This is a genomic window from Bradyrhizobium valentinum (genome assembly GCF_001440405.1).
Classification (GTDB): domain Bacteria; phylum Pseudomonadota; class Alphaproteobacteria; order Rhizobiales; family Xanthobacteraceae; genus Bradyrhizobium; species Bradyrhizobium valentinum.
The window spans coordinates 1-55396 of sequence record NZ_LLXX01000015.1 but is presented as its reverse complement, the minus strand read 5'-3'; the positions used below and the strand labels follow the sequence as shown (position 1 = coordinate 55396).

57 protein-coding genes (1 of these 57 cut by a window edge) are annotated in these 55396 nt (G+C 63.3%); 24 read left to right on the top strand and 33 right to left on the bottom strand.

What is annotated here, in order from left to right; all coding sequences use genetic code 11:
• Nucleotides 1–1553 carry the 5' portion of an acyl-CoA dehydrogenase family protein gene (locus CP49_RS01585; protein ID WP_057848537.1) on the bottom strand. 91 nt of this gene lie to the left of the window's left edge, so 1553 of the gene's 1644 nt are visible here — the first part of the coding sequence; its start codon is at nt 1551–1553; the stop codon falls past the left edge of the window.
• Nucleotides 1554–1575: 22 nt separating this feature from the next.
• Entirely contained in the window at nt 1576–2409 is an 834-nt protein-coding gene (locus tag CP49_RS01580; RefSeq protein ID WP_245310442.1) for a M15 family metallopeptidase, read from the bottom strand.
• A 159-nt stretch (nt 2410–2568) separates the two neighbouring features.
• Here CP49_RS01580 and CP49_RS01575 point away from each other — a divergent pair, with 159 nt between their 5' ends.
• Genes CP49_RS01575 through plsY form a run of 3 tightly spaced genes read left to right on the top strand, consistent with a single transcriptional unit; the run spans nt 2569 to nt 5453 of the window.
• Nucleotides 2569–3522: an aspartate carbamoyltransferase catalytic subunit gene (locus CP49_RS01575; protein WP_028345624.1), complete on the top strand. Its 954-nt coding sequence runs from the start codon at nt 2569–2571 to the stop codon at nt 3520–3522.
• A 3-nt stretch (nt 3523–3525) separates the two neighbouring features.
• Nucleotides 3526–4827 carry a dihydroorotase gene (locus CP49_RS01570; protein ID WP_057848536.1) on the top strand — a complete coding sequence of 434 codons (1302 nt, stop codon included), beginning with the start codon at nt 3526–3528 and terminating at the stop codon, nt 4825–4827.
• Between the two features lie 35 nt (nt 4828–4862).
• Nucleotides 4863–5453: a glycerol-3-phosphate 1-O-acyltransferase PlsY gene (gene plsY / locus CP49_RS01565; RefSeq protein ID WP_057848535.1), complete on the top strand. Its 591-nt coding sequence runs from the start codon at nt 4863–4865 to the stop codon at nt 5451–5453.
• Nucleotides 5454–5472: 19 nt separating this feature from the next.
• Here the strand turns inward: plsY and CP49_RS01560 are convergent, their stop codons facing one another.
• From CP49_RS01560 to CP49_RS01550, 3 genes are all read right to left on the bottom strand, one after another.
• Nucleotides 5473–6072, bottom strand: a complete 600-nt coding sequence (locus tag CP49_RS01560; protein WP_057848534.1) for a cupin domain-containing protein — start codon at nt 6070–6072, stop codon at nt 5473–5475.
• A 57-nt stretch (nt 6073–6129) separates the two neighbouring features.
• The gene (locus CP49_RS01555; RefSeq protein ID WP_057848533.1) at nt 6130–6966 is read right to left on the bottom strand and encodes a helix-turn-helix domain-containing protein; all 837 of its coding nucleotides are present in this window, start codon (nt 6964–6966) and stop codon (nt 6130–6132) included.
• 134 nt (nt 6967–7100) lie between these two features.
• On the bottom strand, nt 7101–8342 hold the full coding sequence (locus CP49_RS01550; protein WP_057848532.1) for an amidase: 1242 nt from the start codon (nt 8340–8342) through the stop codon (nt 7101–7103).
• Between the two features lie 118 nt (nt 8343–8460).
• On the opposite strand from CP49_RS01550, the gene dprA reads away from it, so the two are divergent.
• Nucleotides 8461–9579 (top strand): DNA-processing protein DprA, encoded by a 1119-nt coding sequence (gene dprA, locus CP49_RS01545; protein ID WP_057848531.1) that lies wholly within the window; start codon nt 8461–8463, stop codon nt 9577–9579.
• Here the strand turns inward: dprA and CP49_RS01540 are convergent, their stop codons facing one another.
• Entirely contained in the window at nt 9580–9978 is a 399-nt protein-coding gene (locus CP49_RS01540; RefSeq protein WP_057848530.1) for a winged helix-turn-helix transcriptional regulator, read from the bottom strand.
• Between the two features lie 95 nt (nt 9979–10073).
• Here CP49_RS01540 and CP49_RS01535 point away from each other — a divergent pair, with 95 nt between their 5' ends.
• On the top strand, nt 10074–10682 hold the full coding sequence (locus CP49_RS01535; RefSeq protein WP_057848529.1) for an FMN-dependent NADH-azoreductase: 609 nt from the start codon (nt 10074–10076) through the stop codon (nt 10680–10682).
• A 64-nt stretch (nt 10683–10746) separates the two neighbouring features.
• Here CP49_RS01535 and CP49_RS45725 read toward each other — a convergent pair whose 3' ends face one another.
• Nucleotides 10747–10887 (bottom strand): hypothetical protein, encoded by a 141-nt coding sequence (locus tag CP49_RS45725; RefSeq protein WP_197422994.1) that lies wholly within the window; start codon nt 10885–10887, stop codon nt 10747–10749.
• 146 nt (nt 10888–11033) lie between these two features.
• Nucleotides 11034–11807 (bottom strand): SDR family oxidoreductase, encoded by a 774-nt coding sequence (locus CP49_RS01530; RefSeq protein WP_057848550.1) that lies wholly within the window; start codon nt 11805–11807, stop codon nt 11034–11036.
• A 109-nt stretch (nt 11808–11916) separates the two neighbouring features.
• On the opposite strand from CP49_RS01530, the gene CP49_RS01525 reads away from it, so the two are divergent.
• Entirely contained in the window at nt 11917–12405 is a 489-nt protein-coding gene (locus CP49_RS01525) for a winged helix-turn-helix transcriptional regulator (RefSeq protein WP_057848549.1), read from the top strand.
• A 117-nt stretch (nt 12406–12522) separates the two neighbouring features.
• On the opposite strand, the gene CP49_RS01520 is transcribed toward CP49_RS01525, so the two are convergent.
• Nucleotides 12523–12783, bottom strand: coding sequence for a hypothetical protein (locus tag CP49_RS01520; protein ID WP_420807583.1), 261 nt, complete (start codon nt 12781–12783; stop codon nt 12523–12525).
• A 230-nt stretch (nt 12784–13013) separates the two neighbouring features.
• Here CP49_RS01520 and topA point away from each other — a divergent pair, with 230 nt between their 5' ends.
• The 6 genes from topA to rpmG all read left to right on the top strand — a co-directional run bounded on the left by topA (nt 13014) and on the right by rpmG (nt 21225).
• On the top strand, nt 13014–15779 hold the full coding sequence (gene topA / locus CP49_RS01515) for a type I DNA topoisomerase (protein WP_057848528.1): 2766 nt from the start codon (nt 13014–13016) through the stop codon (nt 15777–15779).
• Nucleotides 15780–18134 carry a ribonuclease R gene (gene rnr / locus CP49_RS01510; protein WP_057848527.1) on the top strand — a complete coding sequence of 785 codons (2355 nt, stop codon included), beginning with the start codon at nt 15780–15782 and terminating at the stop codon, nt 18132–18134. It abuts the gene before it with no gap.
• Nucleotides 18122–18559 (top strand): DUF983 domain-containing protein, encoded by a 438-nt coding sequence (locus CP49_RS01505; RefSeq protein ID WP_057848526.1) that lies wholly within the window; start codon nt 18122–18124, stop codon nt 18557–18559. The genes rnr and CP49_RS01505 overlap by 13 nt, the downstream gene beginning before the upstream one ends.
• Before the next feature lie 40 nt (nt 18560–18599).
• Nucleotides 18600–19337, top strand: coding sequence for an NUDIX hydrolase (locus tag CP49_RS01500; protein ID WP_057848525.1), 738 nt, complete (start codon nt 18600–18602; stop codon nt 19335–19337).
• 206 nt (nt 19338–19543) lie between these two features.
• On the top strand, nt 19544–20869 hold the full coding sequence (locus CP49_RS01495; RefSeq protein ID WP_057848524.1) for an LLM class flavin-dependent oxidoreductase: 1326 nt from the start codon (nt 19544–19546) through the stop codon (nt 20867–20869).
• Between the two features lie 188 nt (nt 20870–21057).
• Nucleotides 21058–21225 carry a 50S ribosomal protein L33 gene (rpmG, locus tag CP49_RS01490; protein ID WP_027537094.1) on the top strand — a complete coding sequence of 56 codons (168 nt, stop codon included), beginning with the start codon at nt 21058–21060 and terminating at the stop codon, nt 21223–21225.
• A 157-nt stretch (nt 21226–21382) separates the two neighbouring features.
• Here the strand turns inward: rpmG and CP49_RS01485 are convergent, their stop codons facing one another.
• On the bottom strand, nt 21383–22615 hold the full coding sequence (locus CP49_RS01485) for an MFS transporter (protein WP_057848523.1): 1233 nt from the start codon (nt 22613–22615) through the stop codon (nt 21383–21385).
• Nucleotides 22616–22748: 133 nt separating this feature from the next.
• Between CP49_RS01485 and CP49_RS01480 the strand changes: the two genes are divergently transcribed.
• Complete coding sequence (locus CP49_RS01480; protein WP_057848522.1) at nt 22749–23366, top strand: TetR/AcrR family transcriptional regulator; 618 nt, start codon at nt 22749–22751, stop codon at nt 23364–23366.
• 170 nt (nt 23367–23536) lie between these two features.
• A complete protein-coding gene (locus tag CP49_RS01475) occupies nt 23537–24763 on the top strand; it encodes a serine hydrolase domain-containing protein (protein ID WP_245310441.1) in 1227 nt (408 codons plus the stop codon).
• A gap of 142 nt (nt 24764–24905) precedes the next feature.
• Here CP49_RS01475 and CP49_RS01470 read toward each other — a convergent pair whose 3' ends face one another.
• Both CP49_RS01470 and CP49_RS01465 read right to left on the bottom strand, forming a co-directional pair.
• Nucleotides 24906–26279, bottom strand: a complete 1374-nt coding sequence (locus tag CP49_RS01470; protein ID WP_057848521.1) for a PleD family two-component system response regulator — start codon at nt 26277–26279, stop codon at nt 24906–24908.
• Between the two features lie 12 nt (nt 26280–26291).
• Entirely contained in the window at nt 26292–26657 is a 366-nt protein-coding gene (locus tag CP49_RS01465; RefSeq protein ID WP_027538546.1) for a response regulator, read from the bottom strand.
• Nucleotides 26658–26886: 229 nt separating this feature from the next.
• On the opposite strand from CP49_RS01465, the gene CP49_RS01460 reads away from it, so the two are divergent.
• The gene (locus tag CP49_RS01460) at nt 26887–27186 is read left to right on the top strand and encodes a DUF3572 domain-containing protein (protein WP_057848520.1); all 300 of its coding nucleotides are present in this window, start codon (nt 26887–26889) and stop codon (nt 27184–27186) included.
• Entirely contained in the window at nt 27165–28490 is a 1326-nt protein-coding gene (locus CP49_RS01455; protein WP_082645821.1) for a DNA polymerase IV, read from the top strand. Before CP49_RS01460 ends, CP49_RS01455 begins: the two co-directional genes overlap by 22 nt.
• A gap of 141 nt (nt 28491–28631) precedes the next feature.
• On the opposite strand, the gene CP49_RS01450 is transcribed toward CP49_RS01455, so the two are convergent.
• The 7 genes from CP49_RS01450 to pdhA form a co-directional block, all read right to left on the bottom strand.
• Nucleotides 28632–29033, bottom strand: a complete 402-nt coding sequence (locus CP49_RS01450) for a RidA family protein (RefSeq protein ID WP_057848518.1) — start codon at nt 29031–29033, stop codon at nt 28632–28634.
• Between the two features lie 100 nt (nt 29034–29133).
• The gene (locus tag CP49_RS01445; protein ID WP_057848517.1) at nt 29134–29427 is read right to left on the bottom strand and encodes a GYD domain-containing protein; all 294 of its coding nucleotides are present in this window, start codon (nt 29425–29427) and stop codon (nt 29134–29136) included.
• A gap of 139 nt (nt 29428–29566) precedes the next feature.
• Complete coding sequence (locus CP49_RS01440) at nt 29567–30331, bottom strand: slipin family protein (RefSeq protein ID WP_057848516.1); 765 nt, start codon at nt 30329–30331, stop codon at nt 29567–29569.
• A complete protein-coding gene (locus CP49_RS01435; RefSeq protein WP_057848515.1) occupies nt 30321–31733 on the bottom strand; it encodes an NfeD family protein in 1413 nt (470 codons plus the stop codon). Before CP49_RS01435 ends, CP49_RS01440 begins: the two co-directional genes overlap by 11 nt.
• 135 nt (nt 31734–31868) lie before the next feature.
• Nucleotides 31869–32966 carry a dihydrolipoamide acetyltransferase family protein gene (locus CP49_RS01430; protein WP_057848514.1) on the bottom strand — a complete coding sequence of 366 codons (1098 nt, stop codon included), beginning with the start codon at nt 32964–32966 and terminating at the stop codon, nt 31869–31871.
• A 19-nt stretch (nt 32967–32985) separates the two neighbouring features.
• The gene (locus CP49_RS01425) at nt 32986–33966 is read right to left on the bottom strand and encodes an alpha-ketoacid dehydrogenase subunit beta (protein ID WP_057848546.1); all 981 of its coding nucleotides are present in this window, start codon (nt 33964–33966) and stop codon (nt 32986–32988) included.
• Complete coding sequence (gene pdhA, locus CP49_RS01420) at nt 33959–35044, bottom strand: pyruvate dehydrogenase (acetyl-transferring) E1 component subunit alpha (protein ID WP_057848513.1); 1086 nt, start codon at nt 35042–35044, stop codon at nt 33959–33961. Before pdhA ends, CP49_RS01425 begins: the two co-directional genes overlap by 8 nt.
• Before the next feature lie 174 nt (nt 35045–35218).
• On the opposite strand from pdhA, the gene CP49_RS01415 reads away from it, so the two are divergent.
• On the top strand, nt 35219–35437 hold the full coding sequence (locus tag CP49_RS01415; protein WP_057848512.1) for a hypothetical protein: 219 nt from the start codon (nt 35219–35221) through the stop codon (nt 35435–35437).
• A 46-nt stretch (nt 35438–35483) separates the two neighbouring features.
• Here the strand turns inward: CP49_RS01415 and CP49_RS01410 are convergent, their stop codons facing one another.
• Nucleotides 35484–36350: a cell envelope integrity EipB family protein gene (locus tag CP49_RS01410; protein WP_057848511.1), complete on the bottom strand. Its 867-nt coding sequence runs from the start codon at nt 36348–36350 to the stop codon at nt 35484–35486.
• A gap of 252 nt (nt 36351–36602) precedes the next feature.
• Here CP49_RS01410 and CP49_RS01405 point away from each other — a divergent pair, with 252 nt between their 5' ends.
• The 4 genes from CP49_RS01405 to CP49_RS01390 all read left to right on the top strand — a co-directional run bounded on the left by CP49_RS01405 (nt 36603) and on the right by CP49_RS01390 (nt 39652).
• Nucleotides 36603–37070 carry a RidA family protein gene (locus tag CP49_RS01405; protein ID WP_057848510.1) on the top strand — a complete coding sequence of 156 codons (468 nt, stop codon included), beginning with the start codon at nt 36603–36605 and terminating at the stop codon, nt 37068–37070.
• A gap of 14 nt (nt 37071–37084) precedes the next feature.
• Complete coding sequence (locus CP49_RS01400; RefSeq protein ID WP_057848509.1) at nt 37085–37837, top strand: glycerophosphodiester phosphodiesterase family protein; 753 nt, start codon at nt 37085–37087, stop codon at nt 37835–37837.
• Between the two features lie 106 nt (nt 37838–37943).
• Nucleotides 37944–39182, top strand: a complete 1239-nt coding sequence (locus tag CP49_RS01395; RefSeq protein ID WP_057848508.1) for a GNAT family N-acetyltransferase — start codon at nt 37944–37946, stop codon at nt 39180–39182.
• Between the two features lie 50 nt (nt 39183–39232).
• Nucleotides 39233–39652 (top strand): HIT family protein, encoded by a 420-nt coding sequence (locus CP49_RS01390; RefSeq protein ID WP_057848507.1) that lies wholly within the window; start codon nt 39233–39235, stop codon nt 39650–39652.
• A 17-nt stretch (nt 39653–39669) separates the two neighbouring features.
• On the opposite strand, the gene tsaA is transcribed toward CP49_RS01390, so the two are convergent.
• From tsaA to CP49_RS01370, 4 genes are all read right to left on the bottom strand, one after another.
• On the bottom strand, nt 39670–40161 hold the full coding sequence (gene tsaA, locus CP49_RS01385; RefSeq protein WP_057848506.1) for a tRNA (N6-threonylcarbamoyladenosine(37)-N6)-methyltransferase TrmO: 492 nt from the start codon (nt 40159–40161) through the stop codon (nt 39670–39672).
• A 59-nt stretch (nt 40162–40220) separates the two neighbouring features.
• Entirely contained in the window at nt 40221–40565 is a 345-nt protein-coding gene (locus tag CP49_RS01380) for an AzlD domain-containing protein (RefSeq protein ID WP_057848545.1), read from the bottom strand.
• Complete coding sequence (locus tag CP49_RS01375; protein ID WP_057848505.1) at nt 40562–41305, bottom strand: AzlC family ABC transporter permease; 744 nt, start codon at nt 41303–41305, stop codon at nt 40562–40564. Before CP49_RS01375 ends, CP49_RS01380 begins: the two co-directional genes overlap by 4 nt.
• A gap of 214 nt (nt 41306–41519) precedes the next feature.
• Nucleotides 41520–42458 carry a lytic transglycosylase domain-containing protein gene (locus CP49_RS01370; protein WP_245310439.1) on the bottom strand — a complete coding sequence of 313 codons (939 nt, stop codon included), beginning with the start codon at nt 42456–42458 and terminating at the stop codon, nt 41520–41522.
• Between the two features lie 239 nt (nt 42459–42697).
• Between CP49_RS01370 and CP49_RS01365 the strand changes: the two genes are divergently transcribed.
• The gene (locus tag CP49_RS01365; RefSeq protein WP_057848503.1) at nt 42698–43054 is read left to right on the top strand and encodes a PilZ domain-containing protein; all 357 of its coding nucleotides are present in this window, start codon (nt 42698–42700) and stop codon (nt 43052–43054) included.
• A gap of 79 nt (nt 43055–43133) precedes the next feature.
• Here CP49_RS01365 and clpA read toward each other — a convergent pair whose 3' ends face one another.
• The 3 genes from clpA to CP49_RS01350 all read right to left on the bottom strand — a co-directional run bounded on the left by clpA (nt 43134) and on the right by CP49_RS01350 (nt 47065).
• Nucleotides 43134–45545, bottom strand: coding sequence for an ATP-dependent Clp protease ATP-binding subunit ClpA (clpA, locus tag CP49_RS01360; RefSeq protein ID WP_057848502.1), 2412 nt, complete (start codon nt 45543–45545; stop codon nt 43134–43136).
• Nucleotides 45546–45814: 269 nt separating this feature from the next.
• Complete coding sequence (gene clpS / locus CP49_RS01355; protein WP_057848501.1) at nt 45815–46147, bottom strand: ATP-dependent Clp protease adapter ClpS; 333 nt, start codon at nt 46145–46147, stop codon at nt 45815–45817.
• A gap of 579 nt (nt 46148–46726) precedes the next feature.
• Nucleotides 46727–47065 carry a phasin family protein gene (locus CP49_RS01350; RefSeq protein WP_057848544.1) on the bottom strand — a complete coding sequence of 113 codons (339 nt, stop codon included), beginning with the start codon at nt 47063–47065 and terminating at the stop codon, nt 46727–46729.
• A 401-nt stretch (nt 47066–47466) separates the two neighbouring features.
• On the opposite strand from CP49_RS01350, the gene CP49_RS01345 reads away from it, so the two are divergent.
• Nucleotides 47467–49329, top strand: coding sequence for a D-alanyl-D-alanine carboxypeptidase (locus CP49_RS01345; RefSeq protein ID WP_057848500.1), 1863 nt, complete (start codon nt 47467–47469; stop codon nt 49327–49329).
• Between the two features lie 259 nt (nt 49330–49588).
• On the opposite strand, the gene CP49_RS01340 is transcribed toward CP49_RS01345, so the two are convergent.
• From CP49_RS01340 to CP49_RS01320, 5 genes are all read right to left on the bottom strand, one after another.
• Nucleotides 49589–50314 (bottom strand): DnaJ domain-containing protein, encoded by a 726-nt coding sequence (locus CP49_RS01340; RefSeq protein ID WP_057848499.1) that lies wholly within the window; start codon nt 50312–50314, stop codon nt 49589–49591.
• Between the two features lie 67 nt (nt 50315–50381).
• Entirely contained in the window at nt 50382–51146 is a 765-nt protein-coding gene (locus CP49_RS01335; RefSeq protein WP_057848498.1) for a vWA domain-containing protein, read from the bottom strand.
• 104 nt (nt 51147–51250) lie between these two features.
• Complete coding sequence (locus CP49_RS01330) at nt 51251–52150, bottom strand: alpha/beta fold hydrolase (protein WP_057848497.1); 900 nt, start codon at nt 52148–52150, stop codon at nt 51251–51253.
• Between the two features lie 309 nt (nt 52151–52459).
• Nucleotides 52460–52750: an MmyB family transcriptional regulator gene (locus tag CP49_RS46865; RefSeq protein ID WP_057902959.1), complete on the bottom strand. Its 291-nt coding sequence runs from the start codon at nt 52748–52750 to the stop codon at nt 52460–52462.
• Nucleotides 52751–52815: 65 nt separating this feature from the next.
• The gene (locus tag CP49_RS01320; protein WP_057848495.1) at nt 52816–53742 is read right to left on the bottom strand and encodes a division plane positioning ATPase MipZ; all 927 of its coding nucleotides are present in this window, start codon (nt 53740–53742) and stop codon (nt 52816–52818) included.
• 326 nt (nt 53743–54068) lie between these two features.
• Here CP49_RS01320 and panC point away from each other — a divergent pair, with 326 nt between their 5' ends.
• Nucleotides 54069–54920: a pantoate--beta-alanine ligase gene (panC, locus tag CP49_RS01315; protein ID WP_057848494.1), complete on the top strand. Its 852-nt coding sequence runs from the start codon at nt 54069–54071 to the stop codon at nt 54918–54920.
• Nucleotides 54921–54938: 18 nt separating this feature from the next.
• On the opposite strand, the gene CP49_RS01310 is transcribed toward panC, so the two are convergent.
• Complete coding sequence (locus CP49_RS01310) at nt 54939–55379, bottom strand: DUF1489 family protein (RefSeq protein WP_057848543.1); 441 nt, start codon at nt 55377–55379, stop codon at nt 54939–54941.
• Between the last annotated feature and the right edge of the window lie 17 nt (nt 55380–55396).

Below are 55396 nucleotides of genomic sequence, written 5' to 3'. Positions count from 1 at the left end.
GTGGCTGCGAACAACTGCGCATGCCGCGGCGACACGGCATTGAGCGCGGCGGAAGCCGCCAGCAGCGCCAGCTTCTCGACCGCCAGCCGCGCCACGCGCTCGCTGTCCGGCCGGTGGAACGCCTTGCCGATGAACGCGGTTGCCTCACCCGCGCCCGGCAATCCGAGCGTCTCGCCGGTCAGTTCATGCAGGATGCCGGATCCCGCTTCCGGCTCGCGCGACAGCGCGCGGAGCACGTCGAGGCACATCACATTGCCGGAGCCTTCCCAGATCGCGTTGACCGGCGACTCCCGGTAATGCCGCGCCACAATGCCCTCTTCCACGTAACCATTGCCGCCGAGGCACTCCATCGCCTCATAGAGAAAGCCGGGCGCGCTCTTGCAGACCCAGTATTTGATGGCCGGCGTCAGCAGCCGCATATAGGCGGCTTCCTTGGCGTCGGCAGGCGCGCGGTCGAACGAACGGCACAGCCGCATCACCAGCGCGACGGTAGCCTCGACATGCAGCGCCATGTCCGACAGCACCGCCTTCATCAGCGGCTGATCGGCGAGATGTTTTTGGAACACGCTGCGATGCCTTGCGTGGTGCAGCGCATGCGCCAGGCCGGAGCGCATCAGACCGGCCGAAGCAATCGCGCAATCCTGCCGCGTCAATTGCACCATCTGGATGATGGTGCGGATACCCTTGCCCTCGTCGCCGACGCGCTCGGCATAGGCGCCGTGAAACTCGACTTCCGAGGAGGCGTTCGAACGGTTGCCGAGCTTGTCCTTGAGCCGCTGGAACCGAATCGCGTTGATCGCCCCGTCGGGCGTAAAGCGCGGCATAAAGAAACAGCTCAAGCCATCCTCGGCCTGCGCCAGCACCAGGAAGGCGTCGCACATCGGTGCCGACATGAACCATTTATGCCCGGTGATCCGATAGGCGTTCCCGTCGCGCTCCGCCCGCGTCATGTTGGAGCGCACGTCGGTGCCGCCCTGCTTTTCGGTCATGCCCATGCCGAGCGTCATGCCGCGCTTGGTCCACCAGGGCGCGAAGGCCGGATCGTAGGATCGCGTGCCCAGCACCGGCATCACCCTGGCCAGCAGGTCGGGCTGTTCTGCCAGCGCGGCGACGGAGGCCCGCGTCATGGTGATCGGGCAGAGATGCCCGGTCTCGACCTGCGCGGCCATGTAGAATTTCGCCGCGCGGATCGCCTCCGACGCGCCGCCGGCCGGCTTGCCTGACGCGTTCCAGGTCGAATTGTGCACGCCGGCATGCGCGCTGCGCGCCATCAAGTCGTGATAGGCCGGATGAAACTCGACCTCGTCGCGCCGATTGCCTTTGGAATCGAAGGTGCGCAGTCTCGGCGTGTTCTCGTTGGCAACGCGGCCGCGTTCGGCCATGACAGCCGAACCCCAGTGCTTGCCGAAGTCCGACAACTCGCCCTCGGCCGAAGCGCCGCCGTTGGCGGCCACCGCTTCGACCAACGGCCGATCGGCCGCAAATAGATCGATATCTTCGAACGGTGGTGACTGGTTGAAGACCTCGTGGGTCGCGAATGTTGCCTGGCTCATGGCTGATCCTGGAACCCGTGATTCATTTCCGCGGTGTAATCGGGAAATCATAGGCCTGCCCGCCCGCCCCCGGCAGCGAAAAGTGCCACCACTCCTTCGAATAGTTTACAAATCCTCGCCGCGCCATCACCAGAACCAGCTTCTCCCGCCAGCGGCGCTGGGCCGCCGTGATGGATTTCGCTGATGTGTGCGACTTGACGTCGGAACAATCATAGCCGGTGCCCATATCGACGCTGCCATCCGGCGCGCGAAGGTTCACATTGGCGGTGCAGTCGCCGTATTCCTTGGCTGGATCGAAGGTGGCCGAATTGTCGGCCTTCAAATCGACCAAGGTGAGGTCGAGCGCGGCGCCGGTAGAATGACCGGAACGTTCGGCGATGTAGCCGAGCCGAAACAGGTCGGCCTTGCTGAACGACGGATTGTAGCGCTTCTGCGCCGGTGTCTCCCTGCCGTCGCGCGACCACGCCACCATGTCGGCAACCGCGCGCGTGGGGCGGTAGCAATCGAACATCTTCAAGGACAGACCCTGCAGCGCGAGCTCTTCCTGAACGCTCTTCAGCAGCACGCCGACTTCGCGCTTCACCACGCATTCGGCGGCTTGATACCCCCTGAGCGGACGGCCGACGAAATTGTTGGGGCCGGCGTAACGCATATCCTGAATGATGGTCGGATCGATATCGCGCAAATAGACGAAGCCGGCAGGCAGTTTTGGGGTCTGCGCCGCGGCGCTCGCCAGGCAAGCCGCCGCGAATATCGCCGCGAGTGCAATCCGCCTTGCCGCACCCCTGCCGATGGTCACGCCAGTGCCCCACAACATGATCCGAATGCACTGAATGAAATGCCGTAGGTTTTCCATGGCCTGATCGCGCGCCGATCTCGGCACCCTAGCGGAAACCGGCGGTACGGGACACCATCCGCCGCCGTTTACCCTGCCGCCGAAGCGCTAGTGGATAAGTCCCGACGCGGGATTTGAAGCTTGCCCTACCCGGCATCTCTGCCTATAGCTCTCGCTTTAATGACCCCTGCATCGAAATCGACCTTCGTCCTCGGGCACCGGCATCTGCTGGGAATCGAGGGGCTTTCCGCTGCCGATATTACCGGCCTGCTCGACCTTTCCGAGGAATATGTCGAGCTCAACCGCCAGGTGGACAAAAAGCGCACGTCTTTGCGCGGTCGCACCCAGGTGAACCTGTTTTTCGAGGCCTCGACGCGCACCCAATCCTCGTTCGAACTGGCGGGAAAACGGTTAGGGGCCGACGTCATGAACATGTCGGTGTCCTCGTCCTCGATCCGCAAGGGCGAGACGCTGATGGATACGGCAGTGACGCTTAACGCCATGCACCCGGATATCCTGGTGGTGCGGCACCACGCCTCCGGCGCGGTGGAACTCCTGGCGCGCAAGGTTGACGGTTCCGTGATCAATGCCGGCGACGGGGCCCACGAGCATCCGACCCAGGCGCTGCTGGACGCGCTGACCATCCGCCGCAACAAAGGCCGGCTGGAAGGGCTGGTCATCGCGATCTGCGGCGACGTCATGCATTCCCGCGTCGCGCGCTCCAACATCCTCTTGCTTAACACCATGGGCGCCCGCGTCCGCGTGGTGGCCCCCTCCACGCTGCTGCCGCGCGGCATCGAGCGAATGGGCGTTGAGGTGGCGCGCGACATGCGCGAGGGCCTCAATGGCGCCGATATCGTCATGATGCTTCGGCTGCAGCGCGAGCGGATGAACGGCTCGTTCGTGCCGTCGTCCGGCGAATACTTCCACTATTTCGGTCTCGACCAGAAGAAGCTCGCTTACGCCAAGCCGGACGCGCTGGTGATGCATCCAGGGCCGATGAATCGCGGCGTCGAGATCGACTCGATCGTGGCGGATGGCGCGCAATCGCTGATCCGTGAACAGGTAGAAATGGGAGTGGCGGTGCGGATGGCGGTGCTGGAAGCGCTCGCCCGCAACCTGCCGAACGCGTAAATCATGCTGACAGAACGCCGCCCGATCCTGCTTGCCAATGCCCGCGTCGTCGATCCCTCAAGGGATTACGACGGCCCCGGCGACGTGCTGATTGCCGACGGCATGATCCGGGATTCAAAACGCGGCATCGGCGCCGCCGGCGTGCCCGAAGGCACCGACATCATCAATTGCGCCGGCAAGATCGTCGCTCCCGGGCTGATCGACATGCGCGCCTTCGTCGGCGAGCCCGGCGCCAGCCACCGCGAAACCTTTGCCTCCGCCAGCCAGGCGGCTGCGGCCGGCGGTATCACCACCATCATCTGCCAGCCGGATACCTCGCCCGTCATCGACAATTCGGCGACGGTCGACTTCGTGCTGCGCCGCGCCCGCGACACCGCGATCGTCAACATCCACCCGATGGCGGCGCTGACCAAGGGCCTGGGCGGCATGGAGATGACCGAGATCGGGCTGTTGAAAGCTGCCGGCGCGGTGGCCTTCACCGACGGCGACAAGAGCGTCACCAATGCGCAGGTGATGCGACGGGCGCTGACCTACGCGCGCGATTTCGACGCGCTGATCGTGCACCACACCGAAGACCCTGACCTCGTCGGCGAAGGCGTGATGAACGAGGGCGAATTCGCGGCCAGGCTCGGCCTCGTCGGCATTCCCAACGCCGCCGAAGCCGTGATGCTGGAGCGCGACATGCGCCTCGTGGCGCTGACCGGCGGGCGCTACCATGCGGCCTCGCTGTCCTCGATCGAGTCGCTGGAAATCCTCAAGCGCGCGCGAGACGCCGGCCTCGACGTCAGCGCTTCCGTGTCGATCAATCACGTCACGCTTAACGAAAACGATATCGGCCCCTACCGCACCTTCCTGAAATTGTCGCCGCCGCTGCGCACCGAGGAGGACCGCCTCGCGCTGGTTGCCGCCGTGGCCTCCGGATTGATCGACGTCGTGATGTCGGATCACAATCCGCAGGACGTCGAGGTGAAGCGGCTACCGTTCGCGGAAGCGGCGCCCGGCGCGGTTGGGCTGCAGACCATGCTGCCGGCGGCGCTGCGGCTGATTCACAACCGCGAGATGAATTTCAAGACGCTGATCCGGGCGATGTCGACGCGGCCAGCGGAACTGCTTGGCCTGCCCGGCGGTTCGCTGCGCGCGGGTTCCCCGGCCGACGTCGTCGTGATCGATCCCGACACGCCGTGGGTGCTTGATCCCGCGGACCTGAAATCGCAGTGCAAGAACACGCCGTTCGACGAAGCCCGCTTCTCGGGGCGCGTCGTGCGTACTATCGTGGGCGGGCGGACAGTTTATGAACACGTCTGATTCGTCCGAAACGGGCCGCGGTGGGAGCTACCGCAATGTCTGAGGCATTCCTCGTCGTCGCCTTCCTGATCGGCTATCTGCTCGGCTCGATCCCGTTCGGCCTGGTGCTGACCAAGCTTGGCGGTACTCAGGATCTGCGCTCGATCGGAAGCGGCAATATCGGCGCCACCAACGTGCTGCGGACCGGCCGCAAGGGCCTCGCCGCGACCACCCTGATCGGCGACATGCTCAAGGGCACGTTCGCGGTCATCATCGCCGGTTATTTCGGCGGCGCCAATGCGGCGATGCTGGCCGCGCTCGGCGCATTTCTCGGTCACCTCTTCCCGGTCTGGCTGAAATTCCAGGGCGGCAAGGGGGTGGCAACCTATATCGGCGTGCTGATCGGTCTGTTCTGGCCGGCAGCCCTGATGTTCTGCCTGATCTGGCTCGCCACCGCCGTCACCACCCGTTACTCGTCGCTGTCGGCCCTGGTCGCCGCTTTCGTCACGCCGCTGTTCCTGTGGTGGTTCGGCCATCCGGCGCTGGCGTCGCTGTTCGTCGTGCTGACATTGCTGCTGTTCTGGAAGCACAGCGAGAACATCAAGCGGTTGCAGGCCGGGACTGAGGGACGGATCGGGGCGAACTGACGCGGTCGCCCCCTTGGCCCTACTCAGCCGGGCTCGGAGCGAGCAGCCGCTCTTCGCGAAGCGGCTCGATCGCCAGCCGGTACCCGCAGAGCCTCGCCACCGGCGCCAACAGCGCGAAGATGAATTTCTGCAGAAAGATCGGCGGGCCCGCAAGGTAAAGGTGGTCGCGATAGGTGTGCAGCACCAGCGCCATCCCGAGAAACTTCGGATCACCCTTGCTGGAAAACCACTCGGTCCGATGCGCGGCAAGGGTTGCGAAATTCGCAAAGAAGCGAAGCTGTTGCTGCGCCGGCCTGAACTCGATTTCCAGTTCAGCCGCGCCGTCGCCGGCATTGGCAAAGAAATGCGGCTCGCCACGCGGCACGACCGCGCTTCCGCCAGCTTCGACAATCTGTTCCCTGCCCGCGACAACAATTTTGATGCGGCCGGATTTCACCGCAAAATGCTCGTCCGCGCCGGGATGGATGTGAAGCAGCGCGTTGCCGCCGCCCGAACCGCCCTTTTCCAGGATGACATCGAAGCGCGCCACCGCCGGGTCATCGACGGGGCCTGAAAACACGAACGTCTCTTTATTGAAGGCGTTGCGAAGCTTCGCTCCGCGCTTGATCTCGGTCAGCATCGTCCATCTCCTCATCTCATGCCGTCCACCGGCCTCGGAGATGCGCTGCCTAGTGAGCTAGGTCATGAATGTATTGTAAAAATCCGACGCGGCGAGTTCGGCGTTCCAGCCGCGATATTCCGCAGCCATCGTGCCGCGAAAGAACGTGTCGGGCGGCGCGCCGGCCAACGACCTGAAATCGTTGATCAGATGCGCCTGGTCGTTGTAGCCGGTCGCATAGGCGACGTCGGCCCAATCGCTGCCCTTGCGTCGCGCAGCGACGACCTTTTCAATCCGCGCGACGCGGGCGAACTGCTTCGGGTTGACGCCGGTCAGCGTCTTGAAGCGGCGCTGCAGGCTGCGTTCGCCGACATCGAGACGCGAGGCGAGGTCTTTCATCGAGACCGTAGGATCCTGCTTGAGCGCGCGGACCGCGCGATGGACGACAGGATCGAACCGGTTGGCGGCGACCCGGTCGCGCAGGAACTGCCGCATTCGCGCCACGCGCGCTTCCGCATTCTCCGCTTCGGCGAGCATTTCTTCCAGCAAGGATGCCTCGCGGTCTCCAAAAATATCTGACAGTTCCACGCTGGCATCGGTCATATCGGCCAGATCGCAACCGAGCACACGGCAAGCCTCTTCGGCCTTCAGGCGGACCAGCACGACACCGAGCGGACCACTGGGACGCAGGGTCATCGCTCTGGTTTGCATCCCATTGGCGGTGCGCTTGTAGCAGGGCCGGTGCGCCGCCGTCATCGCCGCACGGTAGTGCACGATCAGAACGGGCGACGTCGTCGGCAAGACCTTTATCGTGAGCGCGCGGGCCGAGCGCGCATCGTCGAAATCGGCATCCCAGATCGCTTCGGCGAAGTCGCAGAGCGCCCCGCCTGCCGGAAAGAATTGAGATTGAGGCATGCTTGATTGTCGTTCCTGCCGAAAAAACCGTCCTTGTGACCTTTGTTTGTCGGCGTTTCCTCAGGCAGGTTGCATCGTTCCGCTCAAATAAATCGGACTGACCTCCCGAAATCGACGGACCGCGCTCGGCGGTCTCATTGCCGCCTTAGCGCGTCCTCGACGAAGCGCGCCGCCGCAAGCGCCGCGGCATCGGCGCCATATCTCGCAATGATCTGCACGCCGACCGGCAAATCGCCGTCCGCGATGTGCGCGGGAACATTGACGCAAGGGACGCCCATCAGCGTCCAAAGACGGTTGTAGCGGGCATCGCCGGTCGAACCCAGTCCCCTGGGCGCGGCACCCGGGGCCGACAGGGTCAGCAGCATGTCGACTTCGTCGAACAGTTCTTCCAGTGCCTGCCTGGCGCGGTTCGCTGTTTTGATCGCCTCGTCATAGGCGACAGGCGGTGTATTCCTGCTTTCATCCAGCTTTGCGCGCAACAGCGGCGCCATCTGCGCGTAATGTTCGCGATATTCCCAGGCAAGCGCCCGATGCGCCTCGAACTCCTGCACGATCGGCTGCGCGCGCCATGCCTCGGCGAAAATCTCGGGCAAGTCCAACGCTCGCGCCGAGGCACCGGCTTTCTCCACCGCCCGTGTCGCGATCCGCAACGCCTCCCCACCCGACGCGTCTGGCGCGCCGGCGAAGTCCTGTGTCACCACGCCGATGCGCGGAGTCGGAATATCAGGTGGCAGGAGCAATTCGGGCCTGCCGGTCATCGCGGACAGCCCGCGCGCCACATCGTCCACACCGGCCGCGAACAATCCGACCGTATCGAGCGTCCATGAATAGCATTTGACGCCGACGGTGGGCAGCAGGCGGTAGGACGGCTTGATCGCGGCGACGCCACAGAACGAGGCCGGCCGGATCACCGAGCCGCCGGTCTGCGTTCCCAGCGCGAGCGGGATCATGCCCGCCGCTACTGCTGCCGCCGAACCCGATGACGATCCGCCGGGCGTGTGACCATGGTTATGCGGATTGAGCGTTGGCGTCGGATCTATCGAGGCAAACGCGGTGGTCGTGGTCTTGCCGACGATGCTTGCGCCCGCCTGTTTCAGCATCATCACGACGGCGGCATCGCCGCGCGAGCGAAATCCCCGGTAGATCGGCGAGCCCATTTCGGTCGGAAACTCGGCCGTGTCCATGATGTCCTTGATCCCGACCGCAATACCCCGCAGCGGCCCAGCGCTTTGCGCGCGAAGACTTTCGTCCCGACAAACGAAGGCGCCGATCGACTTTTCATGCGCACTGGTTGCTTCGAGCGACTGCGCGATCGCAGCATCTGCGGAAAGGTCGCCGGCATCGATGCGGCGCTGAAGTTCGGCGAGCGAAATCATGAAGGCATTCCTCTGATGAGGACGCAGGTTACGGAGAGCCTTGGCATGGAGCAAGCGTAGCCACCCATCACAATCAAACAGGTTGATTGCAATCTCCGGTTGGGCAAAGCTGCATCGCATGGATGACCGGACGCAACTCGCCACCCACCTCACCGACGCCGACCGGATCGACCGGCTGCGGCTGATCCGGTCCGACAATGTCGGCCCGCGCACCTTTAACTCGCTCATCAGCCATTTCGGCAATGCGCGCGCGGCGCTGGAGCGGCTGCCCGATCTGGCGCGGCGCGGCGGCGCGGCGCGTTCGGGGCGCATCTGCAGCGAGGAGCAAGCACGGGCCGAACTTGCCGCGAGCAACAAGATCGGCGTCTCGCTGGTCGCGCCCGGCGAAGCCGCCTATCCGCCGCGGCTGGCGGCGCTCGACGATGCGCCGCCCCTGCTCGGCGTGCGCGGCAACCTCGATGCGATGACGCGTCCGATGATCGCGATCGTCGGCTCGCGCAACGCCTCAGGCGCCGGGCTGAAATTCGCCAGCCAATTGGCGCACAACCTTGGAGAAGCCGGCTTCGTCGTCATCTCCGGGCTGGCGCGCGGCGTCGATCAGGCTGCGCATCGCGCGGCGATCGAGAGCGGCACCGTTGCGGTGCTGGCGGGCGGTCACGACCGGATCTATCCGGCGGAGCATGAGGATTTGCTGGCCGCCCTGCTCCAACGAGGCGGCGCGATTTCCGAAATGCCGCTCGGCCATGTGCCGCGGGCCCGCGATTTTCCGCGGCGCAACCGCCTGATCTCGGGCGCGTCGCTCGGCGTCGTGGTAGTGGAGGCCGCGCACCGTTCAGGATCGCTGATCACGGCGCGGATGGCTGCCGAACAGGGCCGCGAAGTCTTTGCCGTGCCCGGCTCGCCGCTCGATCCGCGCGCCGCCGGCACCAATGATCTAATCAAGCAGGGTGCGGCGCTGGTCACCGAAGCCAGCGACGTCATCAACGCCGTTCAGCCGATCATGGAGCGGCCGACCGTGCTCGAGGCGCGCGAAGGCGATGATGAGCCGCTCGATTTCGACACGGATCCGGGCGAGCGCGAACGCATCGTCGCGCTGCTCGGGCCGAGCCCGATCAGCCTCGACGATCTGATCCGCATGTCGGGCCTCTCGCCTACGCTCGTACGCACGGTGCTGCTGGAGCTCGAGCTTGCCGGCCGGCTGGAGCGCCATGGCGGCGGGCTGGTGTCGCTGATCTGATCAGGACTCGTTGCGCGCGTCGAATTTCGTCCGCGCACGCTGGATCTCCGGCTGATGCTCAATTGCCCATTGGCCGAGCGCCTTTACCGGCGCAGACAAGCCACGCCCAAGTTCGGTCAATTCGTAATCGACCCGCGGCGGAATGGTCGGAAATACTGTTCGTGTCACGAGACCATCCCGCTCCAATCCGCGCAGCGTCAGCGTCAGCATCCGCTGCGAGATGCCGCCGATCATGCGCTTGATCTCGTTGAAGCGCTTCGCGCCATCGCCGAGCATCATGATGACGAACACGCTCCATTTGTCGCCGACCCGCGCCAGGACAGAGGCCGCGCCGCGGCAGTCACTGTCGAGGTGCGGACCGGGTGGAAAGGCAGGCACATTCTTGTGCTCGGGTCTCATGGATGTGCTCGGGTGTAAAAAATGTGCGTTCTTGCGGGGTTTTAGGACAGTCACTCATATAGCGCCAGTTACAAACTTATACCAAGGGACCCCTCATGAAGCTTCTGCATCTCGATTCCAGCGTCCTCGGCCCCCACTCCGTCAGCCGTCAGGTTTCCGCCGCCATCGTCGACCGCCTGCGCCAATCTACGCCCGGGCTCGAAGTCAGCTACCGCGATCTCACGCTCACGCCGCTGGCGCATCTCACCGGCTCCCACCTCGCCGCCGGCCAAGGGGCGGCCCCGGAAGCTTCGCTGCGAGAGGATATCGCCGCCGGTCAGGCCGTGCTGGAAGAATTCCTCGCCGCCGACATCGTCGTGCTCGGCGCGCCCATGTACAACTTTACTATCCCGAGCCAACTCAAGGCCTGGATCGACCGCATCCTGGTCGCCGGCAAGACGTTCAAGTACTCAGCGCAAGGCGTCGAAGGTCTGGCCGGCAACAAGCGCATCATCGTCGCGATCTCGCGCGGCGGCTATTATGGCACGGGCACGCCGGCCGCGCTCGGCGAGCATCTCGAAACCTATTTGCGTTGGGTGTTCGGTTTCATCGGCATCAAGAGCCCCGAATTCATTTCCGCCGACGGCATACAGATTGGTCCCGAACATCGCGAAAAAGCCGTGGCCGGCGCGCTGAAAGCCGCAGGCGACCTGAACGCCGCCTGAGTTGGGACGACAGCGGCTGCCGTCGCCCAACGGCAGCCGCTCATCGGTGATCGAGAAGGCCAGATCAGAAAATGCCGTTCATGCGGCAGATAACGATGACGAGGGAAACCAGGAGACCGACGCCGGAGAACAGCGCAATTGAAACGAACTGAGCGGTGTCCGAATTCTGCAAGGCGGATGAAGAGACGTCGACCTTTTTCGGCATGACTGCTCTCCGGTTCTCTTTGGTCAAGAAACTCCCATCGTTCGAATGTCCGGCAAGGACGATTGACGTTCAATGCGCCCTTCCGGCTCAGCGCCAATACGCCGCAGGGTGGCGGGGCTGGCCGGACGTCAGTTACGGAGCCTGGTTTACCCCCGATAGATCGGCGCGCCGCTCGGAGAGGCCGTGGCGCCGCCATCGACGAACAATTCCTGGCCCTGCACATGCGCGGAATCGTCTGACGCCAGGAACAGCACCGTCTTGGAGATGTGATCGGGTTCGCCCATGCGGCCGAGCGGCGTCGAGAGCCCGATCCGCTTCTCAAAGGCCTTTTCGGCTTCCGGGGTTGCGATCGCCGCGCCCCAGATCGGGGTGCGGATCGCGCCGGGCGCCACCACATTGACGCGGATGCCGCGCGGCGACAGCTCAGACGCCATGATGCGCGCCATCGCCCGCACGCCTGCTTTCGCCGCGCCATAGGCCGAATAGCCGGGGATGCCGAGCACCGAGATGACAGAGCCGTTGAGAATGATCGAGGCGTTGTCGTTGAGATGCGGCAGCGCGGCCTGAACCGTGAAGAACACGCCTGTGAGATTGGTGCTGATGACCTTCTGAAACGCCGCGATATCAGTCGCGCCCAGCGGCGTGCCGCCGGCGATGCCGGCATTGGCGAACAGAATGTCGTATTTGCCGAACTTTTCGGCTCCCTTCCCGATCGCCGCCTCGGTCGCAGCGACGTCGGTGGCGTCGGCCACCACCGCGAACGCGTTCAGGCCCAACTCTGCGGCGGCGGCATCGAGAGTCGCCTGATTTCGTCCGGTTATGACGACCCTGGCGCCTTCGGCCACGAACAGTCTGGCGGTCGCGAGCCCGATGCCGCTGTTACCGCCAGTAATCAACGCCGTTTTGTTCGCGAGCCTCATGACCGCCTCCAATGGTTGCATAATTAAACTAGATTGCCGATCTAGAGCATCTGGTTTAATATTGCAACCACACAAGGCCGTGATCTGGCCTTTATCGACGGAGCCCGCGATGGTGAAACGGACCAGCTTTGAGCACGACGATTGCCCGATCGCACGCTCGCTGGATGCGATCGGCGACTGGTGGTCGATGCTGATCATTCGCGAGGCGCTGTTCGGGGTCAGCCGCTTCGGCGAATTCCAGAAGAGGCTCGGCCTCGCCAAGAACATCCTCACGGTGCGGCTGCGCGCGCTGACCGATCAGGGCATTCTGAAAACCGCACCCGCCTCCGACGGCAGCGCATATCAGGAATACCTGCTGACGCGGAAGGGCCGCGGCGTCTTCCCGATCCTGGTCGCCTTGCGGCAATGGAGCGAGGAGTTCGACGAGCGGCCGGAAGAGATCAGCACCATCCTGGTCGACAAGGAAAACGGCCAACCGGTTCGCAAGCTCGAACTCTATTCGCAGGATGGGCGGCCCTTGGGCGCGGGCGATACCGCGCTGAAGTCGCGGCCGGCAGAAAAGCAAGGCAAGCGCGCAACGGCCAGTCCGTCATCCTGAGAGTCTGACGGTGCGAGCGGAGCGAGCCTCGAAGGATGAGCGGCCCCAGACGGGCTGTCGCCCTTCGAGACGCGCTTCGCGCTCCTCAGGGTGACGAATTAAGACGGCTCCCAACCCTCACGACAGCTTACGCTTGCTCCGGGTGCGCAGGCGCTCTTCCGCCTCGAGCTGCGCCATGCCGAGCAAATGGCTGAGCACCTCGAGCCGGTGGCGCTCCGCCAGTTTGACCAGTTCGGCAACGGTTTCCGCGATAAAGGCCACGGCCTCGTCGGGGCCGCCCTCCTCACCTCGTTCAATGGTTCGTTCCTCGGGTGGCGAGTCCCGACGCTTGCCTGAAGCTTTTGCTTTCCGCTTCCGGCCGCCTGCAGCCTTGCTCAAAAAACTTGCATCCAATGGCTTTGAATATTGCCCAGAAATAACCCCTTTATTGACGCAACTCTAGGCAGTACTCCGTACCTATGTGGATATAAAGTCGAAGCCAAGGGGTCCCTGCTTCCTTACTGCGGATTTGACAGGGGCCGCCTCACCACCCATGTTCGGGTCCAATCGGTGGGCCGCGAGTCTCGCGGAACCCGCCTTTATCTTTTCCCATAAGCCATTGGAATGACATGAATATCGTCATCGTGGAGTCGCCGGCGAAAGCCAAGACTATCAACAAGTATTTGGGCGCCTCCTACGAGGTTCTGGCCTCGTTCGGCCATGTACGCGACCTCCCTGCCAAGAACGGTTCCGTCGATCCGGATGCCAATTTCCAGATGATCTGGGAGGTCGATCCCAAAGCGGCTGGCCGGCTCAACGACATCGCCAAGGCGCTCAAGGGCGCCGACCGCCTGATTCTCGCAACCGACCCTGATCGCGAGGGCGAAGCGATCTCCTGGCATGTGCTGGAGGTGATGAAAGAGAAGCGCGCGCTCAAGGATCAGAAGATCGAGCGCGTGGTGTTCAACGCCATCACCAAGCAGGCCGTGACCGATGCGATGAAGGCGCCGCGGCAGATCGACGGAGCGCTGGTCGACGCCTATATGGCGCGCCGCGCGCTGGACTATCTGGTCGGCTTCACGCTCTCGCCGGTGCTGTGGCGCAAGCTGCCGGGCGCGCGCTCGGCCGGCCGCGTGCAATCGGTGGCGCTGCGCCTGGTCTGCGACCGCGAACTCGAGATCGAAAAATTCGTCCCCCGCGAATACTGGTCGCTGGTCGCGACGCTGACCACGCCGCGCGGCGACAGTTTTGAGGCGCGCCTTGTCGGGGCCGACGGCAAGAAGATCCAGCGCCTGGATATCGGCTCCGGCGCGGAGGCCGAAGACCTCAAGAAAGCGATCGAGGCGGCGAACTTCACGGTTTCGACCGTGGAAGCAAAGCCCGCACGCCGCAATCCGCAGGCGCCCTTCACCACCTCAACGCTGCAGCAGGAAGCCAGCCGCAAGCTCGGCTTCGCGCCGGCGCACACCATGCGGATCGCGCAGCGGCTCTATGAGGGCATCGACATCGGCGGCGAGACCACCGGCCTCATTACCTATATGCGAACCGACGGCGTGCAGATCGACGGCTCCGCGATCACGCAGGCGCGCAAGGTGATCGGCGAGGATTACGGCAACGCCTATGTGCCTGACGCGCCGCGCCAGTATCAGACCAAGGCCAAGAACGCGCAGGAAGCGCATGAAGCGATCCGCCCGACAGATCTGTCGCGCCGTCCCGCCGAAATGCGCCGGCGCCTCGATACCGATCAGGCAAAACTCTATGAGTTGATCTGGATCCGCACCATCGCGAGCCAGATGGAATCGGCCGAACTCGAGCGCACCACCGTGGACATCGCGGCGAAAGCCGGTTCCCGCGTGCTGGAACTGCGCGCCTCGGGCCAGGTCATCAAGTTCGACGGCTTCCTCGCACTCTACCAGGAAGGCAAGGACGACGACGGCGACGACGAGGATTCACGCCGCCTTCCCGCCATGAGCGCGGGCGAAGCGCTGAAGCGCCAGGCGCTCGCCGTCACCCAGCATTTCACCGAACCGCCGCCGCGCTTCTCGGAAGCTTCGTTGGTCAAGCGGATGGAAGAGCTCGGCATCGGCCGCCCATCGACCTACGCCTCGATCCTGCAGGTCCTCAAAGACCGCGGTTACGTCAAGCTCGAGAAGAAGCGGCTGCATGGCGAGGACAAGGGCCGCGTCGTGGTCGCCTTCCTCGAAAACTTCTTCTCGCGCTATGTGGAGTATGACTTCACCGCCGCGCTGGAAGAACAGCTCGACCGCATCTCCAACAACGAGATTTCCTGGCAGCAGGTGCTGCAGGATTTTTGGATCGGCTTCATCGGCGCGGTCAACGACATCAAGGATCTCCGCGTCGCCGAGGTGCTGGACGCGCTCGACGACATGCTGGGGCCGCACATCTACCCCGCCCGCGCCGATGGCGGTGACGTCAGGCAGTGCCCGACCTGCGGCACCGGCAAGCTGAACCTGAAGGCCGGAAAGTTCGGCGCCTTCGTCGGCTGCTCGAACTATCCAGAATGCCGCTACACGCGCCCGCTCGCCGCCGATGGCGAAGCCAGCGCCGATCGTGTGCTCGGAAAGGATCCCGAGACCGACCTCGACGTCACGGTGAAGGCCGGACGTTTCGGCCCTTACATCCAGCTCGGCGAGCAAAAGGATTACGCCGAGGGCGAAAAGCCGAAGCGCGCCGGCATCCCGAAGAACATGTCGCCCGGCGACATGGAGCTGGAACTGGCGCTGAAGCTCTTGTCGCTACCGCGCGAAATTGGAAAACATCCGGAGACCGGCGAACCGATCACTGCCGGCATCGGCCGCTTCGGCCCGTTCGTGCGTCACGAAAAGACCTATGCGAGCCTGGAAGCCGGCGACGAAGTATTCGACATCGGCCTTAACCGCGCGGTGACGCTGATCGCCGAAAAGATCGCAAAGGGCCCGAGCGGCCGCCGCTTCGGCGCCGATCCCGGCAAACCGCTCGGCGAGCATCCGAGCCTTGGCGGCGTCGCGGTGAAGAACGGCCGCTATGGCGCCTATGTCACGGCCGGCGGCGTCAACGCCACGATCCCGAGCGACAAGACGCCTGATACCATCACCCTCGCTGAAGCCATCGCGCTGATCGACGAGCGCGCCGCCAAGGGCGGCGGCAAGCCGAAGCGCGGCGCGAAGAAGAAGGCCGCGCCGAAGAAGGCAGCCGGCAAGACCACCGACAAGGCTGCCGACGCGCCAAAGCCTGCCAAGAAGGCGGCCGCGAAGAAAGCCGCGGCGAAGCCGAAGTCGGAAGCCATCAGCAAGGCGCGCGCGCCAGTCGCGTCGGCTGCCAAGACAATGGCGGCGAAGCCCACAGCAGCATCCAAAACGCCTGCGAAGAAGAGCGCGGGCAAGGCCCGGGGATAAGTGAAGAGAAAACATGACAATGGCTTTCCGGCCCGGGACGCCATCGTCGCCTTTATCCGTGCGAATCCAGGCAAGATCGGCACGCGGGAAATCGCCCGCGAGTTCGGCCTGAAGAATGCCGACCGCGCCGAGCTGAAGCGCATCCTGCGAGAGCTCGCTGACGAAGGCGCCATCGCCAAGCGCGGCCGGAAGATCCACGAGACGGCGCTCCTGCCCCCGACCGTGATCGCCGACATCACCGGCCGCGATACCGACGGTGAATTGCTTGCCACCCCCACCGAATGGGACACCGAGGAAAACGGTCCCGCGCCGAAGATCCGCATCCACGTCCCGCGCCGTCTGCAACCGGGCACCGCTGCGGGCGTCGGCGACCGGGCCCTGTTGCGGATCGAAAAGGCCGATGATGGCGAAGGCGCCCCCTATCGCGGCCGAATCATCAAGATCATCGATCAAGCCCGCACGCGCCTGCTCGGCATCTTCCGCAGACTACCTGGCGGCGGCGGCCTGCTCGTTCCCGTCGACAAGAAGCAGGCCGGGCGCGAACTAAACATTGCGCCAACGGACACCGGCGGTGCCGAGGACGGCGACCTCGTCAGCGTCGATTTGGTTCGCTCGCGCGGCTATGGCCTCGCCTCCGGCAAGGTGAAGGAGCGGCTCGGCTCGCTGTCGAGCGAAAAGGCGATCAGCCTGATCGCGATCCACGCCCACGAAATCCCGCAGGCGTTTTCGCCTTCCGCGTTGCGCGAGGCCGAGGCCGCCGAGCCCGCGACGCTGAAAGGCCGCGAGGACTGGCGCGAGCTGCCGCTCGTCACCATCGATCCGCCCGACGCCAAGGACCATGACGACGCGGTGCACGCCGCGCCCGATCCCGATCCGAACAACAAGGGCGGCTATATCGTCCATGTCGCGATTGCCGACGTCGCTTTTTACGTGCGGCCGGGCGCGGCGCTGGACCGTGACGCGCTGACGCGCGGCAACTCGGTGTATTTCCCCGATCGGGTAGTGCCGATGCTGCCCGAGCGCATCTCCAACGACCTCTGTTCACTGGTGCCGGGCGAAGCGCGCGGCGCGCTCGCAGTGCGGCTGGTGATCGGCCCCGACGGCCGCAAGCGCTCGCACAGTTTTCATCGCGTGCTGATGCGCTCGGCCGCCAAGCTGCACTATGCGCAGGCGCAGGCCGCGATCGACGGGCGCTCCGACGACTTAACCGGCCCGCTGCTGGAGCCGATACTGAAGCCGCTCTATACGGCCTATGCGCTGGTAAAACTCGCGCGCGACGAACGCGATCCGCTCGACCTCGACCTGCCCGAGCGAAAGATCCTGCTGAAGCCGGACGGAACCGTCGACCGCGTCATCGTGCCCGAACGTCTCGACGCGCATCGCCTGATCGAGGAATTCATGATCCTCGCCAACGTCGCCGCCGCGGAAATGCTTGAAAAGAAGGCGTTGCCGCTTATCTATCGGGTACATGACGAGCCGACCCTGGAGAAGGTTCATAACCTCCAGGAATTCCTGAAGACGCTCGACCTGCCGTTCGCGAAAAGCGGCGCGTTGCGCCCTGCTCTGTTCAATCGCGTGCTCGGCCAGGTTCGCGGCGAGGATTACGAGCCGCTGGTAAACGAGGTGGTGCTGCGCTCGCAGGCGCAGGCGGAATATTCGGCGGAGAATTACGGTCATTTCGGCCTCAACCTTCGGCGCTATGCGCATTTCACTTCGCCGATCCGGCGATACGCTGATCTGATCGTGCATCGCGCGCTGATCCGCGCGCTGGGTCTTGGTGAAGGCGCGTTGCCGGACACCGAGACGCTGGAGACGCTGAGCGAAGTCGCGGCGCAGATTTCCGTGACCGAACGCCGCGCCATGAAGGCGGAGCGCGAGACCGCCGACCGGCTGATCGCGCATTTCCTCGCCGACCGTATCGGCGCGACGTTTCAGGGGCGGATTTCCGGCGTTACCCGCGCCGGCCTGTTTGTGAAGCTTTCGGATACCGGCGCCGACGGGCTGATCCCGATCCGCACACTCGGCACCGAATACTTCAACTATGACGAGACGCGTCACGCGCTCGTCGGCTCGCGCAGCGGTGCCATGCACCGGCTGGGTGACGTTGTCGACGTGCGTCTGGTAGAAGCTGCACCAGTGGCTGGCGCGTTGCGGTTTGAGCTGTTGTCGGAAGGCCAAGTGGAAGGCAAGGTCATTCCGCGCGGCAGAAAACGCGACGGCGCGAAAGCGTCGACAAGGGCGTCGAAATCGCATCCAGGCCGCAGCCCGCGCGACAAGGTTCGCAAGCCTCACAAGGGCAAGTCGGGCAAAGCCAAGCCCGGCAAATCGAAGAAAGGCAAGTCATGGAAACGGTGAACGCCGCGACGACATGGAGCCGGGACACCGCGCAGGCTGAGAAGCGCGACCTCTGGACCGCGATGAAGCGCGGTTTTCGCTGTCGCTGCCCGCGCTGCGGCGAAGGCAAGATGTTTCGCGCCTTTCTGAAGACGGCCGATAATTGCTCGGTATGCGGGCTCGATTTCACGCCGCACCGCGCAGACGATCTGCCGGCCTATCTCGTGATCGTCGTTGTCGGCCACATCGTAGTACCGGCGGCTTTGTGGATCGAAACCAATTTCTCACCGGCCGTATGGCTGCAGTTGGCGATCTACTTGCCGGTGACGCTCCTTTTATCTCTGGTGCTGTTGCAGCCGATCAAGGGCGCAGTGGTCGGCATTCAGTGGGCCCTGCGCATGCACGGCTTTGACGAGAATGCCCCTGGCGACATTCCTCCGGTCTAGCTAAACCGGAACCAACAAGAAGCACCAAAACGGGGATGGAATGAGCGAAGCTGCGACCGCCGTACAGGAAGGAAAAGAAGCCGATCACCATCCTTATTTCCGGCCCAAGGATGCAGCCACGCTGATTCTGATCGATCGCTCCGGCGACAAGCCGAAGGTTCTGGTCGGCAAACGCCACGACAAGGTGGTGTTCATGCCGGGCAAGTATGTTTTCCCCGGCGGCCGTGTCGACAAGTCGGACAACCGCATTCCCGTTGCCGCTCCGATTTCCGCCGAGCTCGAAGCCAATCTCCTGAAGGGCAGCCCGAAGATCGCACCTTCGCGGGCGCGGGCGCTTGCGGTCGCCGCGATCCGCGAGGCCTGCGAGGAAACCGGTCTCTGCCTCGGATGCAAGGTCGACAAACCCGTAAAACTCGACGGCGCGTGGAAACCGTTTGCGGAAGCAGGCCTGTTGCCCGATCCGTCGGGCCTGTTCCTGATCGCGCGCGCGATCACCCCGCCTGGCCGCGTTCGCCGTTTCGATACGCGCTTCTTCACCGCGGACGCTTCGGCCATTGCCCACCGGGTCGAAGGCGTGATCCACGCCGACGCTGAGTTGGTCGAACTGGTATGGGTCGAGATCGGCTCGCAGCCGCTCGCCGACGCGCATGCCATGACCAAGAACGTGCTCGCCGAACTCGACCGCCGCCTCGCCACAGGGCCGCTGCGCCACGACGCGCCGGTGCCGTTCTTCCACTTCTACGGCGGCAAGATGCAGAAGGACGTGCTGGGGGCGTAAGGGCCACCCGCTCTGGTCATTCCGGGGCATCGCGGAGCGATGAACCCGGAATCTCGAGATTCCGGGTCTGCGCTACGCGCATCCCGGAATGACAGTCGTTTTGAGACTCCACTCAAAAACAAAATAATCTTCTGCGTGCCCCTAATGGCGTCGCCCTTGCCCGTGCCTATCTCTTTCCCAACAATAACAGCGACGGAAACGGGGCAATGGCACAGCGGCAACTCAAGCTCGGCGCGTTCATGCGGCCGGTATCCATCCACACCGGCGCGTGGCGCTATCCCGGCGCATGGCCCGATGCCAATTTCAATTTCCCGCGCATCAAGCAACTGATCCAGAAGCTCGAGGCCGGCAAGTTCGACGCCTTCTTCATGGCCGATCATCTTGCCGTGCTGAACATGCCCATCAATGCGCTCAAGCGCAGCCACACGGTGACTTCGTTCGAACCGTTCACGCTGCTGTCCGCGCTGGCCGGCGCCACCGAACATATCGGCCTGATTGCGACGGGATCGACGACGTTCGACGAGCCCTATCACGTCGCCCGGCGCTTCGCCTCGCTCGATCACATCTCTGGTGGGCGCGCGGGCTGGAATATCGTCACCACCTCCAATCCGGACGCCGCGCTCAATTTCGGGCTCGACGATCACATGGAGCATGCCGAACGCTACAAGCGGGCGCGCGAATTCTATGACGTGGTCACCGGCCTCTGGGATTCCTTTGCCGACGACGCTTTCGTGCGCGACGTCGAGGCCGGGCTCTATTTCGACCCGGCGAAGATGCATGTGCTCAATCACAAAGGAAAATATCTGTCCGTGCGCGGGCCGCTCAACATCGCCCGCCCCGTGCAGGGTTGGCCGCTGATCGTGCAGGCCGGCGCATCCGAGGACGGCAAGCAGCTCGCGGCGGAGACGGCGGAAGCCGTGTTCACCGGCGGCGGCAGCCTCGCCGACGGACAGAAGCTTTACGCCGACATCAAGGGCCGCATGGAGAAGATCGGGCGCAACCCAGAACACCTGAAGATCCTGCCCGGCGCCTTCGTCGTGGTCGGCGATAGCGTGGAAGAAGCAAAAGAGAAGCGAGCAAAGCTCGACAGCATGGTGCATTACGACAGCGCCATCGCCTCGCTCTCGGTGCAGCTCGGCACCGATGCCTCCGGCTTCGATCCCGACGGCCAGTTGCCGCCGATCCCCGAAACCAACGCCAGCAAGAGCGGCCGCCAGCGCCTGGTCGATGCCGCCGCGCGCGACAAGCTCACGGTGCGCCAGCTTGCCCAGCGCGTCGGCGGCTATGGCGGTCTGTCCTTTGTCGGCACGCCGCAAACCATCGCCGACCAGATGGAGGAATGGCTGATGAGCCGCGGCAGCGACGGCTTCAACATCATGTTCCCGTTCCTCCCCGAAGGGCTCGACGATTTCGTCGACAAGGTGGTGCCGGAACTGCAGAAGCGCGGGATTTTCCGGAAAGAGTACGAGGGCAAGACGCTGCGCGAGAATCTGGGGCTGCCGAGGCCGAAAAACCGGTTCTTTGAGGGTTAACGCCCGTATTCCGCAAAAGTGGACACCGGTTTTGCGATCAGAATACGCGCAAAAACATGGATTCCACCTCGAATCTGGCCGGTTTTTGCCCCGAAAACCTTGACTTTGGGCGATCAGAAGCTAGTTTGCGCGGCAAATGCAGGCCGATTTGGCCGGCGCCTGATATCCCCATATTTGAGGTTCTGAACATGGCCAAAGCGGTCACCATCAAGGTCAAGCTCGTTTCCACGGCGGATACCGGCTTCTACTACGTCGCCAAGAAGAACTCGCGCACCATGACCGACAAGCTGGTCAAGAAGAAGTACGACCCGGTCGCGCGCAAGCACGTCGAGTTCAAGGAATCGAAGATCAAGTAATTCGTAAGCGCATCGCTGACGGATTTTGGCGGGGCCCTTTCGGGCCCCGTTTTTGTTTGCGCCCGGCATGGCCGCTCCACGCATAAGTGTCATCGCCCGGCTTGACCAACGACCAAACACTTCGCGGGTGATGACGGCTGGCGATGGAGTCGACGCCCTACGCCGTCTGCATCTGCGGCGGCCCGCTCGGCCGGATCAGCGCGAATGCGACCTGGATGATGCCACCGGCCAAGCCCAGCGCGACGCCGATCCGCCACGCCATGGTGTAGGAGCCGAGCGCGTCGTACAGCACCCCGCCCCCGAAGGCGCCGAGGAAGCTGCCGACCTGGTGGCTCATGAAGGCGAGGCCCTGGATCATCGCCTGCCATTTCAGGCCGAACATCTCGGCGACTGCGCCCGCGACCAGCGGGCCTACGCCCATCCACAGAAAGCCCATGATGGCGCCGAACAGCAGCGTCGTTGCGGGCGTCGGCGGCAGCGTGAAATACCAGGCCAGCGCGATCGAGCGGAAGATATAGATGCCGCCGAGCAGCGCCAGCTTGTTCCAGCGTTCGCCGGCCCAGCCGAACAAGATGCTGCCGAGCACGTTGAAGCCGCCGATCATGCCAAGCGTCTGCGCGCTCAGCATCGGGTCCATCCCGCAGATCGCCAGATAAGACGGCAGATGCGTGGTGAGAAAGACGAGCTGCATGCCGCAGACGAAATAGGCGCCGGTCATCACCACGAACGAGGCGTTGGAGAATGCGATCTTGGTCGCGACGCCGGCCGAAGTGCCGCCGATTTCGTCATCCGCGGGTTTGGGCAGCGGGATCTTGTCCACCCTGCCCGCATACCAGGCCGCCGGAATCATCAGCAGCGACAGCACCACGAAGCCTGCAAGACCTATTCGCCAGCCGTACCCTTCATTGAGCATCTGCCCGATCGGCGCCGACAGCAGCGCGCCGAGCGATCCCGCGCCCGACACCAGGCCGAGCACCGTCGAGCGCACCGACGCAGGCACCGCGCGGGCCGCTACCGACATCGCGATAGCTGCCGCGGTACACGCCAGCGACGTGCCGATCAACACACCGCCGCCGATCATGACACTGAGAAAGCCGTTCGCGCCTGCCATCAAGGCAAGGCCGGCAACATAGAGCAGCGCGCCCGCCACCATGATGGCCCGAAAACCGTAGCGCACCGTCAACGCACCGGCGAGCGGCTGCAAAAATCCCCAGGCGAGATTTTGCACCGCGATCGCCAGCGTGAAGTCGGAAATCGAAATCCGGATGTCCTGCGTCAGCGGCTGCATGAAAATGCCGAGCGACTGCCGCAGCCCCATGCTGAGTGTGAGCATGATGGACGCACCGATCAGGATGGGAAGCGTCGGACGCAGGATTTGCAGCAGGGCCATTGTTTTTATTCTCCCTAAGGGGTGCGATTCGAATGCCGCGTCCTGCAATTGACATCTGAAATAGGTACACAGACCTGTGTACCTAGGCTATAAGGGGGCGCTGCTGTCAAGCAACGGTGACCCACGCATTCGCATGGCTACCCTGCCCGCCAAACCTGACATGAAGGACCGGATTCTCGAAACCGCGGATAGGCTGTTCTATCTGCAAGGAATTCGCGCGGTCGGCGTCGACACCATCGCGGCTGAAATCGGCATCAGCAAGCGCACGCTCTACAATCATTTCCCATCCAAGGACGCGCTGATCTCGGCCTATCTGGCGCGGCGCTTTGTGGCTCCGCGTCCATCAGACAAATCGCCGGTCGAGCAGATTCTCGGCACTTTCGATTCGCTGGAACGGCGCTTCTCGGCAAAAGATTTTCGTGGCTGCCCCTTCGTCAATGCGGTTGCCGAACTCGGCGAAGACCGGTCGGTGCGCAAGATCGCGGTCGCCTTCAAGGAAAGCCGCCGCCTCTGGTTTCGCGACCTGCTGGCGCAGCTCGGCATCGCAGAGGCAGAAGCGCTTGCGACACAGCTTGCGTTGCTCGTCGACGGCTCGATCGCGCAGGATCTCGTCCGCAACGATCCCGCGATGGCGCGGGCGGCAAAGGAAGCGGCAACGGTGCTGTTGAAGAATGCGGGCGTGAAGGTGGGTGCGGCTGATCGGCAGAAAAAACGTACGGCAAAGAAACGGCGGCCAAGGTCGGCTTCTTGAGGCACCCTCCGCTGTCGTCCCTGCGAAAGCAGGGACCCATACGCCGTGGCCTTTCAGTCAGGCGATGTGGTAGTTACCTTCTTCACAACTAGCGCCGGTGGTTATGGGTCCCTGCTTTCGCAGGGACGACCAAAAAGCCGCGCAAGAACATGACGGCAAAGGGAGCGACCATGGAAGATCTGAAAGTCACCGCCAACGGTTACGACTTCAAACCGGCGCAGGCGGCGATGCAGCGCTATGTCGACAACAACCTGCTATCAGGCATTTCCTGGGCGGTCATGGTCGGACGCGACCTCGTCGACGTGAACTGTGTCGGCTGGGCCGACAAGGAAGCGCAGGTGCCGCTCCGCACCGATCACATCTTTCGCGTCTTTTCCAACACCAAGCTGGTCACCTCCTGCGCCGCGCTGCTGCTGTTCGAGGAAGGCAAACTCAAGCTCGACGATCCGATCGAAAAATTTATTCCGCAGCTTGGAAATCGAAAGGTCCTGCGCCCAGGGGCCGCGTCGCTTGATGACACCGAGCCGGCGAAGAGCTCGATCACCATCCGTCAGCTCCTGAGCCACAGCTCCGGCCTGAGCTACGGCTTTTTCGATCCGGGCACGACCATCTTCAAGGCCCTCAACGACCGCGGCGTCCACAATCCCATGACGACGCTGGCTGACATGGTGGACGTGCTGGCCGGCTTGCCGCTGATCTATCATCCCGGCACATCGTGGGAATATTCGCTCGCCACGGACGTCGTGTCGCGGCTGGTCGAGGTCATCAGCGGCCAGAGTTTTGATAAATTCATCCGGGCGCGCATCTTCGATCCGCTCGGCATGGTCGACACCGGCTTCCTGGTGCCGGAAAAGGATCAGGCACGGCTCGTTGCGTACTATGCCGGCGCGGACCTGATGGACCCGATGAAGCCAGGCCTGACCCGAACCGACAACGCGCCGTTCCCCGGCGCCTATCTGAGCCCCATCGCACGGCTCAATGGCGGCGGCGGACTGGTTTCAACGCTGCCCGACATGGTCGCATTGATCCGAAGCCTGCTACCGGGCGGGCCGAGCCTGTTCAAGCCGGAGACGATCGCGCAGATGATGACTAACCAGTTGCCTGAGGGACAGTGGATCCGCTTTGCCTTGATGGGCGAACAGCCCGGCAAGGCGTATAGCCTCGCCGGCGGATTGATCCTCAAGCCTTCGGCGTTCGATCACCCCGACGCGTCAGGTGAACTCTACTGGGGCGGCGTCGCCGGCACCCAATGGTGGATCTCGCCAAAGCGCAACATGGCCGGCGTGATGATGGCGCAGCGTCAGATGTCGTTCGTTCACCCGTTCTCGTTCGAGTTCAAACGGCTGGCGTATGAGGCGGTGAAGCAGGACGCCGAAGGGATGCGCGCGTCGGCGTGAGGCACCAATCTATCGTCGTCCCTGCGAACGCAGGGACCCATACCGCGTGATCTCTCATGTGCACACGAACGGTAGACGGCTCGTAACCCAATTAGCGCCGCGGAGTATGGGTCCCTGCGTTCGCAGGGACGACGGTGGTGGCTTACGCCGCCGTCGAGACCACCCTGTTGCGCCCGTCGTGCTTGGCGCGATAGAGCGCGATGTCGGCGCGCTTGAGCACGTCGGCGACGGGCTCGTCCTTGTGGTCCAGCGTCGCCAGCCCGATCGAGATCGTGACGTCGATGCGCTTGGTGCCCTTGTTGACGGCAAAAGTTTCGCCGGCGATCGAGCGGCGCAGGCGCTCGGCGACCATGCCGGCGACCTGGATATCGGTTTCCGGCATCACGATGACGAACTCCTCGCCGCCATAGCGGCAGGCGAGATCGATGCCGCGGATCGACTTGCGGATGCGCACCGCGAATTCGCGCAGCACGTCATCGCCGGCGTCGTGACCGTAGGTGTCGTTGATGGATTTGAAGAAGTCGATATCGAGGATCATCAGCGCGAGCGGCCTGCCGCGGCTCGAGGCCTGCTCGGCGAGCGTCGAGAGATGGCTTTCCATGTAGCGGCGGTTATGCAGGCCGGTCAGCGCGTCGGTGATCGCCATTTCGATCGAGTTCTGCACGTTGTCGCGCAGATGATCGGTATAGCGCCGCTTGCGGATCTGGGTGCGCGCCCGCGCCAGCAGTTCGTTCTTGTCGACCGGGCGCAACAGATAGTCGTTGACGCCGATTTCGAGGCCGCGGAGCAGACGCGCATTGTTGTCGGCGTCAGAGATGGCGAGGATCGGCAACTGGCGGGTGCGCTCCAGCGAGCGCGCCTGGCTGCACAGCCGCAGGCCGTCGTAATTTTCCAGGCTGAGCGAAACGATCAGCAAATCGTAATTGCCATCGGCGGCGTGAAACAGCGCTTCGGCCGGATTGATTTCGACGTCGACGGTGTGCTCGGCGGAAAGGATCGGCGCCAACCGCTCGTAGGACGACGGCCGGTCGTCGACCAAAAGGACCCGCCCACCGACGCCCTTGTCGGCGATCGCGCTGCGCTCGGGCGCCTCCATGCCGATCTCAAGCGAGGTGATGGCGCGCATGCGCAGCTCATCGGTCATCATCTTCAGCCGCGTCAAAGACCGAACGCGCGCGATCAGAACCACGTCGGACACCGGCTTGGTGAGAAAATCGTCGGCGCCGGCTTCCAGCCCGCGAACGCGATCAGACGGGCTGTCCAGCGCCGTGACGATGACCACCGGAATGAAATGCGTGGCGGGGTTGGATTTCAGCCGGCGGCAGACCTCGAAACCGTCCATGTCGGGCATCATGACATCGAGCAGGATGATGTCGCATTCGGAGTGGGCGCAGATGTCGAGCGCCTCGGCACCGTTCGAAGCCGTCAGCACGTCGAAATATTCGGCCGACAGGCGGGCTTCCAGCAGCTTGACGTTCGCTGGGACGTCATCGACGACAAGGATACGCGCAGACATCGAAACTCACTCCTACCCGATAAAGCGCCGCACGGTTTCAATAAACTTGCCGACGGAAATTGGCTTGGACAAATACGCCTCGCAGCCGCCCTCGCGGATGCGCTCTTCGTCGCCTTTCATCGCAAAGGCAGTGACGGCAACCACCGGAATGGCGCGCAACTCCGGATCGTCCTTGATCCAGCGCGTCACTTCGAGACCCGACACTTGCGGAAGCTGGATATCCATCAGGATCAGATCAGGACGCAGCTTGCGGACGAGATCGAGCGCCTCGAAACCGTTGCTGGTCCCCGAGGTCTGATAGCCATGCGCCTCCAACAGGTCGCGAAAGAGCTTCATGTTGAGCTCGTTGTCCTCCACGATCAGGACGGTTTTTGCCATCCCGTCCCTCCCCTCATCTTCAGGAAACAAGTCCGGCCTTTCAGTACTTCAGCACCGCCGCCCGGGCTTGTCGAAAAGTGAATTCAAACTAGCGCCAAGTTCGCTCTAACCGGTTAAATCGATGCGCCAAGTTTTACGAAGCGGTCCAGTTATTGAACACACAGCGTAGACTCGGGCATGATGGTTCCAAATTAGAGACCATAAGTTAACGGAAAGGCAAACCCATCTATTGAAAAAGCCTGTTCACAACCCCCGCGAAGTGGCTGAAATCGTTGCAGTTCAGGCGCTGAGTTTCATTGCCGGCGATCCTGAAAGGCTTGGCCTGTTCCTGGCCGAAAGCGGCATCGGTCCGGAGACGTTGCGAACGGCTGCGGCCGACCCGCAATTTCTGGCGTCTGTGCTCGATTTCGTGATGCGCGACGACGCGACCGTGAAGGCGTTTGCGAACGCTTCGCAACTGCATCCGACCAATATCGCCGCCGCCCGCCAGGTGCTCGGTGACCCGGACTGGGAGCGCGACGTGCCGTGAGCGCGCACGCGGCATCCTCTGACGGTCCGCGCGCTTTCTGCCGGGATTGTCTCGGCGACCTCGATATCAAGGCCAGGCGATGCGGCGAATGCGGTTCCCCGCGCCTTGTCCGCCATCACGCCCTGCCTTCGCTGACGCTGGCACATATCGATTGCGACGCCTTCTACGCCACGGTGGAGAAGCGCGACAATCCGGAACTTGCCGACAAGCCCGTGATCATCGGCGGCGGCAAACGTGGCGTGGTCTCGGCCGCCTGCTACGTCTCGCGAACCTATGGCGTACGCTCGGCGATGCCGATGTTCAAGGCGCTGGCGCTTTGCCCCCAGGCGATCGTGATCCCGCCCGACATAACGAAATATGTCCGCGTCGGCCGCGAGGTGCGCCACGCCATGCAGACGCTGACGCCGCTGGTGGAACCGCTGTCGATCGACGAGGCTTTCCTGGATCTTGCCGGCACGCAGCGCGTTCACGGCATGATCCCGGCAAAAGTGCTGGCGCGCTTTGCCCGCGACGTCGAACGCGACATCGGGATCACAGTTTCCGTCGGCCTGTCCTGCAACAAGTTCCTGGCCAAGATCGCCTCCGATCTCGACAAGCCGCGCGGCTTTGCCGCGCTCGATCAGGTCGAGGCCCGCGCGATGCTCGCGGACAAGCCGGTCAGGTTCATCTACGGCGTCGGCCCTGCGACCCAGGAGAAGCTCGTGCAGCGGGGTTTTCGCACCATTGCGGACCTGCAACGCGGCGACGAGGTCGAGCTGATGAAGCAATTTGGCGGCGAAGGCCGCAGGCTGTGGCGGCTGGCACGCGGCATCGACGACCGCAGCGTGGTGCCGGACCGCGGCGCCAAGACGATTTCGAGCGAGACCACGTTCGAAACCGACATCAGGGATTTCGCCACGCTGGAACGGCTGTTGTGGCGGCTGTCGGAGAAGGTGTCGGCACGGCTGAAGAACGGCAATCTCGCAGGCTGCACCATCACGCTGAAGCTCAAGACCGCCGATTTCAGGCAGCGCACCCGCTCGCAATCAATTCAGGCGCCAACCCAGCTCGCCGCGAAGATTTTTGCGGTATCGCGCGAAATGCTGGCGAAGGAAATCGACGGCACCGCTTTCCGCCTGATGGGCACGGGCGTCAGCGCGCTGCGCGAAGAATCGCAAGGAGACGACACCGACATGCTCGACCGCCGCTCGGCCCACGCCGAGCGCGCGATGGACAACTTACGGAAGAAGTTCGGCAATGCCGCCGTGATCCGGGGCATTGCGTACAAGGGACCGGCGAAGGAAGAGGACGAGGAGGAGGAATAGAGACCGCTCTCTCCACCTCATTGCGAGGAGCGAAGCGACGAAGCAATCCATAGTGCCGCAAGCTGAGAAATGGATTGCTTCGCGGAGCCTGTCATCGGGCGGCGCTTTGCGCCGACCCGTTGGCTCGCAATGACGGAGTGGTCAATCGACGACGGCCACCGCCTCGATCTCGATCAGCCATTCAGGGGCCGCAAGCGCCGTTACGCCAACAAGCGTGCTCGCCGGCGGCTCCATGCCTTCAAAGAAAGCCGAGCGCGCCTTGCCGATAATGGGACGGAGCTCCGGCCTGTAACCGACGACGAAAGTAGTGATCTTCACGATATTGGCGTAACTCGCGCCGGCGGCTTTCAGCGCCAGGCCAATATTGTGCATCACTTGTGTCGTCTGCGCGGCCAGATCACCTTCGCCGACTACCCGTCCCTCCTCGTCGACGGACACCTGTCCCGCGATATAGATCGTGCGCGCTCCCGAAGCGACGACGACGTGGGAGTAAGCCGGGTTGTGGTGAAGGCCGCTTGGCCGAAGTTGTTCGAGCTTGCTCATGTTTGCGCCTCCCTGACGTGCATGACTGGGCCGAAGCGTATCCGGGTCCGGCGCTCTCGACCAGACTGGTTTTCGCAGGATGCTCAGCGCGTCCTGGCCGTCAGAGCATCTTGCCGACAACCTCGGTCATGTCCGCCGCCGAGAAGGCACGCAACGACTCGGTGCGAACATTGCCCATGGCGCCAAGACTCAAGCTAAGCGTCATCATGGAAAGTTCATCCGGCGCATCGAGGACCGTCACAACATCGTACCGTCCCTGTGTCCAGAACAGCTCCTTGACGGTGACCCCGAAGGTCTCGGCCATTCTCTTGAAAGCCTCTGCCCGCTTCGGTGATTCCCTGGCGGTACGGATTCCCTGGTCGGTGAAGCTTCCAAGCACAACATAGGTTACCATGGTGGCTCTCCCCGGTTGGCGGATTTAGCCGCACTTTCTAACTGATTGCTCGGGGCCATCGATAGATCAGCGCTCTTGACCGTTCGGGCGGCATCACGCGAGCGGCTTGTTACGGCAACGACCAAAGTCACAACCAAAGTCACGTTGCTGCGTTCCGGCGTCCGGGCAGATGGCCGAGTAAATCCATCGGTAGCGGAAAGACCACGGTCGAGGATCGTTCGCCGGCAATGTCGTGCAGCGCCGCAAAGTAGCGCAACTGCATCGCCTGCGGCTCCTGCGCAAGCGTTCGTCCGGCTTCGACGAGCTTCTCGGCGGCTTGCTGCTCGCCCATTGCATTGATCACTTTGGCGCGTCGCAACCGCTCCGCCTCGGCCTGCTTGGCAATCGCGCGCACCATGGTTTCGTTGAGATCGATATCCTTGATCTCGATGGTGGTAACCTTGATGCCCCAGACGTCGGTCTGCTGATCGAGAATTTCCTGAATGTCGGAATTAAGCCTGTCCCGCTCGGCGAGCATCTCGTCCAGCTCGTGCTTACCGAGCACCGAGCGCAGCGTGGTCTGCGCCAGTTGGCTGGTTGCGGCCATGAAATCGCCGACCTTGATGATGGCGCGCTCGGGATCGACGATACGGAAGTAGAGAACGGCGTTGACCTTGACCGGGACGTTGTCGCGCGAAATTACGTCCTGGGGTGGCACTACCTGTACCATCACCCTGAGATCGGCCTTCACCATCTGCTGCACAACCGGGATCAGGATGATGAGTCCCGGACCCTTCACCCCAGTGAAGCGGCCGAGCGTGAAGATGACGCCGCGCTCGTATTCCCGCAGGATACGAATGGCGGAGGCTAAAAATAGGATTACGATTACCGCAAGCGACGCATAGGTCAGATATTCAAGCATCATGACGTACCTCCTTGCCGATCAGCGTCGGTCGGCGCCGCACTACCAGCGTCAAATCTATGATGTTGGCCACCTCGACCACCTCTCCTGGCTTGAAGGTTTCAGCGCCGCGCGCTTGCCAGCGTTCACCCTGCGCGAAGACGTGACCCTCGTTCTCGGACCAGTCGATGACCTCTGCAGATAGGCCACGCATGGCTTGTGCACCGACCCGTACCGGACCCTTGCCGGCGCGCCGAAGCGATCTGAGTACGACGAGAACAAGACCAATAAACATTGCCGCCGTGATGCCGACGACCGGCCATGACACCCGGTAGCCAGGCGCTTCTACGTCGAAGAGCATGATCGCTCCGAGCACGAAGGCGATGATGCCGCCGAGACCGATAACCACGGTCGGGTTGAAGACTTCGATGACCAGAAGCACGATCCCGACCAACATCAAGGCGAGGCCGGCGTAGTTTATCGGGAGCAGGTTGAGGGCATAGAGGCCAAGCAGCAGGCAGATCGTGCCTACAACCCCGGGGGCGACCGCGCCGGGTGAAGTGAATTCGAAAATCAGGCCGTAGACGCCGATGAGGAGCAAAATCAGCGCAACGTTGGGATTGGTGATGACCGCCAGGAATCGTGAGATCCATCCCGGGTCGATCGCTTCGAGGACAGCATCTTTCGTTGCCAAATGTCGCGTATCGCCGCCGGCAACCTCGACCGCGCGACCGTCGATCTGCCTGAGCAGTTCGGCCTGGTCGCGTGCGACGAGATCGATGACATTCGCCTGCAATGCGGCATTTGCCGAAAGGCTCGCTGCCTCCCGCACCGCCTTCTCCGCCCAATCGGCATTACGGCCACGCAACTCGGCAAGACTGCGGATCAAGGCGACGGCGTCGTTCGTCGCCTTCGCCATCATGGAATCCTTGGTCTTCGGCTGCTGGTCGCCGTCCTTTTTGTCTTTGTCCTTGTCGCCCTTGTCAGGGCTAGCGTCCGGCAAACCTGGCAGCGGGCCGCCAATCTGCACCGGCGTCGCCGCTCCGAGATTGGTACCCGGCGCCATGGCCGCGATATGCGTGGCGTAGAGGAGATAGGTCCCCGCGCTGGCCGCATGGGCTCCGGAGGGTGCAACGTAACCGACGACGGGAACGCGCGACGCCAGCACGTCTGCGATAATCTCGCGCATGCTGGTTGAGAGACCGCCCGGCGTATTCATGCGTAGAACGACAACCTCGGCACGTCGTTCGCTTGCCTTGGTCAGCGCGTCTTTCACGTAGCGGGCCGTTGCCGGCCCGATCGCTCCGTCGACCGAGATGGTCAGCGCAAGCTTGCTGTTGTTCTCCCCCGCTGAGGCAGCAACGGGAGAGACAGCCAGAGCTACGGCTGCAGCAGCCGCAACAAGAGTCGCCTGTACAGTCTGCACAGCAAGGACTCCCTTATCGAAAATGATATGGGATATGCTCGCCGAATCTCAATATACGCCGAACTGGCGATCCGCAGCATTTCCCGGTCAAGTCGGGAGGCGTGCTGGCTTGGACGGCTCGGATCTCAGCCCGTCTCACGAAATCTGCTCGAGATCCGATTTGAGTGCTACCAGGAAGCGAGCGGCTTCACCGCCTGTCACGACGCGATGATCAAAGGTGAGCGACAACGGCAGCACGCGCCTCACCGCCGGCTGGCCCCGATACGCGACAACCCCTTGGGTAATACGGCCGGCGCCTATGATCGCCACTTGCGGCGGCACCACGATCAGGCTTGCGAAGCGGCCGCCGATCATCCCGAAATTCGACAGCGTAATCGTGGCGCCGCGCAACTCTCCCGGAGGTATCGAGCGCGCGACCGCGTCCGCCCGCATCCGGTCAAGTCCGGCTCGCAAGTCCGATATGTCCCGCTCAGCGACATTGCGCAACACGGGAACGATAAGACCACCCCCGGTGTCGACGGCGATGCCGAGATCGATACGGTCGATCAGACGCCGTTCACCGGCGCCGGAATTGTACCAGGCATTGAGCGAAGGCTCTGCCTTGCAGGCAACAGCGATCGCGCGCACCAACCGGATTGTCACGTCCTCGCCGGTCCGCCAATCGTCGATATCGGCCTCATCGGTGACGCCGGCCGGGACGATCTCGGCATGCGCCGCTGTCATGCGCTGCGCCATCGCACGCCGCAGGCCGCGCAGAGGCTCGGCAGGTCCGGTATGGGACAAAGTCTTGGCAGCTCGTTCCACATCCGCACGCGAAATGAAGCCGCCGGGTCCCGTGGCTTCGACCAGCTCGAGATCGACGTCGAGCTTGCGGGCGAGCGCACGCACCGCCGGAAACACCTGGGCTTTCTGTCCAGCCGCTGGCCCGGAAGGTGTCGCTGCCGCCGGCGGCTCGCTGGTGCCGAGCTCGCCGACAATTGTGCCGGTGTCTTGCTCGGGACCTTCCGCAAACTCGACGAGCGGCGCGCCTACCTTCACCACGTCTCCCTTGACGCCAAACAGATGCTGGATGCGTCCGCTCGATGGTGACGGCACCTCGACGACGGCCTTGTCAGTTTCGACGGAAACCAGCGGCTGATCGGTGACGACGTGATCACCTTCGTTGACATGCCAGTTCACGATCTCCGCCTCTTCGAGGCCCTCTCCCAGATCCGGCAATACGAACTGGCGCATGAGATAAGTCCGCTGAACATCAACTGAACTGGCAGGCCTTTCGCGCGGCCGCGATGATACGAGCGACCGATGGCATCATGTGCTGCTCAAGCCGGGCCATCGGAATCACCGTATCGTAGCCGGTGACGCGAGCTACAGGTGCGAGCAGAGAGGTCAGGCTGCGTTCGGCGATCAGCGCGGCGATCTCGGCTCCGAATCCGCCGGTGCGCGTCGCCTCGTGCACGATGATGCAACGCCCGGTTTTTGCCACCGAACCGAGCACCGTGACTTCGTCGTAGGGTTTGAGCGTGGCGAGATCGACGACCTCGGCTGTGATGCCCTCGACGGCGAGCGCGTCGGCAGCCGCCATGGTTTCCTTCAGCATCGCCCCCCAGCTAATCAGCGTGACGTCGCGGCCTTCCCGCAGGACAAAGGCAACATCCAGCGGCAAAGCCTCGCCGTTGTCTTCCACCTCGCCTTTCGCCGCGCGGTAGATGCGGGTCGGTTCCAGAAACACCACCGGATCGGGATCGCGGATCGCGGCGAGGAGCAGTCCGTATGCGCGTTCCGGCGACGAAGGAATGACAACGCGCAAGCCGGGGATATGGGCGAGCATTGCCTCGGTGCTTTCGGAATGATGCTCGGGCGCGCGGATGCCGGCGCCATGCGGCGTGCGCAGAACCATGGGACAGGTGAGCCGTCCCTGGCTGCGGTTGCGGATTCGGGAAGCGTGGTTCACCAGTTGATCGATGCAGGGATACAGAAATCCCATAAACTGGATCTCGCCGACGGGTTTCAACCCCTGCGCCGCCATGCCGACACAGAGTCCGCTGATCAGGAGCTCGGCAAGCGGCGTATCGAGGACGCGCTCCGGCCCGAAACGCGTTTGCAGCCCGACTGTCGCGCGGAAGACGCCGCCATTGATGCCGACATCCTCGCCAAGCACGATCACATCAGGATCATCCTCCATCGCGCGGGCGAGCGCCAGATTGACGGCTTCGACCAATGTCACCTCAGACATCACCCTCTCCCGCGAGTTCGCGGCGCTGCGCGGCATAGACCTCGGGCAGTTCGGCATAAAGATGATCGAACATGGTTTCGGGTCGGCGCGGCTCTGTTGCCAGGTACCGCTCGACCGCTGCCTCGACGCGCTCATGGCACTCCGCGGCAAGCCGTTCCTCCTCCGCCTTGCTCCACATTTTTTGGCCGACGAGGAAGGCTCTCAACCGTGCAATCGGCTCTTCCTTCCAACGTGCCTGAACTTCTGTCTCCTGACGATAGCGTGATGCGTCGTCAGAGGTTGTGTGATCGCCGAGCCGGTAGGCGAGCGCCTCGATAAAGCGCGGCCCTTGGCCGTCGCGGGCCGCGGCAACGGCTTCTTCCGCCGCGGCGCGCACCGCCACCACGTCGCTCCCGTCCACCTGCTCGCCGATGAACCCGGCGGCGATGGCCTTCTGCGCCAGGGTTTCGCAACCGGTCTGCAGCCGTAAGGGTACGGATATGGCCCATTGATTGTTGGTAGCGACGAACACCACCGGCAATTTGTGCACACCGGCAAAATTCATCGCTTCGTAGACATCGCCCTTCGAGGTGGCGCCGTCGCCGAACAGGCATACGGCCACGCGCGGCTCCTTACGCAGCTTGAAGGCATAGCCAACCCCAGCGGCATGCGGCGCCTGCGATCCCACCGGAACGCAAAACGGGAAATCCTGGACCGGTCCGGAGAAGTGATTGCCCCGCTCGTCGCCGCCCCAGAACAGCAGAATCTCTTCCAGCTTGACGCCGCGCCAGATCAGCGCGCCGTTATCCCGATAGGAAGGCAGCAGCACGTCTTCTTCCCGCATCGCACTGGCTATGCCGACGGACACCGCCTCCTGGCCGAGCGAAACGGCATAGGTCCCAAGCCGGCCCGTGCGCTGCAATGCGACAGCCTTTCGGTCAAAATTGCGCAGCAGCACCATCGCGCGATAGAGCGAGACCAGCAGGTTTGCATCGGAGGCGAACGCAGGGAGCGGCCGGTTTATCGAGCCGTCTGGCGCGAGGTAATTGCGGTGGCGCACTTCAAAGCGCGCGATCACCGGGAGCCCACCGTCTGCCATTTTCTTACTGGCCACGTCATCGCTCCCTGAGCGATTCTGCATCCCACAGTTCGTAATTGGTGCTGGGCCGGCGCAATACAAGATGGGTGCGCCCAATCGCATAGCCATTGCTGCACCGCGGCCCTCAGCCTTTACCGTCGTGGAAAAAGCACAGCGTCAGTGGTATATCCAGGCATGGCAAATGGTCAGGTCGTCCTCGTAACAACTGAACCGTTGGGAGGCGGTTCACCCGTTCGCTCGGTCTACTATGTGGCTGAACAGGATCCGGCAAAGGCCGAGGCAATTATCGCCGCAATGATGGCCCCGAACGAAAAGGTCGAAGCCTGGGGTCCGCTTCCGGAGCCAGCCGTCAAGGCGCTCGGATTGAAGCCCGGCGACTTCACGCACGGATGACATCAAGCGAACGTCCGGGACGCGGGGGTGCGGACCGGCGATGCGCTTACTTACACGGCTTGGAATCCCTGACGTCGAACCGGCCCATCGCGCCCGCAATCACGAAATCGTTGTAGTCGAGCACCAGCGCGCGGGAGACGCCGTTCTCGAACAGCTCGAACGACATCGCGTAAACCGGCGTCTGCTCGCCGTCTTTCGCCTTGGCGTCGCGGTCGTAATAGCTCACGGTCACGGGCCAGCGGGTCAGCGTCTTCATCTGGTCGTTGGCTGTCGAGGGATCGGGCGATGCGATGCTGCGGCTGCCCGGGATCGGCTGACCGATCACCGACAGCGTATTGTAGACCTTCTCGCCATTGTCGGAGCCGTCATAGACCATCAGCTCCAGCACCGATTTACCCTCGCGGGCCGCAGCGATGATGTGCTTGATCTGCTCGGTCGGGAACACGATCTTGCCGTCGAGCTCGAACGTCTTCGCAACCGGCTGCTTCAGCTTTACCGTGATGCGGTCGCCGGCCCGCTCCGCCACGCCGTCGATCGGCGCGGAGTCGGCATCGTTCATGCGGGTGTCGATCTTGAAGCGATAGCTCTTGCCGGAAGCGTCTTCCCAGGAGCGCGAGCGAAGATCGCTCAGTGTCAGCTTGCCCTCGCCGCTGTCGAGTTCGGACACTTGGCGGAATTCGGACGTGTAGCCTTCGCAGGCGCTGCCCGAGAAATTGTAGAGAATGCGCCCGCGTGCCCCTGATATCGCGTTGGTCCCGCGCGACTTGACCAGTTTCAGTTCGTACAGCGCCTGATGGGCGAGAAACGGCCCGCTTGCGCCTGCCAGCGCCGGTCCGCCTGCGTAGCCGGATATCAAGGTCGCGGCAACCGAGAGCGCCAAAGCGCGGACCGGAATCGGGAACGAGCTAGCCATGTCTAGTTTTTTCCTCGAGGGAGATTCGATTACATTAGTGACGGCTCCATTGCGTCGCAACTAGGGCGGCGCCACAAAAACGCAAGAATTAGCGGCCGAAGCGCCCCGCTTTTCGGCAATTTTCCAGCGGGATTCGTTTCGATCGCCAGCGCGGGACACAGATCGACCGTCGCTTGCAACCAACGGCGCGATGCGCGAAACAATGCGGCCTGATCGCAGGTCAGGACAATCAAATCAAGCGGGGACAAAAACATGGCGGGTACAGTCGAACAGAAGCTGGCGGCACAAGGCATCGTTCTGAACGAGCCCCGCACCCCCATGGCGAACTACGTCGGCTTCGTGCGTACCAGCAACCTGCTGTTCGTCTCCGGCCAAGTGTGCGCCAATGCGGAAGGCAAGCTGATCGCCAAAGGCAAGCTAGGTGCCGGCGTCACCATCGACCAGGGCTACGCCGCGGCGCAGTGCTGTGGCGTCAACCTGCTGGCTCAGGTCAAGGCGGCGCTTGGCGATCTCGACAAGGTCGTGCGCGTAGTCAGGCTCGGCGGCTTCATCAATTCCGCGCCCGACTTCCTCGACGGGCCCAAGGTGCTCAACGGCGCCTCCGACCTGATGGTCACGGCGTTCGGCGACAAGGGCCGGCATGCCCGCACCACCGTAGGCGTCGCCTCCCTGCCCTCGGATGCCGCCGTCGAGGTGGACGCCATCTTCGAGGTGTCCTGAGCGGAGCGCACCTCATGCGTGCTCCGGACTGGCTGACGGCGCGTCCGGTCGCCCACCGCGGCCTGCATGATATTTCGCGCGGCATTGTCGAAAACATGCCGGCGGCCGCGCAGGCCGCCGTCGACGGCAATTTCGCCATCGAATGCGACATCCAGCTTTCGTCGGATGGCGAAGCAATGGTGCATCATGACAACGCGCTCGGCCGCCTCACCGAGGGTTCGGGCGCGCTGCTCGGCAAGACCGCGGCCGAACTCAAGGCTGTCAGCTTCAAGAACACGCCGGAGCGGATGATGACGCTCGGCGATCTCTGTTCGCTCGTCGCCGGCCGCGTACCGCTGGTGATCGAGGTCAAAAGCCATTTCGACGGTGACCGCCGGCTGGTGAAACGGATGGCGGAGGTGCTCGCCTCGTATGACGGCCCTGCGGTCGGCATGTCGTTCGACCCGGACCAGGTGGTAGCGCTGCGTGAACTGATCCCCGGCCGCGCCCGCGGCATCGTGGCGGAGCGCGAATATACCGCCGAGGAATGGCCGGAAGCCTCGATGGAGCAGCGCCGAGGCATGACGCATCTGCGTCACGCGTTCTGGAGCCGGCCGCATTTCGTTGCCTATTGGGTGAACGAATTACCGGCGGCCGCCCCCTGGATCGCCCGCAATATCTTCGGCCTGCCGCTGCTCGCCTGGACCGTGCGCACGCCCGAGCAGCGCACGCGCGCCGCGCGCTATGCCGATCAGATGATCTTCGAGGAGTTCCTGCCGGGAACCTGATGCGCAGCCGCCGACCTTGAACTCGCCCGCCCGATGCACGATCTTTGCAGGGCGTTGGTCACATGGCGATGGCTGATCGCATGATGGGACCGGTTTGAATTTCTAGATGGCGTCATCCGAAATCACCCTCGAAGCCGTCCCCTCCGTCAGCGACATCAAGGCTGCGGATTGGGACGCCTGCGCCAATCCCATCGCGGACCCGAACAGCCTCGAAAACCTCGACACGCTGGCTGCAACCGGGTCTCGAAGCGATACTTGCAGGCCCGTCTATAACCCATTCGTTTCTCATGCATTTTTCTCGGCCGCCGAAGCCTCCGGCTCAGCCAGCGCCCGCACCGGCTGGGGTCCGCGGCATCTCCTGGCGCGGCTCGGCGGCGACATCGTCGGCATCGTGCCCTGCTATCTGAAATCGCATTCGCAGGGCGAATACGTCTTCGACCGCGGCTGGGCAGATGCCTATGAGCGCGCCGGCGGACGCTATTACCCAAAACTGCAGGCCTCGGTGCCCTTCACCCCCGCGACCGGACCCCGGCTGCTGATCCGCGACGGCGTCGACCGCGAGCGGATCGGCTCGGCGCTCGCGAGCGGGCTGATGGCGCTGTGCGACGCCACCAACGCCTCCTCGGTGCATGTGACCTTTGCCCGCGAGGCGGAAGCGAAGCTTTTGGGCCAGCACGGCTTCCTGTTGCGGAACGACCAGCAGTTTCACTGGCACAATGCCGGCTACGGCACTTTTGACGATTTCCTGACCTCGCTGAACTCGCGCCACCGCAAGGCGATCAAGCGCGAACGACGCGAAGCCACCGCGGCCGGGATCACGATTCACCATCTGACCGGGGCTGATATCACCGAGGACGCCTGGGACGCGTTCTTCGCGTTTTACATGGAGACCGGCTCGCGCAAATGGGGCCGGCCTTATCTTACCCGAAAATTCTTCTCGCTGATCGGCGAGAGCATGAGCCGCGACGTGCTGCTGGTAATGGCCAAGCGCAACGGCCACTGGATCGCAGGCGCCATCAATTTCATCGGCTCGGATACGCTATTCGGCCGCAACTGGGGTGCGATCGAGCATCACCCGTTCCTGCATTTCGAGGTCTGCTACTACCAGGCGATCGACTTTGCGATCCAGCGCGGCCTCAGGATCGTCGAGGCCGGCGCGCAGGGCGAGCACAAGCTGGCGCGCGGCTACCTGCCACAAACCACCTACTCCGCGCACTTCATCGCCGATCCCGATTTGCGGCGCGCGATCGCGGATTATCTGAAACGCGAGCGCGCCTATGTGGCCGAGGTTGGGCGCGAGCTGGCGGAAGCCGGACCGTTCCGCAAAGCAGCCGACGAGGCTTGACCTGTTCGATGAGCGACGTGAAATTGCGACCAAACCTCGAGGGAAGAACCATGCCCGCCTATGACGCCAACAACCCCTTCGCAAAAATCCTGCGCGGCGAGTTTCCCTGCCACAAGGTTTACGAGGACGAGCATGTCTTGGCGTTCCTCGACATCATGCCACGCTCGCCGGGCCATACGCTGGTGATCCCGAAAGTCCCTGCCCGCAACATCCTCGACATCACGCCTGAAGATTACGCGCATGTCGCGCGCGCCGCCCACAAGATCGCCGCCGCCGCCATAAAGGTCTTCAATGCCGACGGCATCACCGTGCAGCAATTCAACGAGCCCGCCGGCGGGCAAGTCGTGTTTCATCTGCACATGCACGTGATGCCGCGCCACGACGGCGTCGCGCTATTGCCGCCCGCGAGCCGCAAGGAAGATGTGAAAGTGCTGGAAGACAACGCGACCAAGCTGGCGGCGGCGCTATAGCGCTTCCGTAGCAGGTCTCACTCCGTCTCGAAATCGCCTGCCTGCGGCGGCGCCAGCGGCGTAAATTCGCAGCGGTCGGGCTTGACGTCGAGCAGCGGCGTTTCGTCGAGGCAGTCGAGGCCGCGCACCAGGATCGTGTTGCCTTCGATCTTGACGAACTTCACGATCGAGGTGCCGATCGGGTTCGGCCGCACCGGCGATCGCAGCGAGAACGTGCCGCGGGTTTTCTGGTTGTTCTTCGGGCTTTGCAGCACCAAATCGCGACGCGACTGGTGCAGCCAGTAAATCACTTCGAGATTTTCATAGAAGTCGACGCCCTTGATCGCGGGCACCCAGGGTTCGAAAATCTCGAGCCGGCAGACCGGACCGTCGTGGCGACCCTGCCGTGGCGTTTCCAGGCGCGACTTCCAGGGCGTGCGGATGCGGCCGATATAGACCAACCCGGCGTCGCGGGCCGGCGGCATGTCGACGGTGAGTTCACCCTCGCGGATTTCGCTTTCTCGAACCATTTCCAAACCCAGTGAGATTCCCGTGCGCCGGACAGTAGCGGATTATCCACCACCTGCAATCAACCGAGCCACCATTTCCCGGCCAGCAGCACGATCTCGCCAGAGACTACGCCGGCAAAGATAGAGCGTCGCGTCAGCATGAATACTGCAAAGCCGGCCGCGACCGCACCATAACGCAGCCAGTCCGGCACGCCGGCCAGCGCGCCCGGCGGCTGCACCAGGATTTGCGCGATGACGCCGGCGAGGATCGCGGTCGCCACCGCCCTCACCCACACCAGGACTTCGGAGCCCTCATCGACGCCGGCGCCGAACCACAGCCCGGCCATGCGCCAGACCTCGTTGGGCAGGAAGCCCGCAAGGACCAGGACCAACAGCGCGTGCGGACTTCCGAAAAACTCGCTCATGCGCGCGCCCTCTCCCGCCACCAGTGCGCGCCATAGGCAATGGTACCGGCGGTGACGCCGCTGATCAGGATATCGACGCCGGTATGCAGCATCGACACCAGCGGAAACAGCGCGATCCCGAGCACCAGCGCCAGTATGTCTGATATCTGCCGGCAGTTGCGCGCGGTCGAAAGCAGGAACGCGAGCGGCGTCAACAACAGGATCGCCGCTGCAAACAGCGGCGGCAGGTTGGCGGCGAGACCATAGCCGAGCGTGGTCGCGACCATGCACACGCTGACGAGGCCGCAGCCGAGCCCATGCGTGAATGCAATCCGCCGCTCGCGCGGCACCTTCGGCAACAGCCGGTAGCATTCGACCCACAGCGTGACCGCGATGAAATGCGTCACCAGCACGAGATGACGCCGCTTTGTCCGCGGCGTCTTCATCAGCGGTAGGACCGACACCACCATCGGAAACAGCCGGATCGCGCTCACCGTTACCGCAATCGCCGCCTGCACCGCGGTTGCGCCGGAGCCGAGCGTCGAGATCAGGATGATCTGCGCCGGACCCGCCCAGACCAACAGCGTGCTGCCGAGCACCCAGCCCAGGCTGAAATGGCTGTCATGGGCCAGCGCACCGATGCCGAGATAGGTCGCAAACAAGACCAGCGTCAGCACTGTGGACGCGACCGAGCTCATGCCCCATGCGAACGCGCGCAACGGGCTTTTCCATTGGGGGGAAGAGAGCGGAGGGAGCGACACGGGTGACCGGAGGATTGAATTGCCGCGGGGCATAGGGCTGATGAATGTGGGGCACGTCAAGCAAGCGAAGGCTCAGGGCCGCTATGAAAATACACGGCCGTCATTCCGGGGCGATGCGAAGCATCGAACCCGGAATCTCGAGATTCCCCGGTGCGCAATTGCGCACCTGAGGTCTGGTCCTTCGGACCATCCCGGAATGACGGAAGAAGCATTGTCACCCCGCCACGCCCCTATTCCTTAGCACAAAGCACGCCCCGCCCGCTTTGCGGATGCGGTTGCAGAGGTCGTCGGCCTCGCCGCGTGTGTCGGCGCCGAAGCGCACCTGGTAGAACGTCGCCGGGCCGCGGCTGCGCAGGCGCGAGGCGAGGATGCTGGGGTCGCGATTGCCGATCACGCTCGAAAGGCGCGAGACCGCGCGCCCATACATTGCGAGCGCCTTGTCGCGGGAAAAGCCGGCTGCGAGCTGCACGCCCCACACCTTCGCGGCGGCGAGCTTCACGCGCTGCTCCAGCCCGGCGATAAAGGGATTGGGCGCCTGTTTCAACAGCGCCATCAGTTCGCGGCAACTCGATGTCCGCGCGAGCTCCGGCATCTTGCCGCTTCGTCCCGCCGCGGCCCAATCCTCCACCGTGGAGCCGGTGATGGCGAGCACGTAGCTGCGGGTCTCCTGCGGCATCGGTCCGGTGCCGGCCAGCCATTCCTGCACCCGCCGTGGGCCGGCATTGTACGCCGCCGCCGCGAGCCCGAGATTGCCGAATTGCTCGCGCAACTCACCAAGAAACTCGGCCGACTTCGGCAGCGCCTGCACCGGATTGAAGGGATCGAGCAGGCCGCGTTCGTTCGCCGTTCCCGGCATGAACTGCGCAATCCCCTGTGCCCGCGCGCCGCTGCGCGTCACCGGCCCTACCGCGCCGGGTTGAAAGCGGCTCTCCTGCCAGATTACGCGCGCGAAATATTCCAACGGCAAGTTCGATGCCTTGGCCGCCGATTCGATCATCAGGCACATTGCCTCGCGCGCCTCACTCTCGCGCGCCTGACCGGCCGCCTTCTGAAGAGCTGTCGCGCTCGACCGCGTGGCCTCGCCCGCGTCCTCAGCGAACGCGTTCGCACATGAGGACAACAGCGACACCGTGCACCATAGGGCGCGAAGCAACCGACCTCTCGGCATGGCAGTTTGCAATCCAGGGGCGTGCAGTGGTGGAAACGTCAGTCAAACGATCATGGCTTGTCGCCGTTCCGCCGCAGCAGGCCGGCTTTTTGCGCTGCAATTGTTCCGAAATCCGCGCCATCGGAACCGCCGTTAATTTACGTTAACGCCGCATTTTGCGGCGGCCGGTCTTTTACGGGCAATAAAGCGGGGTAAAAGTCTCCCTGTTTCCTGGGAGATTTTCAATGCGGGACCGACGCGAGAGCGTGCGCGACAAGGTAATGTATGGCGGCGTCGCCGAGATCGGCGAACACGGCGCGACGCGCGAATGTATCGTCCGCAATATTTCCGATCACGGCGCGACCATCGAATTCAGCAACAACCTCCAGTTGCCGAAAGAGCAGCTCTCGCTGCGCATCGCGCGCAAGGGCCGCTCCTTCCTGGCCAAAGTGATCTGGTGGCGCGACAATTTCGTCGGCGTCGCATTCAGGGCGGAAAGCCCTGCCGAGCCGGTCTCCGACCTCGATGAACGGCTGCGCAGGAGCGAGATCAAGAAGCGACAGCTCCAGCGACAGATCGACGAATTGCTCGGCGAGCGCTGAGCGCCGCAACGCGCCACAGAAAAGGCCGGCTGTCGAGCCGGCCTTTTGCATTCTTCCGTGTCTCCCGGTCGAAGCGCGATCAGACCTTGACCAGCGGGCCCTTCGACGCTGGCCCCTTGGAGCCGCCGCCCCCGTTGGGGCCGCCCGGCTTCGGCTTGCGCTTGCGAGCGCCCGGCAGCTTTTCCGGCTTCGGCGTGACCGGTCCTTCGACGAACTCAAAGCCGATCTTGTCCTTGCCTTCGGCACTCGCCTCGTCCTTGACCAGCACGACGCGGACATGGCCGCCGCCCTTCAGCTGACCGAACAGCACTTCGTCCGCCAGCGGCTTCTTGATGTGCTCCTGGATCACGCGCGCCATCGGACGCGCGCCCATCTGCTCGTCGTAACCATGTTCGATCAGCCAGGCCTTGGCGGTCTCCGACAGCTCGATGGTGACGTCGCGGTCGGCGAGCTGCGCCTCGAGCTGCAGCACGAACTTCTCGACCACCATGCCGATGACGTCGGCATTGAGATGGGCGAACGAAACGATCGCGTCCAGCCGATTGCGGAATTCCGGCGCGAACTGGCGGTTGATCGCTTCGTGGTCGTCGCCTTCCCGCTTGTTGCGCGTGAAGCCGAAAGCCTGGCGCGCGAGGTCGGCGGCGCCCGCATTCGTGGTCATGATCAGGATCACGTTGCGGAAGTTGACCTGCTTGCCGTTGTGGTCGGTCAGCCGGCCGTGATCCATGATCTGCAGCAGCACGTTGTAGAGATCCGGATGCGCCTTCTCGATTTCATCGAGCAGCACCACGCAATGCGGATGCTGGTCCACGCCATCGGTCAAAAGGCCGCCCTGGTCGAAGCCGACATAGCCGGGAGGCGCGCCGATCAGGCGCGACACCGTATGCCGCTCCATATATTCGGACATGTCGAACCGAAGCAGCTCGACGCCGAGCGAGGCCGCAAGCTGTTTTGCCACTTCGGTCTTGCCGACGCCGGTCGGACCGGAGAACAGGTAGGAGCCGATCGGCTTCTCCGGCTCGCGCAGGCCGGCGCGCGCCAGTTTGATCGACGCCGACAGCGACTCGATCGCCTTGTCCTGGCCGAACACCACGCGCTTCAGCGTCTGCTCGAGATGCTTCAGCACCTCGGCATCGTCCTTCGACACGCTCTTGGGCGGAATCCGTGCCATGGTCGCGATCGTGGTCTCAATTTCCTTGATGCCGATGGTCTTCTTGCGCCTGTTCTCGGCGACCAGCATCTGCGCCGCGCCCGACTCGTCGATCACATCGATCGCCTTGTCCGGCAGCTTGCGGTCGTGGATGTAGCGCGACGACAATTGCACCGCCGCCTCGATCGCCTCGTTGGTGTATTTCAGCCGGTGATAATCCTCGAAATAGGGCTTGAGACCTTTGAGGATCGCGATCGCGTCTTCCACCGTCGGCTCGTTGACGTCGATCTTCTGGAACCGGCGCACCAGCGCGCGGTCCTTCTCGAAATGCTGACGGTATTCCTTGTACGTCGTCGAACCCATGCAGCGGATCGTGCCGGACGCTAGCGCCGGCTTGAGCAGGTTGGATGCGTCCATCGCGCCGCCGGAGGTGGCGCCGGCGCCGATCACGGTGTGGATTTCATCGATGAACAGGATGGCGCTCGGATGCGCCTCCAGTTCCTTCAGGACCTGCTTCAGGCGCTCCTCGAAATCGCCGCGGTAGCGCGTGCCAGCGAGCAGTGTGCCCATGTCGAGCGAGAACACGGTGGCGGTCGCAAGCACTTCCGGCACTTCGGAATCGACGATGCGCTTGGCGAGCCCTTCCGCGATCGCGGTCTTGCCGACGCCGGCCTCGCCCACGAACAGCGGATTGTTCTTCTGGCGGCGGCACAGCACCTGGATGGCGCGGTTGATCTCGGCATTGCGCCCGATCACCGGATCGATCTTGCCGTCACGCGCCTTCTTGTTGAGGTTGACGCAATAGGTTTCGAGCGCCTCGCCCTTCTTCTTGGCGTCCTCGTTGCCCTTGGTCTCGGTCTCCTCGTCGACGCCGCGCACGGGACGTGCTTCGGAAACGCCCGGCCGCTTGGCGATGCCGTGACTGATATAGTTGACCGCGTCGTACCGCGTCATGTCCTGCTCCTGCAGGAAATAGGCGGCGTGGCTTTCGCGCTCCGCGAAGATCGCGATCAGCACGTTGGCGCCGGTCACTTCTTCGCGACCGGAGGACTGGACGTGAATCACCGCGCGCTGGATCACGCGCTGGAATCCGGCGGTCGGCTTGGCGTCGTCGGCGCCATCGGTCACCAGATTTTCGAATTCGGTCTCAAGATAATTGACGAGGCTGGTGCGCAGCTTGTCGAGATCGACGCTGCAGGCGCGCATCACCGCCGCCGCATCCGAGTCATCGATCAGCGACAGCAGAAGATGTTCGAGCGTCGCGTACTGATGATGACGCTCGTTTGCAATCGCCAGCGCACGATGCAGGGATTGTTCAAGGCTTTGGGAAAAAGTTGGCATTCTCGTCCTCTATGGCCCCCGGTCATCATGATCGCCATTACCCGGTCAGGCAACAACAACCTTCGTCATTACCTGTCATATAGTTACGTAACGATCGTGGCGAAAGACCGGTTCCGCAGGCGTGGTTTTCCTCTAAATTCACGCGCCACGGCTGCACTGCGCGCCGCCTTCCCGAAAAACTACCGTGATACGGATCGCCTTCCGTCAGTCAGCAACCGATCATTGCAAGACCCGTTCCCTCTCCCGCCCGGGTCAAGCGCTATGCGCGGCTATTTTTTTTCCATCACGCACTGCAGGGGGTGCTGGTGCTTGCGCGCAAAATCCATCACCTGCGTGACTTTTGTCTCGGCAATCTCGTAGGTGAACACGCCGCACTCACCGATCCCGTGGTGATGGACATGGAGCATGATCTTGGTGGCCGCTTCGGCGTCCTTCTGGAAGAACTTCTCCAACACATGAACGACGAACTCCATCGGCGTGTAGTCGTCGTTCAGAATCAGGACACGATAAAGATTCGGACGCTTGGTCTTCGGCTTGACCTTGGTGATGACCGACGTCGACGGTCCACCGGTTCCGATATTGCGGTTCTCGTCATTGCTCATTCGGGGAGCAGAGGCGGATGACGTGGCCGGCACGGACGGACAAGCTTTGAAGGTTGACTGCAACATGGCTCAGGCGTTCGAATTCCAAAGGGGTGACCGGACGGCGTACCCTGGCCCACTCACGATCGGCTCTGGCGTGAGCCACCGCAGCGTATCCAGCAACGCTTTTTTCCAGATCGCCGCTCCCCGGTCCGACCCGATGGCCGGGTCGGCACCTCGGAATATGGGTCCGCCGCCAGATCGCCGCAAGCGCATTGACGCTGCCTGGCGAGACCCGCGGCCGGCCCGATTCCCGGCTCGGCTATCCGGACCCAAGGTTAATCGTTTCTGTCGGTTTTGACAAAGGACCCCGACTGCCCGTTTCGACGAGCGGCCAGTCGCCGGCCAGGCTGCGCTTCGCGAAAATAGCCGCGAGCCGTCGCGGCTACCCAAGAAAAAAGCCCGGCCGCAACGGCCGGGCTTTTAATTTCGAATGCGTATTGGCTTTCAAGCGAAGTGGAAACCGGTTCGCGCGAAAGAAAAAACGCGTCAAATAGGGCGTGTTCGGTTCCGATCCAATCGGAACCGAAGCCTCGTGAATTAGTGCGCGGCCGGCGTGAACTTCGCGACCAGGCCCTCGTAGGGCTTGAAGGTCTGCTTGGCGAGATCGGTGTAGAGACCCGCGATCTTCTGCGATTCCGCGACGAACGTCTCGTAGGAAGAACGCGCGAATTCGGTCTGCGCCTCGAGCGCCTTGTCCAGCGACTTCACGCCGGAAAGCTTTTCAACGAACGACTTGGTCTCTTCGAACGATTTCTTGGCGTAGTCGCCATAGGCGGTTGCGATCGCCTGAACGCCGCTCTGCAGGTTGCTCGCGGAAGCGGCAACCGATTCGAGATGCTCTTTTCCGTAGCTCTGAATGTCTTCAACCTTAACCATCATGGAGTCCTTTCCCAGACTGCAGGTGCAAACCGATTGCCGGGAGGTCCCGGCCCCCTGACATCCCCGATATATGTGCACTGCACAATAAAGTCAACAAAATGTTGTGCGACGCACAAATATGGCCAATTAGCGCAAAAATCCGGGGTCTTACGCAACGGTTAATTAATCTTTTGGAAACTCGCTCCGCCTAACCTGATTCCTGGACTTGTTCGCCTTCCGGCAGACAGCCTGAAAGCTGTTTCTGAACAGTATCTTAGCTAGAAAAGCGACCTGATCGGCCAACCGGGCCGCGCGTAAAGGCCGGATCGGTAATCCGAGCAGGGAGACATCGGCGGCGGGTGGGCACAATTTTGCCTCACGAGCCGGTGATCAAGACAGAAATTGGGACGGGGAAGTAAATGCTTCGTACAACCTTGGCTTCCTCGCGCGCGTTACGAGTGTGCGCCCTCGGGCTCATTACCTTCACCACGGCAATTCTGATCAGCAGCGAGAGCGCCGAAGCGCGCCGCCACAAGCATCGTCGCCACCACCATGTCGTGCGGGAAAGCTACAGCCCCCAATTCTCTTCCATCGTCGTCGACGGCAATTCAGGCGCGGTGCTCTCCTCGAACAATCCCGACGGCATCCGCCGACCGGCGTCGCTGACCAAGATCATGACGCTCTATCTGCTGTTCGAGCGCCTCGACGCCGGCAAGATGAAGCTGGATACCGAGATGGAAGTCTCGGAGCATGCTTCCGAGCAGGCGCCGACCAAGCTCGGCTTGCGCCCGGGCCAGACGCTAAAGGTCGAGGACGCCATCAAGGGCCTCGTGACGCGTTCCGCCAACGACGCCGCCGTGGTGGTCGCCGAAGCGATTGCCGGCGATGAAGCCGAATTCGCCAGGTTGATGACGCGCAAGGCGCGCGCGCTTGGCATGAGCAAGACCACCTATCGCAACGCGTCCGGCCTGCCCAACGACGAACAACTGACCACGGCACGCGATCAGGCCACGCTTGGCCGTGCGATCCAGGATCGCTTCCCGCGCTACTACCGGTACTTCGCCACCTCGGTGTTCAATTATCGGGGACAGTCGATCCGCAACCACAATCGCCTGCTCGGCAATGTCGAAGGCGTCGATGGCATCAAGACCGGCTACACCCGCGCCTCCGGCTTCAACCTTGTAAGCTCGATGCGCCGCGGCAACCGCCACCTCATCGGCGTGGTGCTGGGCGGCCGCAGCGGCGGTTCGCGCGACGCCACCATGCGCAACCTGCTGGCCGAAAACCTCGACAAGGGCGCCACCAAGCGCACCATCGCCGCGATCACCGAGCGCAATCCCGCTGACGGCACCGTCGATGTGGCCGAAGCCGCGACCGCTTCACGTCCGGCCGAGGCGGTTCAGGCCGGCGGCCCCGTCGCCGCTGGCGAACCGGGGCTCGCCGCCATGCCCGTGACCCGGTCGATTGCCCCGGCAAAACCATCACTGATGGCGGCGGCCGCTGCAGCCCTGCCCCCGCCGCCCGCCAAGGTCGAACAGAACAAATTCGAGCCGCAAGCCAAGCCCGAACCCGCCCCGTTGACCAGCGGCGTGATCCAGACCCAGCCGATCTCAGCGATCCCGGGCTCGGCCGAGCCGATGAAGCCGGTGAAGGTCAAGACGGTTCAGGTCAAGGCCGGGCCGATGAAGCTGGCGTCAGCCGGCGGCTCGCAGCCGGTAGCACCGCCGGTCACCAATGCCATCCCGGCCCGCCCCGAAATCGCCGAGACCTCCAGCGCCGTTGTGGCGAAGGCAGCCGAGACCAAAGCTGAAGCTGCCAAGGAAGCTCTCAGGGCAGCCATGCCGCAGCAGCCGGCCGGCCACGGCACCGGAAACGGCGTGCTCGGGGTGTTGCCCGCGTCCAGTCTGGCACATGCCCCCTCGCAAGCCCCACACGTGCAGGCGCTGGCCTATGCCGATCCGGCGCCCCGCGCCCAGCCGCAGGCCGCGCAACAGAACGACGCCGTCAAGCCACCTGCCGCGTCGGCAGTGGTTCGTAGCGGCTGGATCGTCCAGGTCGGCGCGCTCGAAAGCGAAAGCGAAGCCAAGCAGCGGATCGATCTCGCCCGGACCAAGGCCAGCACCCTGCTCGGCAAGGCCGATCCCTTCACCGAGCCGGTCGTGTCCAAGGACAACCGTACCCTGTTTCGCGCCCGCTTCGCCGGTCTCGATCGCGATCAGGCCGAAGCGGTGTGCCGCACGCTCAAGCGCGCCGACATTTCCTGCATGACCGTTCGCAACTGATCCGGACATCCCGCTGAGATTCGCAAAGCCGGCGCCCCCAGCGCCGGCTCTGTTGTTTTCACAGCACAGTCGTGACGGCTTTCGCATGATCACGCCCGATGCGGCCGGCGAAAACTTCTCGTCAAGAATTTACGGTTAAGTTTCCCTGCAATGAACGATCGACCACGCCGGACAACGGCGGGCGATGTGGGGCGTCAGTCAGAGAATGACAGGTAAGCAACTCTCGGTTTGTAGCGTCGGTGGCGTGAGCCGGAGTTAGCTAGAGATGCGTGCGAAGAAGGGTATCCTTGGCCTCGTTTACACGGGCAGCGAGGTACGTCGAGCCCCCCTGGTCGGGATGCAGTTTCTTCATCAGGGCGCGGTGCGCCCGGCTGATGTCGTCGCGCCCCGCCCCCGGCTGCAGGCCAAGGATCTGATAGGCCTCCTCGTCCGTCATTTTTCCAGTCGCCGCCGTGCGGCGCTGCCCCCCTGCCGTATCGCCTTGCGCGTTCTGACGCCAAGCGGGAAACCGGCGGTCAAGATAGCTTTCAAGTAAGGCGACGCTCTCGGCGTCGAAGGCCGCTGTCATCGCGATCAATTGCGGCAGGTCGAATTCGTCGAGCGAGCGGCCGGCATTCGGTCCGTCCACGATCCGGCCCGACAATTCGCCACTGTCGTGATCGAGGCGCATGTCGAGAAACTGCGAGCGGACGCGCGAGGCTTGCCCTGACGAACGCTGCGCGCCGCCGCCGAAGATCCCGCCGATATTGCTGAAGCCACCCGGCCCGAACGGCGACCAGCCGAGCAGGCCGGCGCCGAAGATGCCGAGCGGGATCGCAACCGCAAGCTCGCCGCGCAGCCCGGTGAAGGCCGCAACCGCCAGCGCTATCACGCCGCCCACGATCTTGATCACGCGCGCGAGCACGATCGGGTTGGCCGCACGAAACATCTGCAGCAGCAAGTACAGAACGACAACGGCGACGACGCCGGCAATCAGGGTTGGCATGGGTCTAATATAGCGGCACCGGCGCCGAAAAGCATGGCGCTCGGCGCGGTGGCAACCAAAGTCGTAATCACTTCATCTGGCCGATCAACGCGGCCGCACCGCTGGTGGTTTTCGATAGCGCCAGCAGCGCTTCGCGCCCGCCGGCGGCATAGGCTGCAGCGGCGCGCAGGAGCTCGCGCAACTGCGCCGCGGCGCCGGGATCGAACCTGCACCATGCGCCGCCGGTGAGCCGCGCAATCTCGCGGAACGCCTGTTCGGCAACGGCGTCATGGCCTTCCTGAAACATGAAGACTGGAACCTTGAGCAGGCCGAGCTCGCCGGCCTTGGCGCAGAGATCGTCGACGGCCTCTTCCATGGCGTCGCCGACGAACACCACGGCGCGCACGCCGGACGCCACCGCCTCGCGGCGCGCCTCCGACAGCACCTTGCCGATTTGGGTGTTGCCGCCCTGGCAACCGATCTTGCTCATCAACCTTGCCAGTTGCGCGGAATCGGAGATCCAGCCCGTGGCACGGCATTCATTGAAACCGCGGTAATAGACCAGCCTTATGTCGAGGCTGCCGAGCGAGGCCGCCTCGCGAAACATGTCGGCCTGCAGCGCGCAGGCCATGTCCCAGGTCGGCTGCCGGCTCATGGTGGCGTCGAGCGCAAACACCAGCTTTCCCTTGGCACCCGGGCGGTGCGGCGACATTGCGCGCGCTTTCGCCACGAAGGCCGCGATGTCTTCCGACGCCGACGGCTTGGCCTCCGGCAATGGACCGCCATCACGTGCCTCAGCCTTTGCCGAAGCAACATCGCCTGCCGATTTTGGCTTGATAGGTTCGCCGGCCATGAGCGCTCGCGAGTATGTAGCAAGCTCTATGTGGGACGGTGCACGGCGCCGGTCAATGCGCCGGACGGTGGCGCAGCCGCAAACGCACGCTAGCGGTCAGTTGCCTAGTTCGTGACGGGCTTGTTCTTCGGCGCCGGATTGCTGGCCAACGGCACGGACAGCGGCACCGGTCCCGGGCTGCTGGTCAGAACGTCAGGTATCTTGGTCGGCACGGGCTTCAGCGTGCTGCTCTTGTCGGATTCGTCGAGGAACTTGTCGAGCATCGACCGGATCGAGGATTTGGCGGCGTCAGGCCCAGTGTCCCGCATGTCATTATGCTGGAAGCCAGTGTTCACGACCGTGATCCCGGCCTGCTCGCACTGCTCGTCGTCAGGCACGACGCCGGGGTCCGGCTTGAACTGCGTATCCTTGGAACGGAACGACAGGATCTTGAATTTGCCTTCAGTCAGGAACGGCACGCGCAGATTGTCCAGCGTCACGACTTTCTTGATCTCGTCGGGGTACTGCTTGGCGAAATACATCGTGATGTCGCCGCCCATCGAATGGCCGACCATCGTCACCTTCTCATAGTCGGCGTTGGGCTGAACCTTCTTCATTTTGTGGATGGCGAAATGGATGTTGGCCACGCCGCGCTGAATTTGCGGCAGACGGCCGACATAGATCTCGCCGACCTTGGTCACCATCGGCGGGTCGGTCGGCAGATCGTGCTGCGGGCTGACCGCAAGGTAGCCGCGCCAGGCGAAGACGTTTGCAAGGAACGAGTATTCGGTGTGCTTGACGGTATTGCCGTGATTGAGGATTGCAACCGGCAGCTTGATCAAGCCGGCATTGGCCTGCATTTCCTTGTCACGGCGAACAGCAACGTTAACCGCCACCAGGCGGTTGTCGCGGTCGGGATCGTGGAATGCAATCGTCTCGTGCCTAATCGCCCACTTGCTCGCGGTGAAATACGCGACAGCGACCAGCACCGAGAGTGAAAGCAGAACGAGAATTCCACGTTTCATATTTGTCCTCGCGCCCCGCTAGGGGCTATCCCTGTTTCTGAGACTCTTTCGGTCCCTTGTTGATGATATATGTCACGATGGCGTGACATAAAGGCCAAATGTTGTGTATTGACCGCCTGATCATTGTGCGGCGCACCTATCCATTGGGCAGGCCGCTCAATCCCCACAATTTGACCCGTTTTTCCTTACGACGCCTCCATTCAAACATTGGTTCGAGGGCAAGATAAAAGTCTAATGAAACGTGATGCTGCAGAATTGGTTCCCGGGAACCTTCGCTGGACGGTGTAACAATACCAATCAATCAGGGGTCTAAACCGTCGTGTAGATGACGAGCTTTAGTGCCGGGTCATCGTTGGCCTGGAAGCTCGCATACCCGAGTTTCAGCCGGCCCTTCTTAGGATGGGTCAAGGATTTCCGTCCTGCCGCGACGCCGCTGACGTCATGGGCCTCCCACCAGCCTGCAAATTCGGGACAGCCTTCCCGCAGCCGCGCCAACAGGTCGCGAAAGGCAGGGTCGCCGGCCCACAGGGCGACCATGCGCCAGGCCTCGTCCGCCCATGACGCACCGAACACCGCCGGGGTCGCGGGATTGCCTCCCACAGCGATCCTTTCAAGATGACGGTGATCCAGCCGCGATAGGCCGGCAACTCGGCCGTGGATCGAGGTCAGGCGCTGATGATGACGTCGTGGATTTCGAGCGGCTTGTCGACCTGGGTGAACCATTCGGCGCGATTGGCGGCGCGGCGGCGGCCGCGCTCGTCGAGCGGCAGCTTGAGCTGGCGGAGCAGGCTGGTCACCTCCTCGCGCGCCGTCACATGGCCCATGCTGGGCCGCGTGCCGAGCGTGGCCTCGTCGATGTCGTCCAGCGCCGTCAGTCCGCGCGGGAAGAATTCGCGGTAGACCACCCGCTCGGCAAACCCGTCGATCGAACGGAAGCCGAGCCGCAGTGAAAGGTCCTTCAGGCTGTCGGCGACGAGCTGCTTGTTGCGCGAGCCGATCATCGACAGGCGGTTGCGCACCACGATCCAGTCGGTGGTGGAACCGTCGAGCTGGCGGCGCTTGCGCCTAGTGTCGCGGACCATCTCCGCATAATGGCTTTCGCCGGTCACGGAATAGGTCGCCGGGTCGACGGTGCCGAGCACGTCGAAATCAAGGAAGCTGTCGTTGATCGGGGTCACCAGGGTGTCGGCCATCGAATGCGCCAGCCGCATCAGATAGGAGTCCGAACCCGGCGTATCGATGACAATGAAGTCGAAGGCGCGCTCCACCGTGCTGACCGCCTCGGCGAACTGCTGGAATTCGGAATTTTCATTGTCGGCGATCTGCATCGTCTCGCCGAGCTTGATGCAGTAATGCACCGGCATTTCGAGATCGAGACCGGTGCGGCGCGCCCACGCGCTCCGGTTGGCGATGTAGCGGGTGAAACTCCGCTGACGGCAGTCGAGATCGATGGTGGCGACGCGCTGCCCGGCCTTCATCAGGGCAACAGCGATGTGCAGGGCGGTGGTGGATTTTCCGGAACCGCCCTTCTCGTTGCCGAGCACGACGACATGCGCCGAACCGAATTGACCCTGACTCGCCTGAACCAACATGATTCAACCCCCACACGATATCTTCAAAGCACGCGCCGCTTCGCGTCAAGTGAAATGCGCGACGACGCATTCAGTTCGCTCGCAGTGTGTCTTTAATCATGAATCCGGAAGGCGAAGGATGTCGCTTCGCTGCAACGATCGGCCTGCATTCGAGTCAACCAGACGGCGGCGTACGCCTGCCCTCGTGTTGAGCTGCCGCAGGCTTGCCGCTTCCGAGCAACCTTGGCGGCAATGCTCTGGCCTTATAAGGTCGGCGCGCCCGCCGCGAGAAGCTTGGGAGCGCCGCTCCCCTCACCCCGTCAGAAGCTGCAAGAGATCGAGGCCAGATGTCGCGAAGTCCCATGGTCATCCGTACCGTTCCCGCATTGCGCCGCGCCGTCGAGGCCTTGCGCGCCCGAAAGGCCACCGTCGCGCTGGTGCCGACCATGGGAGCGCTTCATGACGGACATGTGTCGCTGGTGCAGCTCGCCAGGCGACGCGCACAGAAAGTCGTCGTCTCGATCTTCGTTAATCCGACGCAGTTCGCGCCGACGGAGGATTTCGGTTCGTACCCGCGCACCTTGAAGGCCGACCTTGCCCGGCTCACCGCCGAAAAGGTCGACCTGATCTGGAATCCGGACGTCAAGGCGATGTACCCGGACGGCTTCGCCACCCGCATCGTGCCCGAAGGTCCGGCCACCGCCGGCCTCGAGGATCGTTTCCGGCCGCACTTCTTTGGCGGCGTCGCCACCGTGGTCGGCAAGCTGTTCACGCAAGTCCGGCCGGACGTCGCGATCTTCGGCGAGAAGGATTTTCAGCAATTGCGGGTGGTGACGCAGATGGCCGCCGATCTCGACCTCGGCGTCAAGGTGATCGGCTCGCGCACCGTGCGGGAACGCGACGGGCTGGCGATGTCCTCGCGCAACGTCTACCTCTCGCCCGAGGAACGGCAGATCGCGCCGACGCTCTATCGCGCCATGAAGGAAAGCGCCAAGCGGCTGAAGGCCGGCGGCGATTTCGAGGCCGCGATGGAAGCCGGCCGCGAGCTGATCACCGCCGCCGGCTTCGCGCTGGATTATTTCGAGGCCCGTCACGCCGGGACGCTGGGGCCGATTACGTCGATGAAGGAAGGACCGGTGCGGATCCTCGTCGCCGCAAAGCTCGGCACGACGCGCCTGATCGACAACATCGGGGTCTAGGCGACGGCCGCAGCTTACTCAGAGCAGCCCCAGATCGCGCAATTCGCGCCGCATCGGTTCCGGCATCGCCGCCACGCTGGCGGCGGAGGATTTGGTGAGGTCCGGTGGCGCGGCATCCTCGGTCAGATAGCGCCAGCCCTGGAACGGCCGCATCGGCCGCGGCGAGACCGCAAATACCTTGGGCTGCATCACCAGGCGGCACCGTCCGATACCGTCCTTGTCGCGGAACGGCTCGATCGCAATGATCTTTTCGCGCGCGGCGATTTCACCCTTGATCACCCAATAGAGCGACCCGCCCGCGAGGATCTCGCCGTCGCGCTTCGGCGTCATCCGGGTGATGTGGACGTGCCGGAGCGGCAGACCCTTTTTCTTGGCGGTTGCCATCCGTTCGGCAACCCAGCCTTTGAGTTCTTTGACCGACTCGCAGCCGACGGCAAGCTTGATGAGATGAAGCGGCATGATCCCGCCGATGTAGC

Bases quoted from the DNA above. Each gene is read 5' to 3' on its own strand.
- CP49_RS01525 (WP_057848549.1), top strand. From the start codon at position 11,917: ATGGTGAAACGGACCAGCTTTGAGCACGACGATTGCCCGATCGCACGC.
- CP49_RS01440 (WP_057848516.1), bottom strand. From the start codon at position 30,331: ATGATGCTTGAATATCTGACCTATGCGTCGCTTGCGGTAATCGTAATC.
- CP49_RS01485 (WP_057848523.1), bottom strand. From the start codon at position 22,615: ATGGCCCTGCTGCAAATCCTGCGTCCGACGCTTCCCATCCTGATCGGT.
- plsY (WP_057848535.1), top strand. From the start codon at position 4,863: ATGTCTGAGGCATTCCTCGTCGTCGCCTTCCTGATCGGCTATCTGCTC.
- CP49_RS01340 (WP_057848499.1), bottom strand. From the start codon at position 50,314: ATGCCAACCCTGATTGCCGGCGTCGTCGCCGTTGTCGTTCTGTACTTG.
- CP49_RS01415 (WP_057848512.1), top strand. From the start codon at position 35,219: ATGGCAAATGGTCAGGTCGTCCTCGTAACAACTGAACCGTTGGGAGGC.
- CP49_RS01575 (WP_028345624.1), top strand. From the start codon at position 2,569: ATGACCCCTGCATCGAAATCGACCTTCGTCCTCGGGCACCGGCATCTG.
- CP49_RS01465 (WP_027538546.1), bottom strand. From the start codon at position 26,657: ATGGCAAAAACCGTCCTGATCGTGGAGGACAACGAGCTCAACATGAAG.
- CP49_RS01570 (WP_057848536.1), top strand. From the start codon at position 3,526: ATGCTGACAGAACGCCGCCCGATCCTGCTTGCCAATGCCCGCGTCGTC.
- pdhA (WP_057848513.1), bottom strand. From the start codon at position 35,044: ATGGCAGACGGTGGGCTCCCGGTGATCGCGCGCTTTGAAGTGCGCCAC.
- CP49_RS45725 (WP_197422994.1), bottom strand. From the start codon at position 10,887: ATGCCGAAAAAGGTCGACGTCTCTTCATCCGCCTTGCAGAATTCGGAC.
- CP49_RS01495 (WP_057848524.1), top strand. From the start codon at position 19,544: ATGGCACAGCGGCAACTCAAGCTCGGCGCGTTCATGCGGCCGGTATCC.
- CP49_RS01320 (WP_057848495.1), bottom strand. From the start codon at position 53,742: ATGTTGGTTCAGGCGAGTCAGGGTCAATTCGGTTCGGCGCATGTCGTC.
- CP49_RS01535 (WP_057848529.1), top strand. From the start codon at position 10,074: ATGAAGCTTCTGCATCTCGATTCCAGCGTCCTCGGCCCCCACTCCGTC.
- clpA (WP_057848502.1), bottom strand. From the start codon at position 45,545: ATGCCAACTTTTTCCCAAAGCCTTGAACAATCCCTGCATCGTGCGCTG.
- CP49_RS01430 (WP_057848514.1), bottom strand. From the start codon at position 32,966: ATGCGCCAGTTCGTATTGCCGGATCTGGGAGAGGGCCTCGAAGAGGCG.
- CP49_RS01365 (WP_057848503.1), top strand. From the start codon at position 42,698: ATGCGGGACCGACGCGAGAGCGTGCGCGACAAGGTAATGTATGGCGGC.
- CP49_RS01395 (WP_057848508.1), top strand. From the start codon at position 37,944: ATGGCGTCATCCGAAATCACCCTCGAAGCCGTCCCCTCCGTCAGCGAC.
- CP49_RS01400 (WP_057848509.1), top strand. From the start codon at position 37,085: ATGCGTGCTCCGGACTGGCTGACGGCGCGTCCGGTCGCCCACCGCGGC.
- CP49_RS01500 (WP_057848525.1), top strand. From the start codon at position 18,600: ATGAGCGAAGCTGCGACCGCCGTACAGGAAGGAAAAGAAGCCGATCAC.
- CP49_RS01335 (WP_057848498.1), bottom strand. From the start codon at position 51,146: ATGGCCGGCGAACCTATCAAGCCAAAATCGGCAGGCGATGTTGCTTCG.
- CP49_RS01450 (WP_057848518.1), bottom strand. From the start codon at position 29,033: ATGAGCAAGCTCGAACAACTTCGGCCAAGCGGCCTTCACCACAACCCG.
- CP49_RS01505 (WP_057848526.1), top strand. From the start codon at position 18,122: ATGGAAACGGTGAACGCCGCGACGACATGGAGCCGGGACACCGCGCAG.
- CP49_RS01445 (WP_057848517.1), bottom strand. From the start codon at position 29,427: ATGGTAACCTATGTTGTGCTTGGAAGCTTCACCGACCAGGGAATCCGT.
- CP49_RS01330 (WP_057848497.1), bottom strand. From the start codon at position 52,150: ATGAAACGTGGAATTCTCGTTCTGCTTTCACTCTCGGTGCTGGTCGCT.
- CP49_RS01345 (WP_057848500.1), top strand. From the start codon at position 47,467: ATGCTTCGTACAACCTTGGCTTCCTCGCGCGCGTTACGAGTGTGCGCC.
- CP49_RS01480 (WP_057848522.1), top strand. From the start codon at position 22,749: ATGGCTACCCTGCCCGCCAAACCTGACATGAAGGACCGGATTCTCGAA.
- CP49_RS01580 (WP_245310442.1), bottom strand. From the start codon at position 2,409: ATGGAAAACCTACGGCATTTCATTCAGTGCATTCGGATCATGTTGTGG.
- clpS (WP_057848501.1), bottom strand. From the start codon at position 46,147: ATGAGCAATGACGAGAACCGCAATATCGGAACCGGTGGACCGTCGACG.
- CP49_RS01425 (WP_057848546.1), bottom strand. From the start codon at position 33,966: ATGTCTGAGGTGACATTGGTCGAAGCCGTCAATCTGGCGCTCGCCCGC.
- CP49_RS01560 (WP_057848534.1), bottom strand. From the start codon at position 6,072: ATGCTGACCGAGATCAAGCGCGGAGCGAAGCTTCGCAACGCCTTCAAT.
- CP49_RS01530 (WP_057848550.1), bottom strand. From the start codon at position 11,807: ATGAGGCTCGCGAACAAAACGGCGTTGATTACTGGCGGTAACAGCGGC.
- topA (WP_057848528.1), top strand. From the start codon at position 13,014: ATGAATATCGTCATCGTGGAGTCGCCGGCGAAAGCCAAGACTATCAAC.
- CP49_RS01540 (WP_057848530.1), bottom strand. From the start codon at position 9,978: ATGAGACCCGAGCACAAGAATGTGCCTGCCTTTCCACCCGGTCCGCAC.
- CP49_RS01410 (WP_057848511.1), bottom strand. From the start codon at position 36,350: ATGGCTAGCTCGTTCCCGATTCCGGTCCGCGCTTTGGCGCTCTCGGTT.
- CP49_RS01405 (WP_057848510.1), top strand. From the start codon at position 36,603: ATGGCGGGTACAGTCGAACAGAAGCTGGCGGCACAAGGCATCGTTCTG.
- CP49_RS01390 (WP_057848507.1), top strand. From the start codon at position 39,233: ATGCCCGCCTATGACGCCAACAACCCCTTCGCAAAAATCCTGCGCGGC.
- CP49_RS01380 (WP_057848545.1), bottom strand. From the start codon at position 40,565: ATGAGCGAGTTTTTCGGAAGTCCGCACGCGCTGTTGGTCCTGGTCCTT.
- tsaA (WP_057848506.1), bottom strand. From the start codon at position 40,161: ATGGTTCGAGAAAGCGAAATCCGCGAGGGTGAACTCACCGTCGACATG.
- CP49_RS01475 (WP_245310441.1), top strand. From the start codon at position 23,537: ATGGAAGATCTGAAAGTCACCGCCAACGGTTACGACTTCAAACCGGCG.
- rpmG (WP_027537094.1), top strand. From the start codon at position 21,058: ATGGCCAAAGCGGTCACCATCAAGGTCAAGCTCGTTTCCACGGCGGAT.
- dprA (WP_057848531.1), top strand. From the start codon at position 8,461: ATGGATGACCGGACGCAACTCGCCACCCACCTCACCGACGCCGACCGG.
- CP49_RS01310 (WP_057848543.1), bottom strand. From the start codon at position 55,379: ATGCCGCTTCATCTCATCAAGCTTGCCGTCGGCTGCGAGTCGGTCAAA.
- CP49_RS01350 (WP_057848544.1), bottom strand. From the start codon at position 47,065: ATGGTTAAGGTTGAAGACATTCAGAGCTACGGAAAAGAGCATCTCGAA.
- panC (WP_057848494.1), top strand. From the start codon at position 54,069: ATGTCGCGAAGTCCCATGGTCATCCGTACCGTTCCCGCATTGCGCCGC.
- CP49_RS01470 (WP_057848521.1), bottom strand. From the start codon at position 26,279: ATGTCTGCGCGTATCCTTGTCGTCGATGACGTCCCAGCGAACGTCAAG.
- CP49_RS01555 (WP_057848533.1), bottom strand. From the start codon at position 6,966: ATGCCTCAATCTCAATTCTTTCCGGCAGGCGGGGCGCTCTGCGACTTC.
- CP49_RS01550 (WP_057848532.1), bottom strand. From the start codon at position 8,342: ATGATTTCGCTCGCCGAACTTCAGCGCCGCATCGATGCCGGCGACCTT.